This window comes from Chitinophaga pinensis DSM 2588 (assembly GCF_000024005.1).
Taxonomy (GTDB): domain Bacteria; phylum Bacteroidota; class Bacteroidia; order Chitinophagales; family Chitinophagaceae; genus Chitinophaga; species Chitinophaga pinensis.
In genome coordinates this window covers 7150178-7207848 of sequence record NC_013132.1, presented here as the reverse complement: position 1 = coordinate 7207848, position 57671 = coordinate 7150178, and the positions used below count along the sequence as shown (strand labels likewise).

At 46.0% G+C, this 57671-nt stretch carries 52 protein-coding genes and 1 pseudogene (2 of these 53 running past the window's edge); 29 read left to right on the top strand and 24 right to left on the bottom strand.

What is annotated here, in order from left to right:
- Window positions 1-244 carry the 5' end (the start) of a Crp/Fnr family transcriptional regulator gene (locus CPIN_RS27955; RefSeq protein ID WP_012793240.1) on the bottom strand. 371 nt of this gene lie to the left of the window's left edge, so only the first 244 of its 615 coding nucleotides appear in the window; its start codon is at window positions 242-244; its stop codon lies beyond the left edge, outside the window.
- A gap of 430 nt (window positions 245-674) precedes the next feature.
- Here CPIN_RS27955 and CPIN_RS27950 point away from each other — a divergent pair, with 430 nt between their 5' ends.
- From CPIN_RS27950 to CPIN_RS27915, 8 genes are all read left to right on the top strand, one after another.
- Window positions 675-3767, top strand: coding sequence for a SusC/RagA family TonB-linked outer membrane protein (locus tag CPIN_RS27950; RefSeq protein WP_044222684.1), 3093 nt, complete (start codon window positions 675-677; stop codon window positions 3765-3767).
- Between the two features lie 20 nt (window positions 3768-3787).
- Window positions 3788-5350 carry a RagB/SusD family nutrient uptake outer membrane protein gene (locus CPIN_RS27945; RefSeq protein ID WP_012793238.1) on the top strand — a complete coding sequence of 521 codons (1563 nt, stop codon included), beginning with the start codon at window positions 3788-3790 and terminating at the stop codon, window positions 5348-5350.
- Between the two features lie 60 nt (window positions 5351-5410).
- The gene (locus CPIN_RS27940; protein ID WP_012793237.1) at window positions 5411-7411 is read left to right on the top strand and encodes an alpha-galactosidase; all 2001 of its coding nucleotides are present in this window, start codon (window positions 5411-5413) and stop codon (window positions 7409-7411) included.
- Between the two features lie 22 nt (window positions 7412-7433).
- On the top strand, window positions 7434-9614 hold the full coding sequence (locus CPIN_RS27935) for an alpha-galactosidase (protein ID WP_012793236.1): 2181 nt from the start codon (window positions 7434-7436) through the stop codon (window positions 9612-9614).
- Between the two features lie 38 nt (window positions 9615-9652).
- Window positions 9653-10672, top strand: a complete 1020-nt coding sequence (locus tag CPIN_RS27930) for a substrate-binding domain-containing protein (RefSeq protein ID WP_044222677.1) — start codon at window positions 9653-9655, stop codon at window positions 10670-10672.
- Between the two features lie 4 nt (window positions 10673-10676).
- The gene (locus CPIN_RS27925; RefSeq protein ID WP_012793234.1) at window positions 10677-12275 is read left to right on the top strand and encodes a solute:sodium symporter family transporter; all 1599 of its coding nucleotides are present in this window, start codon (window positions 10677-10679) and stop codon (window positions 12273-12275) included.
- Between the two features lie 57 nt (window positions 12276-12332).
- A complete protein-coding gene (locus CPIN_RS27920) occupies window positions 12333-13955 on the top strand; it encodes an alpha-amylase family protein (RefSeq protein WP_012793233.1) in 1623 nt (540 codons plus the stop codon).
- A 209-nt stretch (window positions 13956-14164) separates the two neighbouring features.
- The gene (locus CPIN_RS27915; protein ID WP_012793232.1) at window positions 14165-16168 is read left to right on the top strand and encodes a GxGYxYP domain-containing protein; all 2004 of its coding nucleotides are present in this window, start codon (window positions 14165-14167) and stop codon (window positions 16166-16168) included.
- Between the two features lie 111 nt (window positions 16169-16279).
- On the opposite strand, the gene CPIN_RS27910 is transcribed toward CPIN_RS27915, so the two are convergent.
- The 4 genes from CPIN_RS27910 to CPIN_RS27895 all read right to left on the bottom strand — a co-directional run bounded on the left by CPIN_RS27910 (window position 16280) and on the right by CPIN_RS27895 (window position 21397).
- Window positions 16280-18142 (bottom strand): hypothetical protein, encoded by a 1863-nt coding sequence (locus CPIN_RS27910; protein ID WP_012793231.1) that lies wholly within the window; start codon window positions 18140-18142, stop codon window positions 16280-16282.
- 165 nt (window positions 18143-18307) lie between these two features.
- Window positions 18308-19387: a hypothetical protein gene (locus tag CPIN_RS27905; protein ID WP_012793230.1), complete on the bottom strand. Its 1080-nt coding sequence runs from the start codon at window positions 19385-19387 to the stop codon at window positions 18308-18310.
- A gap of 77 nt (window positions 19388-19464) precedes the next feature.
- A complete protein-coding gene (locus CPIN_RS27900) occupies window positions 19465-20739 on the bottom strand; it encodes an adenylosuccinate synthase (protein WP_012793229.1) in 1275 nt (424 codons plus the stop codon).
- Between the two features lie 88 nt (window positions 20740-20827).
- Window positions 20828-21397: a Crp/Fnr family transcriptional regulator gene (locus CPIN_RS27895; protein ID WP_012793228.1), complete on the bottom strand. Its 570-nt coding sequence runs from the start codon at window positions 21395-21397 to the stop codon at window positions 20828-20830.
- Window positions 21398-21588: 191 nt separating this feature from the next.
- On the opposite strand from CPIN_RS27895, the gene CPIN_RS27890 reads away from it, so the two are divergent.
- Both CPIN_RS27890 and CPIN_RS27885 read left to right on the top strand, forming a co-directional pair.
- Window positions 21589-22071: a lipocalin-like domain-containing protein gene (locus CPIN_RS27890; RefSeq protein WP_012793227.1), complete on the top strand. Its 483-nt coding sequence runs from the start codon at window positions 21589-21591 to the stop codon at window positions 22069-22071.
- 29 nt (window positions 22072-22100) lie between these two features.
- Window positions 22101-22949, top strand: coding sequence for an AraC family transcriptional regulator (locus CPIN_RS27885; protein ID WP_012793226.1), 849 nt, complete (start codon window positions 22101-22103; stop codon window positions 22947-22949).
- 158 nt (window positions 22950-23107) lie between these two features.
- On the opposite strand, the gene CPIN_RS27880 is transcribed toward CPIN_RS27885, so the two are convergent.
- Window positions 23108-24313, bottom strand: a complete 1206-nt coding sequence (locus CPIN_RS27880; protein WP_012793225.1) for an acetyltransferase domain-containing protein — start codon at window positions 24311-24313, stop codon at window positions 23108-23110.
- A gap of 304 nt (window positions 24314-24617) precedes the next feature.
- Between CPIN_RS27880 and CPIN_RS27875 the strand changes: the two genes are divergently transcribed.
- A complete protein-coding gene (locus CPIN_RS27875; RefSeq protein ID WP_012793224.1) occupies window positions 24618-25058 on the top strand; it encodes a YqgE/AlgH family protein in 441 nt (146 codons plus the stop codon).
- Between the two features lie 58 nt (window positions 25059-25116).
- Here CPIN_RS27875 and CPIN_RS27870 read toward each other — a convergent pair whose 3' ends face one another.
- Both CPIN_RS27870 and CPIN_RS27865 read right to left on the bottom strand, forming a co-directional pair.
- Complete coding sequence (locus CPIN_RS27870; protein ID WP_012793223.1) at window positions 25117-27267, bottom strand: GH92 family glycosyl hydrolase; 2151 nt, start codon at window positions 27265-27267, stop codon at window positions 25117-25119.
- A 138-nt stretch (window positions 27268-27405) separates the two neighbouring features.
- Window positions 27406-27999 (bottom strand): Crp/Fnr family transcriptional regulator, encoded by a 594-nt coding sequence (locus CPIN_RS27865; protein ID WP_012793222.1) that lies wholly within the window; start codon window positions 27997-27999, stop codon window positions 27406-27408.
- Between the two features lie 152 nt (window positions 28000-28151).
- Between CPIN_RS27865 and CPIN_RS27860 the strand changes: the two genes are divergently transcribed.
- Window positions 28152-29042, top strand: a complete 891-nt coding sequence (locus tag CPIN_RS27860; RefSeq protein ID WP_012793221.1) for an SDR family oxidoreductase — start codon at window positions 28152-28154, stop codon at window positions 29040-29042.
- A gap of 89 nt (window positions 29043-29131) precedes the next feature.
- Here the strand turns inward: CPIN_RS27860 and CPIN_RS27855 are convergent, their stop codons facing one another.
- The 6 genes and pseudogenes from CPIN_RS27855 to CPIN_RS39695 all read right to left on the bottom strand — a co-directional run.
- Complete coding sequence (locus tag CPIN_RS27855; RefSeq protein ID WP_012793220.1) at window positions 29132-29728, bottom strand: short chain dehydrogenase; 597 nt, start codon at window positions 29726-29728, stop codon at window positions 29132-29134.
- A 78-nt stretch (window positions 29729-29806) separates the two neighbouring features.
- Window positions 29807-30706, bottom strand: coding sequence for an NAD(P)/FAD-dependent oxidoreductase (locus tag CPIN_RS27850; RefSeq protein ID WP_012793219.1), 900 nt, complete (start codon window positions 30704-30706; stop codon window positions 29807-29809).
- 12 nt (window positions 30707-30718) lie between these two features.
- On the bottom strand, window positions 30719-30946 hold the full coding sequence (locus CPIN_RS27845) for a putative antibiotic biosynthesis monooxygenase (protein ID WP_012793218.1): 228 nt from the start codon (window positions 30944-30946) through the stop codon (window positions 30719-30721).
- A gap of 82 nt (window positions 30947-31028) precedes the next feature.
- Window positions 31029-31922: a helix-turn-helix domain-containing protein gene (locus CPIN_RS38765; protein ID WP_222838154.1), complete on the bottom strand. Its 894-nt coding sequence runs from the start codon at window positions 31920-31922 to the stop codon at window positions 31029-31031.
- Between the two features lie 210 nt (window positions 31923-32132).
- On the bottom strand, window positions 32133-32339 hold the full coding sequence (locus CPIN_RS39415; protein WP_245552041.1) for a hypothetical protein: 207 nt from the start codon (window positions 32337-32339) through the stop codon (window positions 32133-32135).
- A 13-nt stretch (window positions 32340-32352) separates the two neighbouring features.
- Window positions 32353-32583, bottom strand: a pseudogene (locus CPIN_RS39695) (NAD-dependent dehydratase); the annotation flags it as partial.
- A 135-nt stretch (window positions 32584-32718) separates the two neighbouring features.
- Between CPIN_RS39695 and CPIN_RS39500 the strand changes: the two are divergent.
- Genes CPIN_RS39500 through CPIN_RS27820 form a run of 4 tightly spaced genes read left to right on the top strand, consistent with a single transcriptional unit; the run spans window position 32719 to window position 34554 of the window.
- Window positions 32719-32910: a winged helix-turn-helix transcriptional regulator gene (locus CPIN_RS39500; protein ID WP_272867906.1), complete on the top strand. Its 192-nt coding sequence runs from the start codon at window positions 32719-32721 to the stop codon at window positions 32908-32910.
- Window positions 32879-33079 (top strand): winged helix-turn-helix transcriptional regulator, encoded by a 201-nt coding sequence (locus tag CPIN_RS27830; protein WP_272867905.1) that lies wholly within the window; start codon window positions 32879-32881, stop codon window positions 33077-33079. The genes CPIN_RS39500 and CPIN_RS27830 overlap by 32 nt, the downstream gene beginning before the upstream one ends.
- A gap of 6 nt (window positions 33080-33085) precedes the next feature.
- Window positions 33086-33547, top strand: coding sequence for an SRPBCC family protein (locus CPIN_RS27825; protein ID WP_012793216.1), 462 nt, complete (start codon window positions 33086-33088; stop codon window positions 33545-33547).
- 35 nt (window positions 33548-33582) lie between these two features.
- On the top strand, window positions 33583-34554 hold the full coding sequence (locus tag CPIN_RS27820) for an NAD(P)H-quinone oxidoreductase (protein ID WP_012793215.1): 972 nt from the start codon (window positions 33583-33585) through the stop codon (window positions 34552-34554).
- A 122-nt stretch (window positions 34555-34676) separates the two neighbouring features.
- Here the strand turns inward: CPIN_RS27820 and CPIN_RS27815 are convergent, their stop codons facing one another.
- Complete coding sequence (locus tag CPIN_RS27815; RefSeq protein ID WP_012793214.1) at window positions 34677-35561, bottom strand: MerR family transcriptional regulator; 885 nt, start codon at window positions 35559-35561, stop codon at window positions 34677-34679.
- A gap of 279 nt (window positions 35562-35840) precedes the next feature.
- On the opposite strand from CPIN_RS27815, the gene CPIN_RS27810 reads away from it, so the two are divergent.
- From CPIN_RS27810 to CPIN_RS27785, 6 genes are all read left to right on the top strand, one after another.
- Window positions 35841-37334 (top strand): bifunctional phytoene desaturase/3,4-desaturase, encoded by a 1494-nt coding sequence (locus tag CPIN_RS27810; RefSeq protein WP_012793213.1) that lies wholly within the window; start codon window positions 35841-35843, stop codon window positions 37332-37334.
- On the top strand, window positions 37318-38145 hold the full coding sequence (locus tag CPIN_RS27805; RefSeq protein WP_012793212.1) for a phytoene/squalene synthase family protein: 828 nt from the start codon (window positions 37318-37320) through the stop codon (window positions 38143-38145). The genes CPIN_RS27810 and CPIN_RS27805 overlap by 17 nt, the downstream gene beginning before the upstream one ends.
- Before the next feature lie 34 nt (window positions 38146-38179).
- Window positions 38180-38656 carry a sterol desaturase family protein gene (locus CPIN_RS27800; protein WP_012793211.1) on the top strand — a complete coding sequence of 159 codons (477 nt, stop codon included), beginning with the start codon at window positions 38180-38182 and terminating at the stop codon, window positions 38654-38656.
- Window position 38657: 1 nt separating this feature from the next.
- Window positions 38658-39383, top strand: coding sequence for a lycopene cyclase domain-containing protein (locus CPIN_RS27795; RefSeq protein ID WP_012793210.1), 726 nt, complete (start codon window positions 38658-38660; stop codon window positions 39381-39383).
- 58 nt (window positions 39384-39441) lie between these two features.
- Window positions 39442-40362, top strand: a complete 921-nt coding sequence (locus CPIN_RS27790; protein ID WP_012793209.1) for a helix-turn-helix domain-containing protein — start codon at window positions 39442-39444, stop codon at window positions 40360-40362.
- Between the two features lie 98 nt (window positions 40363-40460).
- The gene (locus CPIN_RS27785; RefSeq protein WP_012793208.1) at window positions 40461-41339 is read left to right on the top strand and encodes an NAD(P)H-binding protein; all 879 of its coding nucleotides are present in this window, start codon (window positions 40461-40463) and stop codon (window positions 41337-41339) included.
- Window positions 41340-41348: 9 nt separating this feature from the next.
- Here CPIN_RS27785 and CPIN_RS27780 read toward each other — a convergent pair whose 3' ends face one another.
- Window positions 41349-41813 carry a DUF4268 domain-containing protein gene (locus CPIN_RS27780; RefSeq protein WP_012793207.1) on the bottom strand — a complete coding sequence of 155 codons (465 nt, stop codon included), beginning with the start codon at window positions 41811-41813 and terminating at the stop codon, window positions 41349-41351.
- A gap of 163 nt (window positions 41814-41976) precedes the next feature.
- On the opposite strand from CPIN_RS27780, the gene CPIN_RS27775 reads away from it, so the two are divergent.
- A complete protein-coding gene (locus CPIN_RS27775; RefSeq protein ID WP_012793206.1) occupies window positions 41977-42726 on the top strand; it encodes a DUF434 domain-containing protein in 750 nt (249 codons plus the stop codon).
- A gap of 2 nt (window positions 42727-42728) precedes the next feature.
- Here the strand turns inward: CPIN_RS27775 and CPIN_RS27770 are convergent, their stop codons facing one another.
- The gene (locus tag CPIN_RS27770; RefSeq protein WP_012793205.1) at window positions 42729-43529 is read right to left on the bottom strand and encodes a hypothetical protein; all 801 of its coding nucleotides are present in this window, start codon (window positions 43527-43529) and stop codon (window positions 42729-42731) included.
- Between the two features lie 88 nt (window positions 43530-43617).
- Here CPIN_RS27770 and CPIN_RS27765 point away from each other — a divergent pair, with 88 nt between their 5' ends.
- Both CPIN_RS27765 and CPIN_RS27760 read left to right on the top strand, forming a co-directional pair.
- Entirely contained in the window at window positions 43618-43797 is a 180-nt protein-coding gene (locus CPIN_RS27765; RefSeq protein ID WP_012793204.1) for a hypothetical protein, read from the top strand.
- Window positions 43798-43799: 2 nt separating this feature from the next.
- Complete coding sequence (locus CPIN_RS27760; RefSeq protein WP_012793203.1) at window positions 43800-44597, top strand: prohibitin family protein; 798 nt, start codon at window positions 43800-43802, stop codon at window positions 44595-44597.
- A 107-nt stretch (window positions 44598-44704) separates the two neighbouring features.
- Here the strand turns inward: CPIN_RS27760 and CPIN_RS27755 are convergent, their stop codons facing one another.
- Window positions 44705-45712: a DUF3592 domain-containing protein gene (locus tag CPIN_RS27755; RefSeq protein WP_012793202.1), complete on the bottom strand. Its 1008-nt coding sequence runs from the start codon at window positions 45710-45712 to the stop codon at window positions 44705-44707.
- A gap of 308 nt (window positions 45713-46020) precedes the next feature.
- Between CPIN_RS27755 and CPIN_RS27750 the strand changes: the two genes are divergently transcribed.
- Window positions 46021-48447 (top strand): CshA/CshB family fibrillar adhesin-related protein, encoded by a 2427-nt coding sequence (locus CPIN_RS27750; protein ID WP_012793201.1) that lies wholly within the window; start codon window positions 46021-46023, stop codon window positions 48445-48447.
- 56 nt (window positions 48448-48503) lie between these two features.
- Here the strand turns inward: CPIN_RS27750 and CPIN_RS27745 are convergent, their stop codons facing one another.
- Both CPIN_RS27745 and CPIN_RS27740 read right to left on the bottom strand, forming a co-directional pair.
- On the bottom strand, window positions 48504-49877 hold the full coding sequence (locus tag CPIN_RS27745; RefSeq protein WP_012793200.1) for a glycoside hydrolase family 47 protein: 1374 nt from the start codon (window positions 49875-49877) through the stop codon (window positions 48504-48506).
- Window positions 49878-49959: 82 nt separating this feature from the next.
- Window positions 49960-50799, bottom strand: a complete 840-nt coding sequence (locus CPIN_RS27740) for an AraC family transcriptional regulator (protein WP_012793199.1) — start codon at window positions 50797-50799, stop codon at window positions 49960-49962.
- A 311-nt stretch (window positions 50800-51110) separates the two neighbouring features.
- On the opposite strand from CPIN_RS27740, the gene CPIN_RS27735 reads away from it, so the two are divergent.
- A complete protein-coding gene (locus CPIN_RS27735) occupies window positions 51111-52556 on the top strand; it encodes a glycoside hydrolase family 130 protein (RefSeq protein WP_012793198.1) in 1446 nt (481 codons plus the stop codon).
- Here CPIN_RS27735 and CPIN_RS27730 read toward each other — a convergent pair.
- Genes CPIN_RS27730 through CPIN_RS27720 form a run of 3 tightly spaced genes read right to left on the bottom strand, consistent with a single transcriptional unit; the run spans window position 52550 to window position 55890 of the window.
- Window positions 52550-53560 carry a glycosyltransferase family 4 protein gene (locus CPIN_RS27730; protein ID WP_012793197.1) on the bottom strand — a complete coding sequence of 337 codons (1011 nt, stop codon included), beginning with the start codon at window positions 53558-53560 and terminating at the stop codon, window positions 52550-52552. The two genes, CPIN_RS27735 and CPIN_RS27730, sit on opposite strands and share 7 nt — an antisense overlap.
- Window positions 53561-54655 carry a glycosyl transferase gene (locus tag CPIN_RS27725; RefSeq protein ID WP_012793196.1) on the bottom strand — a complete coding sequence of 365 codons (1095 nt, stop codon included), beginning with the start codon at window positions 54653-54655 and terminating at the stop codon, window positions 53561-53563.
- Window positions 54656-54690: 35 nt separating this feature from the next.
- Window positions 54691-55890, bottom strand: coding sequence for a glycosyltransferase (locus tag CPIN_RS27720; RefSeq protein ID WP_012793195.1), 1200 nt, complete (start codon window positions 55888-55890; stop codon window positions 54691-54693).
- Window positions 55891-56075: 185 nt separating this feature from the next.
- Here CPIN_RS27720 and CPIN_RS27715 point away from each other — a divergent pair, with 185 nt between their 5' ends.
- Complete coding sequence (locus CPIN_RS27715) at window positions 56076-56498, top strand: Dabb family protein (RefSeq protein ID WP_012793194.1); 423 nt, start codon at window positions 56076-56078, stop codon at window positions 56496-56498.
- Window positions 56499-56633: 135 nt separating this feature from the next.
- A complete protein-coding gene (locus CPIN_RS27710) occupies window positions 56634-57035 on the top strand; it encodes a hypothetical protein (protein WP_012793193.1) in 402 nt (133 codons plus the stop codon).
- A gap of 89 nt (window positions 57036-57124) precedes the next feature.
- On the opposite strand, the gene CPIN_RS27705 is transcribed toward CPIN_RS27710, so the two are convergent.
- On the bottom strand, window positions 57125-57671 hold the 3' end of the coding sequence (locus CPIN_RS27705) for an outer membrane beta-barrel family protein (protein ID WP_012793192.1). The gene runs 2054 nt beyond the window's last position; only the last 547 of its 2601 coding nucleotides appear in the window; its start codon lies off the right edge, out of view — the gene reads right to left on this strand; it ends in the stop codon at window positions 57125-57127.

Sequence of the window (57671 nt, the reverse complement as noted above, 5' to 3'; positions counted from 1 at the left end):
AGGTCTTTTCCTCACCATCATCATTGATGTAATAACGCATAAAGCCACTGATCACAAATGCTGCCTGGCGACAGATTTCATTCTCTGCCAGAAAAAAGGACCCTTTTTTATAGTGTTTTTCTTTGAACAGCTGACATACTATTGCTTCTTCCGCCTCACTAAGTGGTATCAGTGACCTGATAGCGGCTAATAAGGGTGCATGTATAGCAGTAGTTATATGCTGTTCCGGGTTTTTACGTTTCACAAGTCTGGTATTTGCCTGGTCTGTTATGCTTACAAGATAGTTTGAAGAGGGGATAGGCCGCCGCGAGCTATCTGTCAGGTGAAGATACAAAAACAGGTCTTCTCCTGTATCCTTGCGGCATTAACATCATTTAAATCTGTTGCCCCCTTACTATTTAAAAAAATAAAGTTTGAATATTCCAAACTAACCCTATATTTGTTGAGTAGACCAGAATAGAACAAACCAACTAGAGTCTATAAGTCGTATCTGATTATCAATTGTTTATAGTATGATCGACATGGCTTTATAGTCAGGGGACAAGTTCGGAATCGCAAATTTCACGTTAATAGGGGAATGCCAATTAGCTTTTATACCTGTCATTAAAAAGAATCTTTACAAACACTTTATGCTTCACGTTATGCATGTAAAAAATGCTTCTAAGAGGCTATGGATGCTCCTGTCCTTCATAGCTATGCTGACCGGCGCCATGCCTGCCTTTGCCCAGAGTGGCAAAATCTCCGGGACCGTCACGGACATTCAAGGACAAGCGCTTCCCGGTGTATCGGTGAAGCTGACCGGCACCAAAACCGGTACTGTCACGGACCTGAATGGTGCTTTCTCGCTGAATGCTACTGAAAAAGGTACGCTGGAATTCAGTTTCCTGGGATTTGAAATACAAACGGTCGTTTTTTCCGGCTCGCAGCCGATCAAAGTCAAACTACAACAGGCGACAGCCAATGTGGATGAAGTGGTCGTAGTGGGCGCCAGCATGAAAAAGTCTGATCTGACTGGTTCAGTGGCTACAGTAGATTCAAAGAAACTGCTGGAGCGTCCTGCTACCAACATCAACCAGGCGTTACAGGGTAATGCTGCCGGCGTATTCGTAAGTAATGGTACCCGTCCTAGCGACGATGCTACCATCCGGGTACGTGGTATCAATACGATCAACGCTGGTTCTTCTCCTATCTACGTTGTGGATGGTGTCATCATGGAAAACAACCAGGGTGGCTTTAACTCCGTAAACGTGAATGACGTTGCTTCCGTACAGGTACTGAAAGACGCTTCTGCTACCGCATTATACGGTTCCCGTGGTGCAAACGGCGTTGTGGTGATCACCACCAAGAAAGGTCAGCGCAGAGGTGGAGACGGTCTTGTGACCTACGATGCCTGGGCTGGCGTGTCTGACTTTACCCGCATTCCTAAAACGATGAATGCACAGCAGCTGTTCGATCTGCGTATCGACGCTTATGCGAATGGTTATATGAAGGATAATCCGAACGCTAATCGCCAGGATTATATCGATAATACCCTGATGAAGACAAACATCGCTTTCTCTAATCAGGAGTTCGATACGCATAACAAAAACCAAAGCTTTAACTGGCTCGACCAGGTAACCCGTACGGGCTTTCAGCAGAACCATGCTTTGAGCTTCTCTGGTGGATCTGACCGTGGTATCTTCTATCTCAGCCTTGGTTACGCAGGTGTTAAAGGTGTGGTAGAAAATACTGACCAGAAAAAATATACCGGCCGTTTCAATGCCGAATACAATATCAAGAAATGGTTAAAAGTAGGTACCAACACCGGCTTTACCCGTCTAAATGATGGTATGCCATCTGATGATGTATATGGTAAAGCACTGAACGGTAACCCGCTGCTGGACTATGCGCCTTACCGCGATCCGGCTACCCGTTTTACTTACGACTACCTCACACTTTATTACCGTTCACATGGTGAGCAGAACAACAACGATTTCAACCCGTTCAACTCTCTGTTAATGCAGCGCGATCGTACGCGTAGCCGTGTAACTACTGCTAACTATGTAGACATCTCTCCTATAAAAGGTCTGAACTTCCGTTCCAGCTATTCCCTGGATTACGGTGCACAGGACTGGTTTGAATTCACACCACATAACATCCAGGAAGCGATCCGTCACTACAATGGTGATGCGCGCGCTAAACATGAAAGATGGAGCGATACTTACTGGCAGTGGGATAACACCCTGACATATAATACCATGTTGGGAACTGACCATAAACTGACAGCGTTGGTGGGTACCAGCTCCAGCAAACGTTCTTCTAACTATTCCAAAGCACAGGGCGACCGTTTTGCAAGTGATGATCTGGGTTATTATGACCTGGGTGGCGCTGCTGCACTGGAAAAAGCAGTACTCGGTTCTGACTTCTATGCTTACAGTCTGATGTCTTTCATCGGTCGCGTAAACTATAGCTATAAAGATAAATATCACCTGACGGCTACTGCCCGTTATGATGGTTCTTCCCGTTTCGCTGCAGGCAACCGCTGGGGTATCTTCCCGTCTATGTCCGCTGCATGGGATATCATCAAGGAAGATTTCATGAAAGACGTGCCGGTATTCACACAGTTGAAACTGCGTGCAGGTTATGGTGTGGTTGGTAACCAGGATATCGGTAACTACGCCTTCCAGACACTGTACGGTTCCAAGATCGATAACGGTAATGCACTGATTGCAAATGATGGTCGTCGTGGTAATCCGAATATTACCTGGGAAAAACAGAAACAGACCAACCTGGGGCTGGATATGGGCTTCCTGAAATCAAGATTGACTGTCACTGCCGACTTCTTCTACATCAATAACGACAACCTGTTACTGGACCGTTCCCTGGCATTTACTACTGGTTATAGCAAACAGTGGGAAAACGTAGGACGTGTAAATAACAAGGGTATGGAGTTCGCTGTAAATGGTGAAGTGATCCAGACGAAAAACTTCAACTGGAACGTATCGGCTAACATCTCTTTCGACAAGAACAAAGTGACCCGTCTGTATGGTAATGCTACAGAGATCTATAATCTCTATGAAAACTCCATCCAACGTGAAGGCAACATCTTCCTGGGTCAGTCTATCCATAGCATCTACACCCTGAAATCTGGTGGTATTGCACAGGAATCTAACCGTCGTGACTGGGAAAATATCAATTACAATGGTAAGACGGTTAATCCGGGCGACCTCTTTGCAAAAGACATCTCTGGTCCTAACGGTGTACCTGATGGTATAGTAGACCTGACCTATGACAGAACCGTCGTAGCGAAAACAGATCCTAAATTTTATGGTGGTTTCTCTACCAACCTCGGTTACAAAGCATTCTCCGTGAGCGCAATGTTCACTTACTCTTACGGCGCTAAAAAGATCAGCAGTTACTATGAAGGTCTGGCGAACAGTATCGGTGAGAGCATGGCATCTGTAGACCTGCTGAACCGCTGGACGCCAACGAATACCAATACAACTGTTCCACGTGTGATCGGCAATACCAGCTACAACCGTTTTAATCCGTCCGATCTGGACTACGCTGTCCAGAACGCTTCATTCCTGCGTCTGTCTGCACTCACGCTGTCTTACACACTGCCTGAGAAAATGCTGAGCAGCTGGAAAATGAACAACCTGCGTCTGTATGCAACTGGTTCTAACCTGTTCTGTATCACAAAGTACAAGGGTATGGATCCGGAAACCGGCGACTACGGTTACCCTCCGGTGAAAATGTATGTATTAGGATTGAATGTAGGTTTCTAAACTTCAACTGCTAGATTATTATGAAAAGCACTATAAAATGGACGCTGGCTGCAGGTATTGCAATGTTTTCAGCTTCCTGCAGCAATTTCCTCGATGAAAAGAGTCTGACCAGACTGGATGAAGGCCAGGTATACTCTGACGTAAATCTCGTTGAAACAAGTCTTAAAGGTATTTACGCTAACTGGAAGGGTATCCGTACAGATGAGCAGGGGCTCATCCCGATGATGGGTACCGATGAAACACAGCAGGGCGCTTTACAGATGAAAAGTGATGCGAGCAAAGGTGGCCTGGATCGTTTTGACGGTAACCTGAACTCTTCACAGGGACATATCACTAATCAGTGGAACATCCGCTGGCCAATGGTGACTGAGGCGGCTAAAATTGTAAAAGGTCTTGGCGCCAATCCGGTAGAATCAGGTTCCCGCGAGGCTAAATTACTGGGTGAAGCTTCTTTTATACGTGGCTTCCTCGATTTTCAACTGGCGATGTACTGGGGTGAAATTCCTATCTCTGATCCTGACCGTGCCAGTGAAATCGGTGGTCACCGTCAGCCGTTAAAAGATGTATGGGCATTTATCATTGCTGATTTGCAACGTGCGGCGGACAACTGTCCTAAGACCAACGATCCGGGACGTGCTACTTCCGGTGCTGCCTGGATGATGCTGGGTAAGGCGTATATGTCGGCGCCGGTAAGTACTGGTCTGCGCGACTTCGCCAAAGCGGCTGCCTGCTTTGAAAAGATGATGGGTGATTATTCCCTGGTCCCTTACAAGAACCTGTTTGATTATGCTACGCCAAACACGGCTGAGGCAGTACTGGAATTCCAGTTTAGTCCGGTGTATCCAAACAACAATAAAATACAGTTCCAGATTGGTTCCCGTGCAGTACAGGCTTTCTTTGGCGATGGTTGCTACTACTCTGGTTATGATAAACTGGTGCCTACCCATTACGCTTACTCTTCTGTAGATAGCGGTGGTGTATGGGAACCTGGTGATCAGCGTCGTTTTGAAGCGATCCGTTACGATTTCACTTATTATGGTGAAGTGCCGAATCTGGATCCGCTTAAATGGGAAGACCTGGGTAATGACTATGATGAATTGCTGCCACACGTGAAAAAATATGAAGACTTCCGTACTGATAAGCATACCGAAAACAAGATTAATAACATGTGGAACTCCGGTAAAAATATTCCGGTGCTTCGCCTGGCGGATGCTAAATTAAGCTATGCAGAATGTCTGAATGAGCTGAACCGTGGTGCAGAAGCTATTATTGTAGTGAATGAAGTAAGAGCACGTGCATGGGGCGGCGTACTGCCGGAGGACAAAAAATGGAAAGCTATGTCACAGGATGCGTTCCGTACCGCTATCCTGGACGAGCGTATGCGCGAGCTTTTCGCAGAAGACTGGCGCCGTATTGACCTGATCCGTACAGGCAAATACGTGGAATTAGTAAAAGCACGTAACAAATGGACCAAACAATCTGGTACCATACAGGAATTCAACACTTTATTCCCGATTCCGGATACGGAAATGAAACTGAACCCGGATATTACTCCGGCAGATCAGAATCCAGGTTATCGTTAATCATTATTTTTAAAGAAGCAGGCCGTTGCAGGTAGCAGCTGGCCTGCTTTTAATATTATTATGAGAAATATATCACGGATTACGCCGCTGTTGATGTTTGCGGTGATCATGCTAATCTCGGGCGCCTTACAGGCAGGCACACCGACCGACTGGAAAATAGTATATGAAAAAACCAGTAAGACGCTGCGTCTCAAGAGAGCAGCCGGTAATGTGGATCTCCTCCAGTATGCTTCCTTTAAATGGAATGGCCAGCTGATCACCACCAAAGACTACGCGCGCAACACAATCGTAGTGAAGCCACTGAATGACGCTTTCGGAAAAGGCTCACTGTTACAGGTCACTTATTATGCTGAGAAATTACCAACACTGGTACAATCTTTTTATCAGTACGCAGGCAAAGATTACCTGCTGACTGACTTTACTTTACAAGCGCGGTCCGGCAGCATAGCGTCCAATTATATGGCGCCGGTAAATCTGGAAGACATGACCCAGGTATTGGGTACAGGTGACAGACGTGCACTTTTTATTCCGTTTGACAATGACAAATGGATCCGCTTTCAGTCCCATCCGCTGGACTTTACTTCCTTAACCAGCTATGAAGCAACCGCTGTTTTCAACGGTAATTCCCGTCAGGGACTTGTAGTCGGTTCTGTGGAACACGATTTCTGGAAATCAGCTGTTATCATGAACAAAGCCGAAGACGGGTCTACCTACACACTGACCTGCTACGGTGGCGCTGCTGATTCTACCACCCGCGACCTGATACCACATGGTGCAAAGGAAGGTCGCCTGATCCGTTCTCCTAAAGTAATGCTGGGCGTATTCACCGACTGGCGTAATGGCATGGATGCTTATGGTGCTGCGAATGCAGTTATCGCTCCGCCAAGAGCCTGGAAGAAAGCAATGCCGATGGGCTGGAACAGCTGGGGCGTATTACAGTTCAATATCAGCTATGAGAAAGCACTGGAAGTATCTGATTTCTTCCACCAAAATCTCCAGCCACAACACTTTGTGAATAAAGATAACGAAGTAGTGATCGGACTGGATTCAGGCTGGGATCGTTTCAGCGAAGAACAACTGAAGGACTTTGTAAAACACTGTAAGGCCAATGGCCAGATGGCAGGTATCTACTGGACGCCGTTCACTGACTGGGGTAAAAGCCCGGACAGAAGCATCAAAGAAGCACCTGAATATAAATTCAAAGATGTTTATCTTTATGCGAATGGTCAGCCGCAAGACCTTGACGGCGCCTATGCTATAGACCCTACTCATCCTGCCATCGAGCAGCGTATGAAAAAGGTGGCTGACCTGTTCCATCGTTGTGGTTTCCAGTATGTGAAGGTTGACTTTATGGCGCATGGGGCGATCAATGCAGATAAGTGGTACAATCCCCAGGTGAAATCCGGTATCGCAGCTTACAATTATGGTATGCAGCTGCTGGATAAATACTTTGGCGATATGTACATCAACCTGTCCATTGCACCGATATTCCCTGCCCAGTATGCACAGTCCCGTCGTATCGCCTGTGATGCCTGGAATAAGATAAAGGACACAGAATACACCCTGAATGCTGTTTCTTACGGATGGTGGATCAATAAGATCTATCAGTTCAATGATGCTGACCACGTTGTGCTCCAGCAGGCATCAGAAGGAGAGAACCGAGCCCGCGTGACCTCTGCCGTGATCACCGGTTTATTTATTGCCGGCGATGATTTCAGTAAAGAAGGTAGTGAAGAAGGAAAAACAAAAGCGAAGCAATTCTTAACCAATGCCGAAGTGAATGCTGCTGCCATGGGCCACAGTTTCCGTCCGGTGGAAGGAACCGGTGAACGTTCCGAAAACCAGTTTGTGCTGACTGATGCAAAGGGCAACACCTATTATGCCGTTTTCAACTATACAGAAGAGCCACGTAGTATACAACTGCCACTGGAGAGACTGGGCCTGAACCCTGCTAAACAGTATGGCGTACGTAACCTCTGGTCACATGCTGATGTCGATGCCACCAGCACACTGACGATTCCGGCCAAAGACGTTCTTTTTTTGAAAATCAATAGCAAATAAAGCAGATTAATAACTTGTATCCATGAGCAGAAAGATATTATCCATTTTGTTTTTCCTGGTTGTTATAACCCTTTCCGCACATGCGGAGACGATCCACATTGCCACTAAAGAGACAGAACTGGTATTACAGACCGCACAAAACGGACGGCTGTTTCAATTGTATCTCGGCCCCCGTCTGGCCGTTGCGGATGACTACAATCATCTGACCGCCAATATGAAGGGAAAGAGCGATGGACAGGCATGGGAAGCCTATCCTGTATCCGGCACAGAAACCTATTTCGAACCTGCGTTCGGTATCCGTCATAATGATGGTAACCAGGCTACCGTGCTGAAATATGTTTCTCATACTACAAAGAAAGTTTCTGACGATGTGACCGAAACGGTTATTACACTGAAAGACGATCTGTATCCTGTACAGGTGAAACTCTTCTATCGCACATTTGCAAAGGATAATATCATTGAATCCTGGACTGAGATCAGCCACAACGAAAAGAAAGCAGTCAGCATCAATAACTATGCTTCTTCCATGTTATACTGGAAACGCAGTCAGTACTTCCTGACTGAATTCAGCGGAGACTGGGCGAAAGAAGTAAATATGACCACTACACCGCTGGCTTTCGGTAAAAAAATGGTTGATTCCAAACTGGGTTCCAGGGCAAACCTGCACGTATCTCCGTTCTTTACGGTAGGTCTGGGGGATACTCCGCGTGAAAACGACGGACAGGTACTGATGGGTACCCTGGCATGGACCGGTAATTTCCGCTTTACATTCGAAGTAGATAATGAGCACAACCTGCGCGTGATCTCAGGTATCAACCCATTCGCTTCTGAGTATACCCTGGATCCGGGCAAGGTATTTACCACGCCTTCTTTCATCTTTACGCTGAGCAATCAGGGTACTGGTAAAGGTAGCCGCGACCTGCAGCGCTGGGCGCGTAATTACCGTTTGAAAGATGGTAACGGCGATCGTATGACCCTGCTGAATAACTGGGAGTCAACCGGTTTTGACTTTAATGAAGAGAAACTGAAAAGCCTGATCGAAGAAACCAAATACCTGGGAGCGGACATGTTCCTGCTGGACGATGGATGGTTTGCCAATAAATATCCCCGTCATAGCGATACACAGGGGCTGGGTGACTGGGCGCCTACTGCCAATAAACTGCCAAACGGAATACCTGCCCTGGTAAAAGCAGCCAAAGCAACCGGTGTGAAATTCGGTATCTGGATCGAGCCTGAGATGGTGAGTGCGAAGAGCGAACTCTTTGAGAAACATCCTGACTGGGTGATCATGCTGCCTAACCGTGAGCGTTACTATTTCCGTAATCAGCTGGTACTGGACCTGAGCAATCCGGCAGTACAGGAGCACGTATTCAACGTCGTAGATCACCTGATGACAGAGAATCCTGATCTGGCTTATATGAAATGGGATTGTAACAGTCCGATCACCAATATCTATTCTCCTTATCTGAAGGAAAAACAAGGTAACCTTTACATAGAGTATGTACGCGGTTTATACAAAGTACTGGACCGTATCAGAGGTAAATATCCCACTCTGCCGATGATGCTCTGTTCCGGTGGTGGAGGCCGAACAGACTATGAAGGACTGCGTTATTTCACTGAATTCTGGCCAAGCGATAATACCGATCCGGTAGAACGCTTATATATTCAGTGGGGTTATTCGCAGTTCTTCCCGGCAAAATCCATGGCAGCGCACGTCACCAGCTGGAACCATGATGCGAGCATCAAATTCCGTGTAGATGTTGCCATGCAGTGTAAACTGGGCTTCGATATCAATATAAAGGAGTTGCGTGCTGAAGAACAGACGTTCTGTAAAGAAGCGGTGGCAAACTACGACAGACTGAAAAACATCAACTACGATGGCGACCAGTACAGACTGGTATCTCCTTACGATGGTAACCACTCGGCTGTCATGTATGTGAGCCAGTCGAAGAAACAGGCACTGGTATATGCATATGATATCTTCCCCCGTTACTCCGAGATCCTGCAGCCGGTACAATGCCAGGGACTGAATCCTGCCGCGAAATACCGTGTAAAGGAAATCAACCTCATGTCGGGTAATAACCCAGCAGATGCATTCAACGGAAAGGTATATTCCGGAGATTACCTGATGAAAATCGGACTGGATTTATTTACTTCGACTAAATTGCATAGCCGCATACTGGAACTGGAAGTTGTAGAATAATGGCGAGACGTGCTAAATGCATAAACAACTATGAAGTGATGAAGACAATTTTTGAAAAGATACAGGAGCTGGATGAGGTACCTTCTTATTCCAAGCATGAGCGCTTTGTCGAGGGCATTGTCAATGCGATCAATGACAGGATCATCTGTGTGGGAGACGCACTGCCTTCGGTAAATTCGATGATCTCCGGGCTGGGGTTTGCCAGGGAAACGGTGATCAAGGGTTACCGCGAACTGCAGAACCGTGGTCTGATTGAGGCCAAGAACCGCCTGGGTTACTTTGTTGCTGACGATAATACCAAGCAATCGCTGAAGGTAGCGCTGCTGATGTATACGATCGATACTTTCCAGGAACAGTTTTACCGTAGCTTCCGCAACGAACTCGGTGCTGGCGTTCACCTGGACGTGTTTTTTCACCACGGGAACATTGAGGTGTTTGAGACCATGTTCTCGTTGGTGAAGAACAGACATTACGGCATGTACGTCATTTCTCCTATTCATCATCCCCGTACCAGGGAACTGCTGAATACCATCCCGCGGCAGAAATTGCTCATGTTTGACCGTTATGAACCGCTGGAAGGAGATTTCAATTATGTGGTACAGGAATTTGAACAATCTTCCTATCATATCTTTGAAGAACTGGCCGATGTGATTAAGCAATTTGATAAGATGGTCTTCTTTCATAATCCGGATTCATTGTTTCCTCCGGAAATTGTCAGATCTTTCCGGAACTTCACGCAGGAGCACGGGATCAAAGGAGAGGTGCTACGTGAATATGAACCCGGCTCAGTAGAAAAAGGCGTAGTGTATTATGTGAACGAGAACGCTGAGTTGTGGAACCTGTTAAGGGATTGCAATGCAAGAAAAATAGAACCGGGAAAGGATATAGGTATTCTTTCCCATAATGACGAGCCGGTAAAAGAGCTTGTCGGCAATGGTATCACGACCTACTCGGTCAGTTTCAGTGAGATGGGTAAAAGGGCGGCTCAGGCAGTCCTCAGCCGGGAACCGGTGCACCAGGTGCTGCCCACCAACCTGATCCGACGTAACTCTCTATGATAATATGAATGTTGGGGCTTTACTGAGTTTTCTGCTGGTAACCATCTTTGTGGCGTTGATTTCCTGGTATAAAACCCGGAGAGAAAACCTGCAGACTGCCGCGGGCCTCTTTTTTGCCAACCGTAACCTGGGTTTCCTCGTTGTCGGTGGCGCCCTGTTCTTTACAAATATCAGCGCAGTACAGTTTATTGGTGAGAATGAGCTTGTCTATACCAATAACATGAGCGTCATGGCCTGGGGGCTATCCTCGGTATTTGCCATGTTGCTGGTATCCGAGTTCATTATGCCGGTTTACCTGCGCAGCGGTATCTCTACAACACCTGATTTTCTTGAAGAAAGATATGACACCGGCACGAAGCGATTCGTGTCGGTGATCTTCCTTGTCAGCTATATTGTCAATATGCTGCCTTCTGTACTGTACAGTGGCGCTATTTCCTTTAACGGCTTATTCCGGGTATCAGAAACCCTGCATATCGATTACTGGGTCACGATCTGGATACTGGTATGGCTGATCGGGTTTATTGGCTGTCTGTATACGATCCTCGGAGGATTAAAAGCCGTGGCTATCTCAGATACTGTATTGGGAGTGGGGATGTTTGCAGGGGGGATTTTACTGCCTTATGCCGCCCTGAAATACCTGGGACATGGTTCCGCAGGCACAGGGCTGGATATACTATTAGCTTCCCGCAGGGACCATTTTAATGCGATTGGCGGTCCGCAGGATGCCGTTCCTTTTCCTACTATCTTCACCGGTATGTTCCTGGTGAACCTCTATTACTGGGGTACGGAGCAATATATTGTACAACAGGCGCTGGCCTCCCGTAGTCTGGCGGAAAGCCAGAAGGGGATTGCCGTCGCCAGTGTGGGCAAGATCATTTCCCCGCTGCTGCTGAATATACCTGGTCTGATTGCGGTATTGCTGTACCCTCACCTGACGAATACGGCGGAAGTCTTTCCTAAGATTGTCAGCGATGTCTGTTCCCCGATGCTGACCGGCTTTATTGCTGCTATCACTTTTGGGGCTGCCCTGACCACTTTTAATGCAGGTTTGAACAGTACCAGCACCCTGTTTGTACTGAACCTCTATAAGCCCTTTAAAGCCTGGCGACAGGAAGCAGTGAGCGAGCGTCAGCTGGTACGCGTCAGCCGGCGTTTTGAATTACTGGTCTGTTTACTGGCCATGATCATCGCGCCTTTTATCGTTTTCGCACAGCAGGGACTATATACTTATATCCAGATGGTCAGCGGTCTTTTCAGTGTGCCTATTTTTACCATCCTGTTCCTGGGATTGGTCCATAAGCGGATGCCGGCCATTGCGGCAAAGATGGGACTGACCTTCTTTATCCTTACCTATTCTATTGCACAGTTTGTCGTGGATACGGGTCTGCATTTCCTGCATGTGCTGTCGATCTTGTTTGTGGCGACGGTACTACTTATGTTAGGAGTAGCGGCTATTGCGCCCCGTAAGGAGCCTTTTGTACAGCAATGGAATAATGTAGTAGATCTGCAACCATGGAAACAAAGACATATTTATACTGTGTTGCTGTTATTGGCAATGGTGGCCTTGTTTGTGATTTTCTCCCCCCTTGGATTAGCAAAATAATCCACCCGCATAGCTTAGGCATTGCTTTTGTTCTCTGGTCCGTCAAAGCTTGTATATATGATGGACGATCTCTGGTACAAAAACTCAGTTATTTATAGCCTTGATCTTGAAACTTTCATGGATGGGAATAATGACGGCACGGGCGATTTTGCCGGTCTTTGTGATCGTCTGGACTATTTACACGCTATGGGAGTCGATACTGTATGGCTGGCGCCCTTTCAGCCTACTCCGAATAAAGATAATGGTTATGACATTCAGGATTATTACGGTGTAGATCCCCGGCATGGTTCCAGTGGCGATTTTGTGGATTTTATGCACAGAGCTGACAAGTTAGGCATCAAAGTGATCATTGACCTGGTTGTCAATCATACTTCAGATAAACACCCCTGGTTTGTGATGGCCCGATCATCAAAGGATAATCCTAAACGTGACTGGTATGTATGGTCAGATAAGAAGCCATCTGACTGGGACGAAGGAATGGTTTTCCCTGGTGTTCAGAAGTCTACATGGACACTGGATAAGGAGAGCCGTACTTATTATTTTCATCGGTTTCATGAGTTTGAACCGGACCTTAATACAGATAATCCTGCTGTAAGGGAGGAGATCACCCGTATTATGGGATACTGGTTACAGCTTGGAGTAGCTGGTTTCCGTGTTGACGCTGTTCCATTTATCCTGGAATCGCCGGCGCCAGGCGGGAAGAAGCCTAAAATGAACTTTGATTATCTGAAAGAAATGCGTCGTTTTCTTCAATGGAGAAAAGGGGATGCCGTACTGTTGGGAGAGGCGAATGTGCTTCCTAAAGACAGTATGAAATACTTTGGTGAAAACAGTGATGGTATACACCTGATGTTCAACTTTTTTGTCAATCAGTACCTGTTTTACGCATTGGCCACCTGTAAAACGACGCCGCTGATCAAGGCGTTGGAGCAGACAAGGTTGACATCATCTACACCACAGTGGGCACATTTTCTGCGTAACCATGACGAACTGGACCTGGGGAGACTGTCTGAAAAGGAAAGGAATGAAGTTTTCCAGCGCTTTGCACCTGAAGAGGATATGCAATTATATTTCAGAGGTATCCGCCGTAGACTGGGTCCTATGTTGGGTAGCAGGCAGCAGAACGAACTGGCTTACAGTGTCATGTTTTCCTTACCCGGCACACCGGTACTCCGCTATGGAGATGAAATAGGAATGGGTGATAATCTGGCATTGGATGACCGGAACAGCGTCAGAACACCGATGCAATGGTCGGCGGAGTACCAGGCGGGTTTTTCAAAGGCAGATAAATTACTGCATCCGGTGATTGACGACGGTTATTATTCATACGTGCATATTAATGTGGAAGCGCAGCGCAGAGACGCAGGCTCTATGTTGAACTGGATGACGTCAATGATAAGATTAAGGAGGGAGTGTCCGGAGATTGGGAACGGAGAATGGCAGATCATAGAAACGGGTTATGACCATATATTAGGGATGTATTATAAATGGAAAAACCGCCGCTTGTTTATCTGGCATAATTTCAGCGAAAAGCCACAGGAACTGGTGTTTATGGCAAAGGAGGCAGGTACCCGCAGATTGGTTGATCTGATGGACAATATTGAAAGTATAGAAGATGAAAAAGGCCGGCATACCATTACCCTGGAAGCTTATGGCTATCGTTGGTTCAGGGCTGGCTGACAACTATGGCGGTTCCTGAATATGGCCTGCGGCAGCTGATCTTATATTTAACTTGATCCGCTGCTATTTTTTTGTATATTTAATCCTGTATTCATTATTGTTAACCAATTTATAATCCGATTGAAAAGCGTATTGCTTCCACGTGCATTATGCTTTCCTGTACTTTCTCCTTACATGTTTTAATTCATTAACCGTTAAAGAGTTGACCTATGATCAAACCTCTGAACCTGTCTGTTCGCATAGCAACAGCGCTGGTACTCTTTTTTCAGTTGTTCATCACGCCGGTAGTGGCCCAGATATCCTGGCCACAGGGACAACTGTTGCCCTCGTTTCCCTCAACAGCGCAAACGCAGGATCTATTTATTTTACGTGAATCTTCTACCCGCTGGGAAGGAGAAGGCTCCAGTCTCAGTCATAAGACGGGAAGGCTGGAGTCGGACGGATGGCTTTGTCAGACGGGCATCGATGCTGCCGATGAGCACATGATCTATGGCCCTTATGACATGAGTATTCCTGCCGGTCCTAACGTAGCCGAATTCAGAATGAAAGTCGATAACAACACCGCTAATGATGATCCTGTGGTGGATATCGACGTCAGAAATGCCACAACCGGCCAGATTCTGGCTTCCAGGGCAGTTACCCGTAAGCAGTTTCCGATAGCAGGAGACTATACGAGTATTACCCTGCCTTTTACCATGCCGGCCAACAATCAGTCTATTGAGCTCCGCGTATACTGGAGAGGTACCTCCTATACAAAAGTAGACTGGGTTGGTGTACAACAAAACGGTTCCTCTGCAGAGATGTACCTTTTTGCGTCCCTGAAAGGAATTGTCAACAGGACACAACCACGTCTTTTCTCTTATGAAGGAGACGCCTTTGCAGAAGGACAGTATACCTGGCTGCAATCCCTGGGTTTAAACTGGAATGAGGTCAGCAACAAATGGGACCTTATTACCAAGTACCGTAATGAAATCTCCGGTCTGATCGTGTATGATCCTAACCAGATCCATACCGTGAATCTGGCAACTGTACTGGCCAAAGACAAGAAAGCGCTGATTGCGTCTCCGCTGCTCCTGTCCAGGTTACAGGCGGCACCTTATAATCTGCCTATCCTGCTGGACTTACGTGGACAGTACAGCAGCAAACTGGCGGTATACCAGGCATTGTATAATACTTACTGGCCTAACCTTGATCACCGCGTATTGATTGGTCTGAACCCCGATGCGCATAAAGCAGCATTACGTGAATATGCGGTAGCTACCGGACTGGCTACTATCTGGTTGGATCCGAATGTGGCTGCTGAAAGCACCCTGCTGAACAGCTTCCTGAGTTCCATGCCTGCCGGTTCCAATTATATGGGCTGGTGGCCCGAAGAAGCACCGGGAGTACAAAGGGCTTCACAATATGGTATCGCTACCATTGCGAGTGACTGGGCCACTAACCTCACCGTACATAGCGGTACTTCCAGAACGGTGAATGTGAAACCGATGCCGGCAAAACCTGCCTTGCAGAATAAACTGTATGTAGCTTTTATTCTGAGTGATGGGGATAACTTACAGTATGTTGAACACCTGATGCGTAAGCTCTGGAATAATCCTGACCGTGGCGCTGTACCGATAGGATGGACATTGTCTCCTGCTATGCTGGACGCTATGCCAGGGGCGCTGAACTATTATTACCAGAGTGCCACAAATAATGATAACCTGATCTCTGGTCCTTCTGGTTATGGCTATACTTATCCTAATAACTGGCCTAATCAGGCAGCTTTGGATCAGTTTGTTGCTAAGACAGAGAATTATAACCGTCGTGCGGGATTCCGTGTAATCACGATCTGGAATACTATCACTGGTGGTATTAATCAGAATGTCGGACAATCGTTTGCGACCAATGCACCTTATACATTGGGATTGACCGCACAGAACACCGGCGGAGGTATGACCATTTATAATAACAGTATGCCGGGTATGGCGCTTTCCTGTAACTACTGTACCAATGAGCAGGCCATGAAAGATCATATTGCTTCTGCTGCTGCCGGCTGGAACGGTGCTTCACCACGTTTTATCATTATACAGGCACAACCCTGGACAAACGTGACGCCGACCAGCTTTAAGAATGTCGCTAATTCACTGAATGCGAATTACCAGGTAGTAAGACCTGATCATATATTTCAGCTGATGAGAGAGGCGAATGGCCTGACAGTGAATCCGCAGTAAAGTATCAACGGCAATTAGCATGCTGTTGTGTTGATAAAAATTAATTCTATGCTGGTGTAAGCTATAGTTACTGTGGCTTACATCAGCTCTTTGGTAAAGTAAAATAACAAACTAGATGTCTTCGAAAACATCCTTCATCAAAGTGCTCACTTTCTGCATACCGATATTACATGATTCTGCAATCGTAAACACTGCGACTTCTCCCAATTGATTATTAATTGCAGTTAATACCAATTTTATTTCAGTATCACCTTTACTTTTAGCTGCTGCAAGTTGTTCTTTGAATGTGGCGGAAAGCGATCTTCTTCTTTCCTGTTCTTCTTCTTCTGCTACTTTGATACCTTCCTGTTCTCTTTGCTTTTGTTCGAGATACAGTGGTTTTTCTTTATTCAGTTTGCTAAGGTGTTCAATTGTCGCCGGTATAGCATCCACGCCAGAAAATCTAAGTAGACTTTCATCTTCCAAATTTCTTTTATCAAATATCGACATGCTTTCACTGATACTATTAATTGTGGACGATACTTGTCTTTTCAAATTATTTCCCAGTTTGCTTAAATCGTTTATCGTAAATACCTCCCATTCCATTTCCCAATTACCTTCAGTTTGTCTGACTGCTTTATCAAGCCCCTTCACAACCAGGTCGTGTGAGGTCTTCATTTCCAGTGGCTGCGTATGCTCCATAAAATATAGAATCTCTTCTGTGTTATTACCAGCAACAGTGTCGTATTTGTTGCCTTTCAGGCGGTCTTTGCCTACACGTTCAAACAGCAGCACAAGCGAGTGATGATTACTATCTCTTAGTCTTACACCTGTGAATGGTGTAGTGGAATTGTCCAGTAACTCCGATATGATTAATGCCTCTGTTTGCAGGCCACCTTTTTTGTCCTGGTTAGATGTTCCTGTACTGAGCGTTGTTTTCCCAAGCATATCTATGAACTGAATGGCATCTGCATGACAAGCTGCGGAATTGTATACTTCCTTTAACGCTGTTGCAAGCGTTACTTTTCCTGCTGTCGGTTCTACCAGTTCTGTGTCACCTTGTCCGGTAATTAGCTTTTGTATTTCTTTCTGTTCACCACTGAGGAAATAATAGAAGCCTCTTTTTTCAAAAGCGCCATGTGCATGTTCACCCCATCCGTCTAGGAATGCTCTTTTTAATTCAATATAAGGCTTTGCGTATTTCAGCCAGGTATTCGCATTTTTTTCGGCATCTATTTTTATTCGGTCGGCCAGCTCTTTTTCAAATCCCCCTTTTTCAATAAGAATCTCTCTTTTCTCTTCGTCTTCCAACTCATTCCAACCGAATGCCTTATTATATACATGACTATAATTATCAAGGGTGGGCACTCGTTTTACTTTGGCAAGCTCGTCGCTGCCCCGCTGGAGATCGTCAGTTGTATTCAGATTGTCAAGGTCGGGATAGGGATAATTATTCCCACGGGCCTCCATGGTTATCATATATATCTGAAGCTTCATGGTAGCGGTAAACAAAGCATCCATTACAAGAGATTCTTTGTTCATTGCAATGACTTCATATAAACCTTTCCGGGAGTATTCCATGGCTTCTTCGAAAATGCCGCTGATGTCTTCCAGGTGGAGGGTATCTTCCTCTTTCTCTTTTTCTTCTTTTTCTTTCTTTTCTACTTTTCCGGTATTTTTCATTTCAAATAGCTTCATTTCGCTTTGGGTCATTAGTTCTGCCAGACCCTTCCATCCGTAGCTGATAGCTTGTTGTTTTAACATACGGAAATCAAACATATTCGCTTCCGGATCCTGCATGATGACCTCCTGGAAGTATTTGGTCGCCTCTGGCTCTGCGTCCTCTTCAAATATGGGTAAACGCTGAACGACAGGGGAGAAGGGCTTTGTCTGCGCTGGTATAACCGCTTGTCTGGAGATACCCGCGACGCCAATATTGTCAGCAGTAGCACGGGAGGGGGTGTTGGGTTGCGAAACAGGAACACGTCCTTTCATGGTGAGGTGTCTTTTTAATGAGTGCTACTGAAGATAAGGATTTTAAAGGATAAAAAACAGAGACAGATAAACTGAACAATCGTACTTAAAGATGAAGCCCTGGCAAACGAGAAGTATCTCCGTTCTATGCCAGGGCTTCATCCTTTATATTTAATTTTAATTAATCTAAAACATCAGCTTTCCGCTAAACGGATCTATCGTTGTCGCTTCCGGCAGAATGCCCTCAATATGCGGGATGTCGGTAACATTCATAATATCCTGACTGAACATCGGATTGGGCAGTGCAAGTCCGACGAGACCGGCCTTTGCCGCAGATGCCAATGCTACAGATTTATTCCGGTCTGCTGTATGCAGATATTGCCGGAAGATAAAGGCCCGGCCATCACGGGAGAACGGGATCAGATTACGTTGCGCATACAGGTACAATTGTCCTTTATAGCACATGCCCCAGGGTGCGGGAATAAGCGTCTTACTGCTATCCCGGTTGAGCGCATATATCTTTGCCCAATTCGCCTCAAAAAGTGGCGTAAATGAGGTTACAGATGGAGCGTTGTTGATAAACTCATTGTATGAAAGATAGACGCCGTCTGCATAATTTTCCATATTATATGCAGGCGCCTCATAGAGACGTAATTCCCGTTTTACAACTTCCTCCCTGGGGTACTTGCGGGATGTAGCAACTTGTTTATCTGCTGCCGCCATCAAAAGATCGATGGTTTCTCCGATATACTGACTAAAGCGTTTGGTAACGTCAGTACCCTTTCTTTCCAGTACGGTGTCGAAAGTACAGGCAAGCTGGTAAGACATCTTATCATCTGAGCGGAAAGCGTCTGCTTTAAGGCGTACAAACGCCTTTTCTCTGCCTATACCGGTACGTTCGCCGATACGGAAATATTTAATCACAAGTAACAGGTACGGTGCTTCGCTTTTGTATTGTTCCTTGTAAGTATCGTGAATATAATCATGGATGTACTGCTGAATTGGTCTGTCCGGACGTGCTTCTCTAAGTTTGTTATTCACGCCGGTTTGTACAAAGCCAAGACGACTCGTATCGCCATTAGCAATCATGACTTCCACATCCTTTACAGGAAAGGAGCATTGATACTTTTGCGCTGGCTGAATATTTAATCTGATAATGACTGGCGTCAGCATAGTACCCGTATTACGGGACGCTGTATCAGTGGTCTGTGCAAACGCTACGGCACACTGAAGCGAAAAGATGGCAAAGGCAATAATTAATTTCATACATCATACTTTAGCAACCTCACGAGGGACAGTGCAAAAGTAAAGACATAATCATATAAGTGGTTGTTAACCACTGGTTAATCTGGAAAGGGAACCACAATCATCTGCTCTCTGTCTGGGCCTACTGATATATAACGGACAGGCAGCTGTAGTTGCGCTTCCAGGAATGCAATGTATGCAAGACATGCTGCAGGTAATTCATCTTTACTGCGGATGCCCGTCAGGTCTTCATTCCAGCCTTTCAGTACCTGATAAACAGGTGTTACATCTGCCGTATATGGCGGTAGTGATATGCCATCTGTTTCGCTGTAATGTGTACATACTGCAATCTGTTCCATTCCCTGTAGTACATCCAGTTTCGTTAAAACCAGTTGTGTAACACCATTCAATATTATCGCATATTTCAGATAAGGAATATCCAGCCATCCTGTGCGTCGCGGACGTTTGGTGACAGCGCCGAATTCATGGCCTTTTGTACGGAGTAATGTCCCTGTTTCATCGGTGAGTTCTGTGGGAAAAGGACCATTGCCTACACGTGTCGTATACGCTTTGAAGATGCCATATACCTCGCCGACTTTCTGTGGTGCGATACCCAGGCCGGAACAGGCGCCTGCTGCTGTTGTGCTGGAAGAAGTGACATACGGATAAGTACCATGATCTATATCCAGCAATGTGCCCTGTGCGCCTTCTGCCAGTACTTTACCACCCTTGCAGAGATATTGATTAACACCTGATTCTGTATCGATAATGGGGAATAATAATACGGTTTTCAGTGCCTCCTGTATTTCCGCATATAATGTATCTGTATCTATGTCTTGTTGATAGTGTGTCTTTATCTGTTGTGTATGTGCCGATAACAGCTCTTTACACTTTTCTTCGAAATCCGGTAAGAGGATATCTCCGGCGCGTAATCCACGACGTAACATTTTATCCGCATACGCCAGACTGATACCTTTCTGTGTAGAACCGATCTTTTGCAGTCCCAGGGACTCTTCAGAGAGTTTGTCTATGAGACGGTGTGTTGGCAGTAAGAGATGTGCCTTGCGTGAGATGGACAGGTTCTGCCATTCGGCAACAGTAAATCCGTTTGCCTGTAAACCTGTTACTTCTTTATGAAAGGCCAGCAGATCCAGTACCACACCGCTGCCGATAATATTGGCCGTCTGTTGATTGAATATACCCGAGGGTACCGTATTGAGGACCATTTTCTTTCCTTCAAAAACAATTGTATGGCCGGCATTCGAACCACCGTGATAACGGGCTACCATACCATATGCAGGTGCAAGGACATCCACGATCTTACCTTTTCCTTCGTCTCCCCACTGAAGACCTAAAACAATATCCAGTTTCATAATTGATGCTGTTCATTCGATGATTAAAGACAGCACAAAGTTGAGGACAGGCGACAAGAATCGTATTGTCATTTGACAAGAAAAATGCTCAGGTGATATTTTTCCGGATACGGCTGAGGGAGGATGGTGTGATGCCCAGATAGGATGCCAGCATAGATTGTGGTACACGATTGGCTAATCCGGGATAATGTTCCAGGAAATTGAGGTAACGGGTTTGTGCGTCTTGTGTCAGCATGTTGCTGACGGCTCGCATTTTATTTTCCAGTACGGAAGAATTGAGCCGGGCGAGCAGTTGCGCCCAGGCAGGTATCTGCGATTCCAGTAAGGCAAAGTATTCCCTGCTGATCACCCAGAGCTTCGCATCTGTAATCGCTTCTATATATTCTGAGGAAGGGGTTCTGTCAAGAAAGCCATTGATATCTCCTACGAAACGGCCTTCATAAATAAAGTACCGGGTGAAGCTATCTCCCTGTTTATTGTAATAACAGGAACGGAAAATGCCGTTATACACAAAGCCAATGGATGCGCAGATCTTGCCTGATTCCACGAAATAGTTCCCTTTTGGAATGACTTGTTCTTCCACGCCGGCGAGGACCAGACTTTTCTGCGAGGCAGTCAGCTGACCGAACTGTTCCACATATGCGATGAGTTGTTCCATTACTGAAAATTACGTTGTCCGGGGATATAACGTATTGTCATTTGACAAGAAATTGCACTCCGCGTTCCGGAATACCAGATATACTTACTGGAATGTACAGATTTTTGGTAAAATCTTACAGGTAAGGGCAGATGGGCCGGCCTAGTTTTGTAGGGTCAGTGCAGCCATTTACCTGCACGATCTGATGAAAAATGAAACACATACTTCCCTTTTTCCTGACTACACTGGGTGCTTATATCGCTTTGCCGGCGACCGGGCAACAGCTGACAGGTACCTGGCAACTGACAGCTGCCGATATGATCATGCCGGATGGTAAGCAGGAGAGAGACTATGGCGCTAATCCGCATGGCATTGCCATATTTACTGCGGATGGACATTATACGGTAGAGATCTTCCGTGAGCAGCGCATGCCTTTTGCTTCGAAAGACCGGGAGAAGGGAACGCCGGAAGAATACCGGGATGCGGTACTCAGTATGAGCTGTCATTTCGGGACCTATGAGGTAGATCCTGTAAAAGGGACAATCCGTTTTCATATCGACAAGGCCAGTTTTCCGAATTCGGACGGCACTACCCGTGAAAATACCTTCATCCTGAAAGAAGACCAGCTTAGCTGGCAATTGCCACCCAGACCCAATGGAGAGATCCCCATTTCTGTTTTCCGGCGTATCCGCTGAATCCTGCACTAATTCGGTAACTTACGATCATGAAAGAGACACTGTACAAACCTTTCGAGATCGACGTGAAAGAGATGGAGTCCTTTCCTGTAAAAAAGCGGAAGATCACTTTCTTTGAACTGATCTATGTAGTAGCCGGTACCGGTATACAGTATGTAAATGGCAATCAGTTCTCCTACAAGAAAGGGAATCTTTTTCTGCTGACCCCTCAGGATAGTTACTCATTTGATATCAGCACAATCACGCGGTTTTTCTTTGTCCGCTTCAATGAGTATTATGTGCGCGATAAGTCGCCACATGATGCAGCAGCGATCCACTGTATTGAAAGTATTTTGCAGAATGCCAGCCACCGGCCGGGATGTATTCTCAAAAACAAAACAGATAAACCATTGATCGCCGCTTTGGTAGAAAGTATTATTGCGGAGCAGGAGCATCAGCAGATCTATTACGGGCGTATCACTGCCCAGATCGTCAATACCATCATTACTATCGTGGCAAGAAATATTGCGCTTAAACTACCTAAAAATATCAAGGAGAATACAGGGGAACTGGTGCTGGATATGCTGCATTTTATACAGCAGCATATTTTTGAACCGGAGATGCTGAGTGCAGAGAAACTGAGCGCCCATTTTAACATTGCGCTGAACTACCTGGGCCGGTATTTTAAGAAACAGACAGGGGATACCTTACAGGATTATATCACACATTATAAAGTAAGGCTGATAGAAACGAGACTTCTGCATAGTGATATGCGGATCACGGAGATTGCCCACGAACTGAGTTTTACAGATGAAAGTCACCTGAACCGGACTTTCAAGAAGATAAAAGGTATGAGCCCCAGTGCCTACAGAAAGCAATATGCAATTCCCTGTTATTAAGAATTAGGAATTAAGAATTAAGAATTAAGAATTGCCTCAACAGGCTTCAGCATAAAAGAATAGGCGTCCGCTAATGATGGACGCCTATTCTTTTGTTAGATAAACACAGCGATCTCCGTTGCATTTCAATTCTTAATTCTTAATTCTTAATTCCTAATTTAAAAATAGCTCAACCACTTCTTCGTCGCCTGATTCGCCTGTTTGTACTTGCTGAAGCGCAGACAAAGCGGATACAGTAAAGCAATCACCACTACCCATACCAGATATACTACTGGCAGTGAGAATCCATAACCCTGTAGCTTTTCGTTGGAAGTCACCCAGGTGGTCAGGTTTACCATATCTGACGCCGGATGTCCGGTGAGTACAGCAGCTACAACTGCCATTCCGTGTATGAGTGGAATGTGTAAGAGGTAGAAGAACATTGGTACCCTGCCGAATACGGTCAATGCAGCGGTCACTTTATTCAGCGGACGTTCTGCATAGGCCAGGAACAGTAGTGCGGGACCCATCGTCATCAGTACAAACAGCAGTGACGGCGGATATTTGGTTACATTTACAAAGGAGAAGAGCGTCAGCATCCAGTTTTCCTGTACGGCCCAGGGAGCATGGTCGCCATAGAGGTTCGTCCAGCGGAGTACAATAAACAGTACGATACTCGCAATACCCAGGTTACGCAGGGATTGCTGTCTTTTTTCCGGTGCTACATCGGGTGCATACAGGCTACCCAGGCAGTAGCCCAGGGTAATGATGCCCAACCAGGGCATTACCGGATAACCAATGATCGGGTTGAAAGGACCGAAATGTAATCCGCCGAAATTGGGTTCATGTAATACGGACCAGCCGAATGCGGCCAGTGTATTACCCGTAACATGCACGTTGTCAAGCAGATTATGTGCAGCTACCAGCAGGATACCCAAGGGTAGCAGTATTTTACGCGGTAGATGGATCAGCAGGGACAGGGTGATCATACTGATACCGAATGCCCAGATGACCTGCATTATAAAGGCTGGATAGTGCGGATTGAAGGTCCAGGCCAGGGTAATGATGAATAGTTCTACGATCACCAGCCAGAGGCCTCTTGTCAGCAGAAAATAAGAAAGCGCTTTCTTCCCGTTTTTCCCGCCATACAGACAGGCCGATATACCCGCCAGCAGCATGAAGGTCGGCGCACAGTAATGTGTGATCCAGCGGGTCAGGAAAATAGGTGCGGTAGTATGCGGCAGATCAGTTGGATCATGTAAATAGGAAAATGCATGAAAATAGTCGCGTACGTGATCCAGCGACATGATAATCATGATGATGCCACGCAATAGATCAATAGATTCAATACGGCGGCTTTTGCCGGCCGTCAGGGAAGCTCCCATAGTTTTAGCAGCTGTTTTTAGTGTACAAAATGGTTTGGTGGTTCCGGGCTGCTAAGCTACGCTAAATAGAAATGAATATTTTTATCTACATGTAATTACTTACCTCAATGAGATTCCCGTCCGGGTCACGGAAGTAAATTGGAGACGATCTTTCCTATGGCGCCGGTACGTCCTGGCAGGCTTTCGATCAGGGTACCTGCAGTATCAGATGGTCCAGTCTGTCTATTTCAATTGTACTGTTTTGGGGTGAAAGAATATTGACCACTGCGACAAAGTAACAACAACTTTATGTTACCTTCAGTTTATGAAGGCAGGCATCTTTATTAACAGCACCTCTCTATTGGAGAAATCCGTTTTCGAAAGTACGGTGATCTATATTACGGAGTATAACGAAAACGGGGCAATGGGTTTCATTGTCAACAACCGGTTTCCGCGCAAGCTGAATGAACTGGAAGAATTCAGTCACGGAAGGGATTTCCCTTTATGGGAAGGTGGTCCGGTGGATAAGGAACATCTTTTCTTCATACACCAGCGTCCTGACCTGATCAGCGGAGGGGAGCAGGTAGGTGATAATATCTTCCTGGGAGGCGATTTTCAGGCCGCTGTAAAGCATATTAATGAGCATACGCTGACCGAGCAGGATATCAAGATCTTCATAGGTTATTGTGGCTGGGATTATAAAGAACTGGATGAAGAGATTGACGAAGGTAGCTGGCGTATCACACAAACAGGCAAGTTGTTTTAGCACATAAAAAAAACCATCTGAGCATATGTTCAGATGGTTTTTTATTTAATGTCATTATTTACTTTGTTACAACCTCAATTTTCCCGCCATTTTTGAACAGGTCATGTGGTACAAAGTATCCTTTAATCGGTTTACCATTTACTTTAATCGCTGTCATCTTTCTGCCTTTACCCTGGTGGGTGATCGTCAGTATCTTATTGGTGCTGGTTCTCCATTTCACTTCATCAAACAGCGGTACTGTTACCAGGTACTCCGGATCTGTTGCGGAGAAGGTATACAGACCGGCAGCAGAGAATACATACCATGCTGACATTTCTCCCGCATCATCCATTCCGCAGAGCGCGATACCATCATCTCCCACACCATACAAACTATTCAGGATCGTATCGATAATCTTCTGAGACTTCTCCGGTTTGTTGATGAAGTAATAGGCAAAAGGCGCTTCATGGTCGGGTTGATTGCCATGACAGTATTGTCCGATCATGGTTTCTACGTTCCTGGCGATATAGTTTGGATTCCAGGGTACGGTAAAGAGGGAATCCAGTTTTGATTCGAAGGGCTTCGGACCGCCATACAGTTTAATCAATCCCGGCATATCATGCGGTGCAAAGAAGGAGACCTGCCATGCGTTGGCTTCCCTGTACATATATTCATAGTAAGGGTATTGCGGATTGAAGTTTTTGATCCACTCGCCGTTTTCCAGTCTGCCTCTCATAAAGCGGGTAGAAGGATCAAACATATTCCTGTAGTTCTTTGAACGCGCCATCAGGATACGGTAGTTGGCCGTATCGCCCAGTTTTTTCGCGATCTGTGCCAGGGAATAGTCGTCATAAGAGTATTCCAGTGTTTTAGACACACCTGCTTTTGCTTTGGTTTCTACATGCGGATTTGCGATATCCGGGTCGGAGATATATCCTTTTTCGATATACTCGGTTACGAATGGTCTGGCGCCATTGGCCACATTCGCATTCCTCAGTAAGGTGGCGTAGGTGCCTTTTATGTCGAAATTATCGATGCCTCTCAGGTAAGCGCCGGCAATAGAAGAAGTACCATGGTCCCCATGGAAGAAGGTCGGAATAAAGCCTGTTTTATCGCCTACATCTTTCATGGATTTGATCACGTCCAGTGTTACCTGCGGAGAGATCAATCCCAGCAATACATCTTTATTACGATAAGTATCCCAGAGAGAAGGTTCTGTGTAATAGTTGAAATCTGCTTTCACTACTTTGCCTTTGGCATCGCTGAATTCACCGTTGACATCACTGCGGAGGGCCGGCCAGAGGAATGATCTGTACAAACAGGAATAGAACATGGTACGCTGTTTTTCAGTACCACCTTTAACTTCTACTGCAGACAACAGTTTTTCCCATTTGTCAGTCGCTTCATGGCGGATATCGTCAAAGGAATGCTGCCCTATTTCCTTTTCCAGGTTTTGTTTCGCATTTTCTGTGCTGACAAAGGACAAGCCTATTTTCATTTCTACTGGTCCTTTGTTGCCATCTGCCAGGTGAACGATGGCATAACCATCACGGGTGCTTTCTGCGTTCTTCTCCAGCTGACTGATCTTGTTATTCAGCACGGCATAGAAGTAAATATTACCACCTGCCCGCTGATATCCCTGTATGGCGAAATCACCTGCCTGATCGATATGCCATTCGGAGATCCTGTTGTTGGATTTAGCGAGGTCGAAGAGAATCTGTCTGTCGGTTTCATTTTTATATTCATATTTATGAAATCCGCAGCGCAGGGTAGAAGTCAGGCTGACATTCACGTCATAGTCTTCCAGGTACACCTGGTAGTAACCAGGCGCCGCACTTTCCCGCTGATGGGAGAACTTCGATTTAAAGGGCGCTGTTGGATTAGACATTGGCAGTACCGGAATATTACATAGGTTCCAGTGGCCTTTGTTGGTATGGGTAAAGCTGTAGATGATATTGTCTTCATATTCATAGCCAGCACCGGAGCCATATTCGGTCATCGGACTTAACTGCACCATGGCATTCGGCAGGGAGCTACCCGGGAATGTCAGACCAGCCCATGAGCGCCAGCCATCCGGCAGTTTATAGCCAAGAATCTTTGGATCTGTCAGGGGGGCTGTACCAATGAATGTATTGACGTATTGCGTATACTTTGGCGGCGCCGATTGGCTCCAGCCGTCCGTTCGGGCTAATAAGAGTGTCAGTAAAAGAAACCCTGTTCTTTTTGTCATGATAGGATGTTTGTGGAAATTTCAATTAAAATGGACCTGTGGCACCAAAATAGGCAGCAGGGCAGAGAAATCCTAACTTTTTATGTGAAAGATGGAGGAAGACGGTATAAACGGCGCAGAATGGTGCACTTATGGAGGTTAAGGTTCCAGTTTCTGTTGTTTCAGCTGGGCGTGTCTTATTCTGCTCAGGGTCTCTCTTGAAACGCCCAGGTAAGAGGCCACCATGTGTAAAGGTACTCTTCTGAAGATATCCGGATAAGTACTGATGAAGTCCTGGTACTTTTCTTCCGAAGTATAACTGATGTTCATGAGTATCCTTTCGTAGGTGGAATTGAGAGTATTGGAGATCAGTGCGTCAAGATAAGTTCTGAAGGCAGGTACGGCTTTCATGATCCTGTCCAGACTATCCTGTGTCCACAGCAGTACTTCTGTAGGTTCCAGTGCCTCGATATTAGCTTTGGAAGGGATCTGTTTTGAGAAGCTTTCATGATCGGTCGTCCAGGTGTTTTCCGGCGCGAAGCGCATGATATGTTCCGTACCGTCGTTTTTCAGACAATAGGTTTTTAATAGTCCTTTTGTGATAAACATTTTATACTGACAGACTTCTCCTTCCTTGAGCAGCAACTGTCTTCTGCGGTACCTTTTGACGATTGCCAGCGAGCGCATGAGCTGCAGCTCTTCCCTGGTAAAATGCCCCTTTGCGGTGATATATGCTTCGAATGTCTCAAACATTGATAGATGCCCTTTCTGATTCCTTTCCTTGAAATTAGCGAAGTTAGGTCAAATGACCTCGAAAATTTGTGTCAAATGTCCTTGTTTCAGGGGCCGTTTCCGGCGGAATTTTGTGATGAAAATTAAGGCATTCATCAAATCAGCAAACAACTATGAAAGTTTTTGTAACCGGCGCATCAGGATTTATCGGCTCGGCTGTTGTTCAGGAGTTAATTGCCGCAGGTCACCAGGTAACGGGGCTTGCCCGTTCAGAAGCATCTGCGAAGGCATTGGAAGCAGCGGGTGCAGCTGTACATTACGGCTCACTGGAAGACCTTGATAGCTTAAAACAGGGTGCGGCCGCTTCAGATGGCGTCATCCACCTGGCTTTTATCCATGATTTTTCAAAATATAAAGAGAACTGTGAAACAGACAGACTCGCTATTGAAGCATTAAGTGCAGGACTGGAAGGTACTGACCGTCCATTGATCATCACCTCCGGAACAGGCGTTATTGCGCCTGGTCGTCTGGTAACTGAGGCTGATCTGTCAGCTGTCGGCTCTGCTGCGATTCCAAGGGTGGCTTCTGAAGAAGCGGCTGCAGCAGCAGTGGCTAAAGGTGTAAAGGCGTCTATTGTACGTTTGCCTCCTTCCGTACATGGTGATGGCGATCGTGGGTTTATTCCCGGGCTGATCGGTATTGCCCGTGAAAAAGGGGTTGCTGCCTATGTAGAAGACGGTGAAAACCGCTGGCCGGCCGTACACAGACTGGATGCGGCAAAGGTATTCAGACTGGCGCTGGAAAAAGGAAACGGACGTCCCGTCTTCCATGCAGTAGGAGATGAAGGGGTATCTGTAAAAGACCTGGCAGGAGTGATCAGCCGGAAGCTGAACCTTCCTTTGCAATCCGTAAAGAAGGATGACGCTGCTGCTCATTTTGGCTGGCTGGGGATGTTTGTATCCCTGAACATTCCTGCTTCTGCGCAACAAACAGCAGTATGGCTGGGTTGGAAACCGGAGCATGTTGGTTTGGTAGCCGATCTGGAGAACGGCACTTACTTTTAAAGATTAAAACAGAAAAAGGTATGGCTAACTGATTCCATCAACTATCCAAACAAGAAAGAGGCTGCTCAATGAGACAGCCTCTTTTCTGTTTAATAAGCTTTGATCACCTGTCCGGTGCCTGCGCCCAGTATACTCTTATGATAAGCGGCTATCACTTCTTTCATAGTCACCGGTATATGTCCCGGGAAATATGGAAAATATTCGGGAGACTCTTCCACAACCGTCGGACTCACGGCATTGATTCTAACTCCATTTTCCAGTTCTATGGCGGCTGCACGTACAAAGGATTCTATGGCGCCGTTCATGGCCGCAGGGTTTCCACCGCTCAATACAGGGTCTTGTGAAAGGACGCCGGATATCAGCGTAAAAGATCCCTTCGGTTTGATGTAATGCTGCCCGATCAGTACCAGGTTGACCTGCCCCATTAACTTACTGTTGACGCCTATTCTGAACTCTTTATCGTTCATTGTTTTCAGCGGACCGAAATGCGCATCTCCTGCCGTACTTACCAGTGCATCAAAAGGACCTGTCTGTTTGAACAGATGCTCTATTGATGCCGGGGAGGTGATATCTGCCTGTATTACGCCGCTTTTTGATCCTACTCTGATGATTTCATGTTCTTTTTCCAGTGAAGCAGCGATGTGTTTGCCGATCGTGCCGGATGCGCCGATGAGGATGATTTTCATTACGTGAGTTTTAAATTTTTAATAATTAACAATTGAGAATTAATAATTAAGAATTGGAATGCAGCGGAGATCTCCGGGTTAATTCTTAATTGATTTTGTAACGGCAATACCGGCTGCTGTACCCATAGAGACGGCGTTCGCTATTGTCCGTAAGCGAGTCGTATTATCTCCGCAGGCAAAAACACCGGGAATAGTCGTTTGTTGTGTGTGATCGGTTATGAGATACCCCTCTGTTGTGCACGCGCAACCCAGCTTTTCCGGTAAAGGACAATGTTGTTCAAAGGGGGCATGTGTATATAACGCCGTGAGGGGAGCAGTTGTTCCGTCTTCGAAAACAATATGGCGGATATAGCCATTTTCCTGTACCAGTTCGCGGATCCTTTTTTCAACAACAGGAATATGCTGTTGCTGCAGGAGAGCATATTGTTCGGGCGTCAGTGTAGCACTGCCATTGGTAAACAGTGTCAGATCAGTCGTCCAGTTACGGATAAGACGGGAGAACTCAAGTCCATAGTCGCCGTCACCCAGGACGCCGGTTTTTGCCTCCCTTACTTCGTAACCATGACAGAAGGGACAATGTAATACCGAAATACCCCAGCAATCAGATAAGCCGTTGATGTCAGGCAGTATATCGCGGATACCTGTTGCAAAGATTAATTTGTGTGCCTGGAAGCTATCACCCGAGGCAACACGGATATTGAATCCTGTTCCGGTTTGCACGGCATCTGTGGCAAGGTCATTCAGGAATTGTACGGTAGGGTATTGCGCTACCTGTTGCCGGGCGATGGCGCTGATGTTTGCCGGCGTCTGTCCGTCCTGTGTCAGGAAGTTGTGGGAGTAAGGCGTTTGCCTGTTGCAGGGCAAGCCACTGTCGATGATCATGACATTTTTCAATGCCCTGCCCAATGCCATTGCTGCTGCAAGACCGGCATAGCTGCCACCGATGATGATGACGTCTGTTTGTTTTTCATTGATCATGCTACACTGTTTTTATTGTCTCTTTGTTTTCTTCACCTGACGCATGTTGAGGAGGCGTTCAAGCAGGGGTAATCCTGCGAATACTATCCAGGGCACCAGGATGATGGTGAGCAGGAATGTTCTCAGGTATAGTGGTAGTAAAGACATGGTTGGTCCGAAGAGATAAAGAAACAGTGTGATGGATGGATAAATCACTATCCAGATCTTTAGCGAAGCGATCAGTCTGTTTTTTGTCGTCATAGCTGCGTGATTACTTTGTACGATGCAAAAGTAGACCGGTAGCGGCTATCAGGTGTAGGACAAAAATGTAGTTCAATGGGATTTATCTGCAATTCTGCCGAAAAGCATCGGGTGTATAAGCCGTGTGTTTTTTGAAGAAGCGGATAAAATAGGAGACGTCTTCATAACCCAGCCGGAAGGCGATGTTATTGATTTGTTCAGTGGTAGCACGGAGTTGTCTTCTCGCTTCCAGGATAATATAATCGTTGATGACTTCAGAGCAGGTTTTATCCAGTGTTTGTTTAGTGATGGCGTTGAGCTGATAGGTGGTCAGGTGCATCATGGCAGCGTATTGGGATACCTGTTTGTATTCGACGAAGTGTGTTTCTACGAGTTCGAGGAAGGTATCCAGGCGCTCCTGAAAATAGCGCGGTTCCTTGGTGGAGGCGGTATGGCGCTGATCTCTCAGCAGTTCGATAAAGAGAAATGAAAGATTTGCTTTTATCGCTTCCTGGTAACGTTCTTCCTGCAGCGTGTATTCATCGGAGATATATTGCAGGATGCCTGTTATTTTCTGAAATCTGCGGGCATCGAAGGTATAGTGATTGATGCTGCCGGCTTTGCGGAGGAGGCGTCTGTTCTGCTGGTCTTGGGCAGTATAGAAACCTTCACTGAACTGCAGCAGGTAGCCGCTGCAGTCGGCGTGTAAAGTGAGTTCATGTACCTGTCCCGGACGTACCAGGAAAAGGGAATGCCCTTCAATAGTGTAGGATTTAAAGTCGATGTGATGCTGACCACTACCTTTTTTCAGGATAAGCAGGTAAAAGAAGTCATGCCGGTGTAATGACTCGTGCATGTCTTCGCCGGCCAGTAAGTTCTGTACATTCCGGATGCTGAAGCGATAGGAGCTTTCCTGTTGCTGCGGCGTCGTATGAATATGTCTGATAGGTATGCTGTCCATAGAAGAGGGGGAAAGTGCCTGAATGACTTCCGGCAAAAGTAAGCACTTTTCCTGATTCCCTGTGTGAACTCCACCCATGGCAGTTCCGGCCTGCCGATAGCAGCGCCCGGTACTTTGGAGAAGTCCGCCGGCGTGCAGATGTCGCTGATAACATAACGTATATTTTTACCAGCAGGATGATGTACTAATTCTTCTGCTGCGACAACCGCGATATCGGCAGGGTGTATGAAAGGCAGGTCTGGGGAGTCAGGATAGTTGCCGCCGATAATAACCCATGCCTTTGATCAGTGGCACATCATTGTAAAAGTTGGTATAGAAAAGACCTGCACGGAGGAATGTAACGGAGGTGTTTACCTTCCGGTTGTCTGTATATTTCTTCAATATATAATAAGCCGGCGACAGGGCCATTGCCGGTGGCATGATCTGCACCAATGCTGCTGAGCATGACGACACGTGGCACGTGTGTTGCGCTGATAGCTTCGGCGAAGGCTTTACCGGCATCTATGGTATTTTGGATGACGTTGCTGCCACCCATTTTAGTAGGCGTCATTGCGAAGAGTGCATCAGTGCCTGTCAGGATATTTTTCAGAAATGTAGCGTCGCTTACAGCGCCAATAGCGGCGCCTAATGCTTCGATGGCTGCTTTTCTGTCTGCGCTGCTGCTGATAACTGTTAATTCATGACCAGTTGCTACCAGTTTTTGTGTCAGATATTTGCCGATGTTCCCCGAGGGAACCTGAAATTGTAGTTTTCATGTGTGCTTTTGTTTTTGCTGAAACAAAGGTATTTTTGTACTTACTTTTTGACAAGTACTTACTCCAAAGTATGTATCATGGGAATGGTAAAAACATCTTCTACAATTCAGGAGAATAAACAGTTTGCGCTGGATCAGTGTCCGGTAACGCATCTGATGGAAAAGATCGGTAGTTACTGGAAACCAATCATTCTCTGGCAACTTTCTACCGGGCACAAACGGTACAGTGAACTGAAACGTGCGATACCTGCCATTACGGAAAGATGCTGATCGAGCATCTCAAACAGCTGGAGGCAGACAATCTGCTGATCAGGGAATCAAAACCGGTGTACCGCCTTATGTGACTTACCGGCTGACGAAAGCCGGTGAAGGTTTGCTACCGGTTATTCATGCGATGGCGGAATGGTCTTTTAAGGACAAGGAAGGCGCCTTTAAATAAAAGCTGATGAAAAACACTTCTCATAACAGCAGGGTCATCAGGGCATCTGTGGAAAAAATCTATCAGGCGTTAACCGATCCGCAGGCACTGGCCAGCTGGCAGGCGCCGGACGATATGACAGCGAAGGTCCACGACTTTGATGGCAGAGAGGGAGGCGGTTATACCATGTCGCTTTTCTATGCGGAAACGGACGAAGTTTCCAAAGGAAAGACGAAAGGAAAAGAAGACCGTTTCAGTGCACGTTTTGTAAAGCTGGATCCACCGCATCAGATCATACAGGCGGTTCGTTTTGATACGGATAACCCTGCCTTTGAAGGTGAGATGATCATGGAGGTTACATTGGAAGCACTGGGAGAGGACACGAAGGTCAGCTTTTCCTTCCGTGATATTCCTCCGGGCATCCGTCCGGAAGACAATGAAGCAGGTACCGCCTCTTCACTGGAGAAGCTGGCGGCATATGTAGAATAACCCATTAAGCATTATATAAACCCATTACTAAGGATATGAAAGCAGCAGTCATTACACAGGCAGGTGGCCCGGAAGTTTTGCAATGGAAAGATTATGCGGATCCGGTACCCGGAAGAGAAGAAGTGCTGATTGAAGTAAAAGCAGCCGGTATTAACCGTGCAGATGTAGCACAGCGACAGGGTAAATATCCGCCTCCTCCGGGTGTGACGGTTGATATTCCCGGACTGGAAGTAGCAGGTGTCGTTATCAGCTGCGGGGAGGGCGTTACCCGATGGAAAGCAGGGGATCGGGTCTGTGCATTGCTGGCCGGTGGCGGTTATGCGGAAAAAGTAGCCGTCCTGGAAGGACAATGTCTGCCGGTACCGGAGGGTTATAGTTTTACGGAAGCAGCCGCCTTGCCGGAAGCCATTTATACGGTATGGTCGAATGTGTTCCAGAGAGGCCGTTTGCAGCGGGGAGAAACCTTCCTGATACACGGTGGTTCCAGTGGTATCGGCGTAACGGCTATTCAGCTGGCACATGCCCTGGGAAGCCGGGTAATCGTTACCGTGGGATCGGAAGCGAAGGGCGTCGCCTGTACCGAACTGGGGGCCGACCGCTTTATCAACTATAAAAGCAGTGATTTTGAGCAGGAATTAGCCGATGAAAAGGTGGATGTAATACTTGATATGGTCGGAGGGGAATACCTGCCTAAAAACCTCCGTATACTACGGGAAGAAGGCCGCTTAGTGTACATCAACACGATGGGCGGTAACCGCACGGAACTGGATCTGAGTCTTGTTATGCGTAAACGCCTGTCAATCACCGGCAGTACTTTGAGAGGCCGGGAATATGCTTATAAAAAAGCCCTCACTGAAGATATTTTGGAACATGTATGGCCGCTGCTTAATACCGGACAATTTAAACCGGTCATTTACAGTCTTTTCCCATTTGAAGAAGCGGCAGCTGCGCACCGGGTCATGGAGAGCAGCGAGCATATCGGAAAGCTCATTCTGACGGCTTCCTGAGATTTCATCCACCTCAGACAGAATTATCTGAAGGATCACCGTTACAGGTTGGGATATGTTGCTACTGCCATTGTCTTGCAGGCAGTGGTCCTTTTTTGATGCGTATTAAAATGGGAGGGGCCTCAGGCTTTTTGTGTGATCTGCATCAGAGAGAGCAGGTCCTTTACTGAGCGTGCATTTGAAGGGAGTATGTCCCGGACACCGGCAGGGATAGGTCCTGTAAAGTAGATATTCAGACCTGGTGCGAATTCGCAAAGCTGCTGAGAGAACGCCATGAAATCTTTGGAGGTAATAGGGTTGGTCATGCCTGTAACAATCAGGTTGGGTTTGCATATCGTGATCACCCGGTAAAGGCTGTCATGAGGGACGGACTGCCCCAGATAAATGGTACGGTAGCCCCTTGCCCTTAATGCATAGTTATAAAACAATAATCCTATTTCATGCAATTCTCCTTCAGGGAGGAATAAGAGCGCCACGTCTGCATTGGTTTCGGGATGTTTATTGAGTGCTTCTGTGGCCATGATGATCTTACTCCTGATAAGATTCGAAAAGAAGTGTTCCTGTGCCGGATTGATCGTACCGGCCTGCCACATAATGCCGATCCGGTGGAAGAAAGGGAAAATCGAGGAAATGATGGTGTCTTCGAAACCTCTTTTCATCATCAGTCCGGAAAAGGTGATATTGAACAGCTGTTCATCCATGTCTATGAGACTGAGCAGCAGGTTTTCGTCAGTGGAGCCGTTTTGACTGAATAATCCAACGGAAGAAGCTTTCTCCGCAATCTCCTCGTCATTCATTTCGCTGATAGCGGATATCTTATACCCGTGCTGATTCAGCAGACTGATATTCAGGATCTTTTTAAGTTCCTCATTGCCATAATACCGGATATTGGTATCCGTTCTACCTGGTTTAATGATACCATAGCGTTTCTCCCAGATCCGCAGCGTATGCGCTTTGATCCCGGACAGTTTTTCCAGATCCTTTATTGAATAGTTCTCAGTTGCCATAACCACCTGTTTTCAGAGCGCAATGTAATAATAATATGTTGTGGGCTTAAACAAAAAGCACTCCTTTTCTCCTGCATCTTCAACAGCGATATGCGACTTGCTGTTTCCAATTTTACTGATTTTCAACCTGAAAACCCTCGTAAAAGCTATGTACATGAGCTTCCAGGTTCTGCAATTCGGCCAAATGAAAACAGCTGACTATATATTTTGTTTAATTTTTTATTTCAAAACTTAAACAATACATTTGTTTAAGAATTTAATAAAATAGTTAAACAAAATATGGCCAGTACCGCGATTGTCATAGGTGGAGGTTTATCAGGACTCTCGGCAGCTATTAGTCTGGCGAAAGAGGGCTATACCGTGACATTGGTTGAGCGGCATGATCAGACTGGCGGGCGGGCAAGGATGTTTGAGGCAGCGGGATTCAGGTTTGATATGGGGCCCAGCTGGTATTGGATGCCAGAAGTGGCAGCGGATTTCTTCCGGCAGCATGGACGTTCGATTGATGATTATGTGACCCTGCAGCGGCTGGACCCTTCTTACCAGGTTATTTTCGGGAAGGGAGAGCAGGTCAGTCTGCCGTCTTCATTTGCCGCATTACAGGCCGTATTTGAAGGGATTGAGCCTGGTGCAGGTTCCCGTCTTGAGAAGTTCCTGGAGGAAGCGGAGTATAAGTATAACACAGCAATGTCGGCCTACGTCAGGAAGCCAGGATTGCATGTGCTTGAATTGTGTAACGGAGAAGTGATGCGTTCTTTTCTGAAGATGGATATGTTACAGTCTTTCAGTCATCATGCCCGGAAATATTTCAAAGATGAACGGTTGTTGAAAATCATTGAGTTCCCTGTTTTGTTCCTCGGCGCTACTCCTGAACGGATTCCTGCCATGTACAGCATGATGAACTATGCTGATATGAAGCTGGGTACCTGGTATCCGGAAGGCGGGATGCATATGCTGGTCAGTGCTTTTACCAGACTGGCAGAGGAATCAGGTGTACGTATTATGCTGAATACTACTGTGGAGGGAATGGATGTGCAGGGGAGTCGTATAACGGGTGTAGGGACCAACAGGGGAAAACTGACTGCCGATGTCATCGTGTCGGGAGCAGATTATCATCATACAGACCGTCAGTTGTTGCCATCCGGAAAAGCCAATTATAGTGCTCAGTACTGGGAGAAGCGCGTAATGGCGCCATCCTGTCTTATCTACTACGTCGGCGTGCGCAGGAAGATTGCACGACTGCAGCATCATAATCTTTTCTTTGAAGATGATTTCCGGCAACACGCGGAAGCCATTTATAATGCTCCTGAATGGCCGCAGAAACCGCTTTTCTATCTTTGCTGTCCTTCAAAAACAGATGCTACTGTAGCACCCCCGGGTATGGAGAACTTGTTTTTTCTCATTCCTACGGCTCCTGGTCTGCTGGATACACCGGACATAAGAGATCAGTACCTGCAATTAGTACTCAGGAAAACGGAAGCATTCTGCGGAGAAGATATAACGCAGCAGATTGTCTATTCCCGCAGTTATGCATGTACAGATTTTATCGCTGATTACAGCGCATTTAAAGGGAATGCGTATGGTCTTGCCAATACATTGGGGCAGACCGCTTTTCTGAAGCCATCTATCAGACATAAGAAGATTACCAATTTATTTTTTACCGGTCAGCTGACAGTGCCGGGACCAGGTGTGCCACCGGCAATTATTTCCGGACAGGTGGTGGCGGAATATATCTCAAAACAAAAAGTATCTCGTTATGAAAGCGTTATTTGACAGGGTTAGTGCCGCTTGCAGTAAGCTTACAACAAAAGCTTACAGTACCTCCTTTTCTCTTGGGATACGATTGCTTGCCGGTAAATATCATGCGCCTATATATGGCATTTATGGCTTCGTGCGTTTTGCCGATGAAATAGTAGATTCTTTTCATGAATATCCTAAGGCCGCTTTGCTTAAAGACTTCAGGGAGCAGACTTACAGGGCCATAGAAGACAGGATCAGTCTGAATCCTATTTTAAACAGTTTTCAGCAGGTCGTTCATCAATATCATATAGAGCAGGAATTGATAGATACATTTCTTGATAGTATGGAAATGGACCTGCATCAGCATTTTTACACAAGAAGTATTTACGAAAAATATATTCTTGGCTCGGCTGAAGTAGTTGGACTCATGTGTCTGAAGGTTTTTACAGACGGAAACCATGCGTCGTATGAACAGTTGAAGTATCCGGCAATGAAGTTGGGCGCTGCGTTTCAGAAGGTTAATTTTCTGCGGGATGTAAGAACAGATAGCCAGGAACTAGGCAGACATTACTTCCCGCAGATTAACCTTAACAATTTTTCCTGTCAGGATAAGGCTGCGATCGAAGCTGAAATTGAGTGTGATTTCAATGAAGCGCTTGAGGGGATAAAGGCATTACCGATGTCTTCCCGGAAGGGTGTATATCTGGCATATGCCTATTACAGGGTCTTGTTCAATAAGATCAGAAACCTCCCTCCACAGAAAATTATGACGGAAAGGATTCGTGTTGCCAACAGCCATAAGATTGGTATTATGTTGCAGACGATGTTGTTACAGGTCAGGTAAAGATCATTGTTAATCTACTATACAGAAAAGGATTATGCTATTACTATCTTATATACTGGCGGGGCTTGGTGCATTTGTTTTTATGGAAATGGTAGCGTGGTTCACGCATAAATATATTATGCATGGATTTTTGTGGTCTTTGCATAAAGATCATCATCGTAAAGAAGAGGGACAGTTCTTTGAGAAGAATGATTTCTTCTTTGTGATATTTGCCTTACCCGGAATGCTGTTGTTTCTGTTTGGTACATTACAGCATTTACCATATCTGATCGCGATCGCCACCGGCATCACTTTATATGGCGCTACCTATTTTCTGGTGCATGACGTTTTTGTACATCAGCGTTTCCGTTGGTTGAGACAATCAGATAATATTTATCTGCGTGCGCTGAGACGTGCGCATAAGATGCATCATAAACATTTAGGTAAAGAAAAAGGAGAGTGTTTCGGGATGTTGTTTTTCCCGGTACGTTTTCTGAGAGATGCTTTCAATAAAGAAAAAAGTTATTCCTGAGATGTGGTATACTTATCTCACGATAGATCTGGCGTCTATTTCCGTGCCTTTTATTTTCTCCTTTCATCCTAAGCTGAGATTTTATAAGCATTGGGGTGCGTTATTGCCTGCCCTGTTTATCCCTGGATTATTTTTTATCTGCTGGGATTGTTTTTTTACGGCCAAAGGTGTGTGGGGATTTAATCCTAAGTATGTATCAGGTGTATCTGTATTCAATCTGCCCTTGGAGGAAGTATTGTTTTTCCTGTGTATCCCTTATGCCTGTCTCTTTTCCTATCATAGTATTTTTACGCTCTGGCCGAAGTTGCGGTTGCCAGGTATACTGACCAGGCTTATTTCATGGGGACTGATAGCCGTGGGTTTGTGTATCGCATATATATACAGTGAAAAGAGTTATACTTTTCTCACCTTATTACTGATGTCCTTGTTCCTTTTTGGTGTGACCATCCTGTATAAGAACCAATGGGTGGACCGTTTCTATATATGTTACGCGTTCATGTTGATTCCGTTTCTGATAGTAAATGGTCTCCTGACCGGTTCCTGGATACAGGAACCGGTTGTCTGGTATAATGCTGCCGAGATTGCGGGTCCGAGACTGATGACCATTCCACTGGAAGACATTGCGTATGGCTTGCTATTGATAGGCGTAGAAGTGGCGCTGTATGAGTATTTGCTGGCAGGCAAGCGGGAGTCCGTTACATACAGTCCGCTCCGGGAAGGTAGCTGAGGAGGCTTTTTGATTATCTTTGTGCGGTATATTATTCTACTCGTTTAACGCAAAGGGCATGAAACAGGTAAGACATCAGCGCATAAAGACAATTACGGAATATCATCAGTTCATGGGTATTCCCAAACCTGATCATCCCCTGATCAGTGTAATTGATTTTACCCTGATCAAACATTTACCGGGAGATCAGCCTGTCAGTCTGTTGCTGGATTTTTACTCCATCGCCCTGAAAAAGAATTTCAATGCCAGGATGAAGTATGGGCAGCAGGAATATGATTTTGATGAAGGGCTGATGACCTTTACCGCTCCTGGTCAGGTGATACGGATCGAGCGGGAAGACGAGGAGGAGCTGAAGCATTCCGGCAGGTTACTGCTGATCCATCCGGATTTTCTATGGAATACGGCGCTGGCCAATAAGATCGCGCAGTATGAGTACTTCGGTTATGCGGTGAATGAGGCGCTGCATTTGTCTGAAAAGGAAGAGGGGACTGTGATGGGGATCATGCAGCAGATAGCGCAGGAATACTGCTCTAATATCGATAAATTCAGCCAGGATGTCATTATTGCCCAGGTAGAACTGCTGCTGGTATATGCGGAGCGGTATTATCATCGTCAATTCCTTACACGGAAGATCAGCAACCATAAGATACTGGACCGCCTGGAAAGTCTGCTGAACGAATATTTTGCCGGTCAGGCGATACAACAGGCAGGACTGCCCACTGTGCAGTATGTAGCCGATACCCTGCATGTTTCTCCCAATTACCTGAGCGGTTTGCTGAAGATGCTGACAGGACAGAGTACGCAGCAACACATACACGATAAACTGATCGAGAAAGCAAAAGAAAAACTATCCACAACGGAGCTATCGGTCAGCGAAATAGCCTATGAACTGGGGTTTGAACATTCTCAGTCCTTCAGTAAATTATTCAAGAGTAAAACGAACCTTTCTCCCCTGGAATTCCGGCATTCTTTCAATTAGCTAAGAATTGGCTACAACAAAAATAGATTCTACTACATCGGTCTATCGGTTCATACGGACTTTTGCATGGTAAGTTTCCATCCAAAAACGAATCAATTATGAAAATTGTAGTAACAGGATCGCTGGGTAATATCAGCAAACCACTGACCAAGGAATTAATACAGCAAGGACATCAGGTGACGGTGATCAGCAGTAATACAGACAGGCAGCAGGAAATTGAAACACTGGGTGCTGTGGCTGCTATCGGATCACTGGAAGATGCCGGCTTTCTGAGTACTGCATTCGCCGGTGCAGATGCGGTATATGCGATGGTACCGCCTAATTTTGCGGCGGAAGACCAGATCGCTTATTACAGCCGTATTGCGGATAGTTATGCCACCGCGATCCGTAACGCAGGTGTGAAACGTGTGGTACACCTGAGCAGTTATGGCGCACACCGGAGTCAGGGAACCGGCTTTATTCTCGGCTCGCATCATTCCGAGCAGATACTAAGTCAGTTATCAGATGTAGCGATCACATTTTTACGGCCTACTTTCTTCTTTTACAACCTGTATGGGTTTGTGGATATGATCAAACATCAGGGTTTTATGGGATCGAATTATGGCGGAGAAGATAAGCTATTGATGGTCTATCCAACTGATATTGCCCATGCGGCAGCAGAGGAACTAACCAGTATAGGTGGTGGAGTAAACGTGCGTTATGTGGTGAGTGATGAACGTGGTTGTAATGAGGTGGCCCGCGTACTGGGCGCTGCTATCGGAAAACCGGATCTGCAATGGCAACTTTTTACGAAGGAGCAGGCAAAAGCAGGTATGGAAAGAGCCGGTCTTCCACCGCATGTGGTCGATAATCTGGCAGATCTTAACGAGAGCACACATAACGGTGCTTTACGGGAAGATTTTGACAAACATCCGCCGGCTGTATGGGGTAAGGTGAAACTGGAGGATTTTGTAAAAGAACTGGCTGCTGCCTTCTAAGCAGGCCACTTACATCACAGCTTCGAATGCATATCTGGCCATACTCCAGAATTCATCCAGTGCAAGGATGCGAGGTTTGAAGAAGGAAATGATATCGGGCCAGTCTTCCGAACGGAGCACAGATATATTGTCCAGCTGTTTACTGATTTTACTGATGTCTCTGCCATATTCATCTGTCGTATCGGCTTCCCATTGCCAGTCATCTTCACCGAGAGCGGCCGCCAACATGCCTTTATGCAGGAGGAACTGGTTATAGAATTCTTTATGTAGTGCCGGATCTGCCGGCGAAATAACGATCGCAATACTGGCATTTCTGTTATCAGCATCCATCTTGAAGCTGATACCGGAGATGCCGGTTTTGTAATTGGACCAGCTGATGACATCACCATCTGCTGAAAGTATTGGCTTCATGTATTTGCCGAAGCTTGTCCAGAATGCCTGTTTGAGTTTTGAAACTTCCTGTTTAGTGTACATGTATCCGCTTAGCTATATTCACAGCTTCAAAGATAGTTCACTCCTGCTGAAAAACGATCGTTGAGAGAATCGGTCCTTATCTTTCTCAAAAGGACCTGCAGCATAGAATATTTGCGAAATGACTCATGGAGTCCTTTATCTTGTCTCAACAGCCAGTTTAACTATGGAACAGGAATTTTCAAAGACAACAAAAGACAGGGAAAAGTATCAGGAAGACAGTCAGCTGTTTGGTACACCGGAAGCGCAGCAGCAATTGCAGCAGGGGCTGGAGGATATGTATTTCCTGTTGAGCAGGGAGTATCCTTTTAAGGCGTCGCTGGCCTTAGTGGGCAACAGGCATCAGCTGGTAAAACGGCAGCAGACGGCATTGCAGGGAATGGCCTGTTCAGCGGTACAGCTGGAGACCAGAAAGCGAAAAGAGGTGTCTGCGGCTGCGTTGAAAGATAAAGCGGTGTACCTGGATGCGTTTAACGTATTGATCCTGCTGGAAACGGCGTTGTCGGGTAATTTTGTGTTCCGCGGACTGGACGGTTGTTTCCGGGATATATCCTCTGTTCACGGATCTTACCGGAAAGTAGATCAGACGGAAGCTGCGTTGTTACTGGCGGGTAATGCTTTGCGTGAACTGGGGGCAGCAAAGGTGACCTGGGTGTTTGACGCACCTGTATCCAATAGCGGTAAGATGAAAGGCGTTTGTTATGAGCTGGCTGCACAACATGGTTTCACCTGGGAGGCGGTGTTGGAAGCTTCTCCTGATAAATTCCTGATCGATAGTCAGGCCCTGATATGCAGTTCAGACGCCTGGATATTGGATGAATGTACAGCCTGGTTTAACCTGGGTGCATATGTTATTGAACAGCTGCTGCATAATCAGGTGAATATGGTACCTGTGCAAAGCAAAAAATTGTACTGATGTTATTTGAATCGTTTAAATGCTGCCCCATAAATACCAAAATCTATTAAAGACCGGGAAACCCTTGCAGGGTAAAGACTTGGGTGTGACATATCGAAACGGAATTGTTCCTGATGGTAGGAGCCTTCATATCGAAGTGAAACATACGAGGTATGATCTACCTGCACTCTTACTCTCATTGAACCGGTCTGGCTGCCATTGTATTTTGGGACAATAAGTACGATAAACTCTCCCGGACCGACTTTAACACCGAAATTGCCGTTACCGCAAAAGTCATATGAGGGACATTCGATGGCGTACCAATGAGCATAGTCGGACGTATCTTTAGCTTCCTGTACTCCCCAGGCATGGCGGTCTTTCCCAAAAAAGAGCTTTGTTGCATCTGTTTCATTTACTATATACACCGGAAAGTAAAACCGCGTCTGATCGTATGGATTATTGCGATAATGAACCGAAGTTTTGTAATCTGCAAAAATCTGAAAACCGTCTGTGTTGAGAGAATCCCATATGCCAATGCTACCTTTTTCGTGAATGATGTCGCTTTGTTTAATAGCGTCCATATACGGTCCTTCATTCTGGAGCTTCAGTGTATCGCAGAATCGATACTTACCCATCAACGGGAAGGATACCGGGTTTACAGCTTTTATTTCCAGGAGCGTTACTTTTTCCTGCGAAGAATCCTGTACTATAACCGGCAGGTGAAATTTTTTCTTTTCTGCCGTCTCTGGCGATGCCGGCTGTGGATTTTGACAACTCAACAGCAGTGCAGATAGAAGAGCGAAGGCAACGATTGGTTTAAACATTTCTCACAGATTAGGGAAGTGTAAAAGTACAAAAAGCAACTCATTGGTGTTTCAAAATGTATTACCTTCGTATTAATCCTATACGAACATGAAAATCATTTACTTATCCGTGCCGGCGATCATCCTGTTGGATATTTATGCCTGGACATGGGTTGCAAGTTTGCTAACCGCGCCAAGTGATCTCGCCGTATTCGGCGGTATTGTCAGCATTTTCGTAATTATTATTCTACACTACGCATTTTACAAGTTATTAAAATTCAAATTTTAAGTATGAACCAGAAAAAAATCCGATCGATTGTCCTGTTGGTCATTGTGGTCGTTGTAATCCCTGTATTCTGTAATTTATGTTGCACGAGAATTGATGCCGGTCATGAAGGTATCAGAGTAAAACAATATGGTACTGATAAAGGGGTACAGGATATTTCACTGGTAACAGGACGGGTATGGTACAATCCGTTGACTGAATCCGTGTATGAATTCCCGATCTTCGTACAGACAGCTGATTATAATCCATTTACGGTGAATGCAAAGGATGGGTCCGTATTTACAGTAGATCCTACCATTACTTTCCGTGTATTGCCGGGTAAAAGCCCCGAGATCTTCAAGAAATACCGTAAGGGTATCGATGAAATCACAAAGACAACCTTATACAACTATGTAAGAGACGCTTTCCGTATACAGTTCAACAAGTATACGACTGATAGCATGATCAGCAGCAGGGAAGGATTTGAGAATGCGGTACAGATACAATTGTCTGAATCCATGAAAAGGGAAGGTTTTGACCTGGAGCAGCTGACCAGCGGTATCGAGTATCCTGAGACGATCACACAGGCGATTGACGCGAAAAACAGGGCTGTACAGCAGGCGATGCAGGTTGAAAATGAGCTGAGGGTAACAGAAGCGAATGCGAAAAAGCTCATTATTCAGGCAGAGGCAGAAGCAAAGGCAAATCTGCTGCGTCAGCAGTCTTTGACTCCATTGCTCATTCAGCAACAGTTCATCGAAAAATGGGACGGAAAAACGGCTTTATATGGCAGTTCTCCGACCTTCTTCAAGAATGTGCAGTAATAAACGCATCAGAATATAAAAAAAGAGCGTTTTCAATAACAGCAAAGGGCTGTACTGCCATATGGCAGTACAGCCCTTTGCTGTTATTGAAAATTATAAAAAGAGGATTAGTTTCTGAACATCGTCACGACCAATCCCATTTCTTTATTGAACATTTTTGCCATAGCGGCGATGCTGGTTTCATTAGAGCTGCTGCTTTTATCCATATCGAGGGCTTTGGTACGTACCACCAGTTTCAGGTCTCCTTTTGTATAAAGGCGGAACATCCCTTCATCTTCACCTTCACTGACTGCGTTAGCACTGGCTGAATCTTGTTTGAAACCTGATTTTTTGATCTCCTGCAACATCTGTCTCATATTCTCACCCAGTGATACATAGGTGACGCTGCCGTGTGGTGTTACACTCATGTAAAGATCTTTATGTTCATTCACATAACTGCTGCTGTCATCATCTGCAATGCTCCAGCGATAGCTGATCTTATTCAATGTATACAGTACGCTGTCGCCGGACATATCCAGTATATCAGACATATCTGTCAGGTTGATGTTTCTGCTGCTGATACCTGTGAATTCTCTGATCATTTCTTCACCCAGTAATATTTTCACGAGTGAAGGATGTTTGGTAGAATAAATCACTTCTACATGCTGTCCTTTGCTTGCTGCATGGTACTGTTCGCTGCTTACTTCTTTCTGTGTACGCACCGGTTTCCCTTTTTTCGTAATGTAGGAAATCGTCAGTTTATAGGAGCTGCTTTTGGAGCTGCTTTTGTAATAACCATCTACAATCGTTGCCGGTACTGTTTCTCCGAACTGTTTCAGTTCTTTGTTTTCCAGCGTTGTGTAGTGCATGGAGAAGATGATTATCAGTGCAATAGCGCCTGGTATAAACAGGAAAGTGATTTTGTGATACCAGTACTTTGGTGTGCTGTCCCATTCCTTTATTTCATCAATGTCCTGAAAATCAGCAAATAGCTGTACAAGAAAGAGAAAGCATAACAGACCGCCTATGATGCCCAGGAAAACAGGCATAACAAGGTACATGTCAGCAGGCATCCAGAAATAGAATGTCAGGAACGTGAGGAGGAGCAGAACGCCCCAGGTGATTCTTCTTTTCATATGTATAGGGTTGTAGTGTACGGTTGCAGGGAGTTTCGGTTCTTCAGGATATTTCTAATCTTCAGGTCTTCAAGGATTTGTCCCACAGACTGCTATAAACAGTCTGCAAATATACATTTTTTAATATATGATTGTCCGTAAGGGATTCATTTTAAATTATGTTTTTATATACTATTTTATGTATTTTACACATGAGCCTCCCTGAAAGCCTTAGTAGTAGCACGTTTGGGCTTATTCTGTGAGAATGAGACAGTTAGCCGAAGAGACCTATCTATAGATTGAAAGACGATCCCTATAATATAAACCGAATGCCTAAATTTTTATTGCTACCCTCATTATTGTTATTATTTCATACCCTGTCATTTGCGCAATATGCGGACAGTGGAACGGGTCATCTGAAGGAAGTAGTGTGGTGGATAGACTGGTCAGGTATGAAAATCGAAAATGGAGCAACCAGAACAATGACAACAGCTGACGGATTATCTGTCACAATCACCATCTCTGATGTTACCGGCACACCTGTTTCGCCAGCCGTGATGAATATGTCGGGTTATGCTTTCCTGAAGAATCTGTATGATTTCTCTGACACTGCTATGAGACCGGCACTGTCGGTGCCTAACAACTTCAATAACAGTAGTTTTACTATAACAGCCAATGCTACACGTTATGGGAGACCAGCTGCTTTTACGCTGGTAGCAGCAGACGCAGAAGCTTCGAGTTCGCTGGAAACACTGGTGCTGACGACATCTGCAGGACACTGGCGATCCATCGAGTTCCTGCGTACTTCCACGCAGGTAAATAATCCGGCTGCAGGTTGTGGCACTGCAATAGTGACAATATCAGAAACATATGGCGGAACAAAGGGGATAGGTCAGTTGCCCGTAGTCGCTACAGACGTACCTTCCGGTGTTCCCATTAAATTAGATGTCGGTTTATTGCGTACCGGTCATGGCAGCAGTGCAGTGGCCTTTGGTATCATCGCCAAAGTAGATGAAGGTGATCTGCCGGTTAGTTATGGTCATGCTTTTCATCAGCTGATGTATAGTACGCAAAACGCTTGTAATTATCAGGCGCCATTTCCGCTGACCAGTTTACAATCTGATCTGAAACTGGGTAGTGTGGCTGGTGACGCTGATTCTGTCGGTATGACGAATGATAATCTGCATGGACAGGATGAAGAAGCGATCAGTGCATTTCATGATTATACCGGTAGTGGTAGTTATACGGTGAATATACCATTGAGTAATACAACGGGTAAAAATGCATATCTCTCTGCATGGTTTGATTATAACCGGAATGGGGCATTTGAACTCGCAGAAATGACTACAGCAGTCGTGCCTCCTAATGCAACTATTGCGACAATCAGCTGGACGGGATTGCCGGATGGATTTATTACGGGAAGCGTATCACAATATGGTTTCCGTTTTCGTTTATCGACAGATCAGCAGGCAGTGAAAACACCTACAGGCTTTGCGCCTGATGGGGAGGTAGAAGATTATCTCGTGCATATTAAAGCACCTTGTGCCGCTAATATCAATACACTTTCCAACATGGTACGCTGTGCGGGTAAACCTGCACAGCTGAATGCGAGCGGTGGTATTAAATACCAGTGGTCGCCGTCCGCCGGACTGTCATCAGATACGATTCCGAATCCGGTGGCAACACCGATGGTGACGACTACTTATACGGTGAATGGTGTAGATACCTATGGTTGTCCGGGAAAGGCGAGTCTGACTGTTTACGTCAATCCTTCTCCTGTATTCAGCAAGAGAAGTGATACGGCGATCTGCTCCGGTAATTCATTACAGCTGTATGCAATCTCTGATGTACCGGCTACTTATTCCTGGTGGCCTGACAGTTCGCTGAACAACAGTATTATTCCCAATCCGGTGGCTACACCTGGTGTCAGTACCAGTTATACTGCTACAGCGACGACGATGTATGGTTGTACCAATAAAGCGGTCATCAATATCCGTGTAAATCCTTCTCCTGAGTTTAAGGTGATACCGGATACGCCGGTGGTGTGTCTGGGACAGACAGTAGATATCCTGGCCAAAGGAGGGGATGTGTTTCAGTGGTATACCGACAGGGATTCGTTGTTGACTACTAATGCGTCTATCACGGTGGCGCCTGTCTGTGATTCTACTTTTAAGATTTATATGGAGCATCACACCTGTGCAGTATCCGATACGTTTATTGTACCGATTAAAGTGTATGAATTGCCGGTTACGTCAGTATCAAAATCAGGCGATATAGATTGCGCACATCCTGAAGTGAGTCTGGTGGCAAAAGGAGGCGTTTATTACAACTGGCAACCTGCGGTGGCTATCTCTAATAACCTCGTGGCTAATCCGGTCGTATCGCCGCTTAAATCGGCCACTTATGAGGTGACGGTGATGGATGTACATGGGTGTACCCAGGTAGAAGCCATTACGGTGAATGTGGACGTTGCGCTGGCTTTTACCCGTTACCCCTTGCCAACGGCATTTACGCCCAATGGAGATGGCCGGAATGATTGTTTTGGTATGAAGTTCTGGGGGGAGACGAGTACGTTTGAATTCAGCGTATTTAACCGAACCGGTTTCAGGGTGTTCAGCACACGTTATCCTGGTCATTGCTGGGATGGCACTTTTAAAGGAATGGTACAGCCTGCGGGCACTTATATCTATATGATCAGAGCGAAGACGATCTGTGGGGATGTCATACGTAAAGGCACTGTTGTACTTGCCAGATAAACAATGAGGCTATCTCAATAATGAGATAGCCTCTTCCTGTATATAGACTGGTTAACTTACTGATTAATGCCCAGACGTCTGGCTGTTTCTGCCGCTTTGAATTCATCCGTTTTAAACGGGTTTCCTTCTGCTGTGAATACGTAATCAAGCGTATTCAATCCACTGTCTGGTGTAAAGAGCAGGTACAGGTATTTCATTGTTGTTGCAAAGAAATAGACCGGCATTTTATTCTGCTGCTGTTTACTTCTGATATCCATTACGCCAGTGAATGCGGCGCCTGCCCTGCAATACTGCAATATGTCGCTGTAGTACTGTCTGCCCATCTGCTGATAGGCGGTATCTTTTGTGTAATCATACAGGTACCAGGCTGACTCGATGATCTCGGGATTCAGGTCGTACGCTGCTGCCGTGATATGCTGCCGGCGGAAGTCGTAGATCATCGGAATCATCCCATACTGTTTCCAGAGATTATTCCAGGTCCGGTGTACCCTGGCTGCCTGTTCTGCATCATTATCGATACATAAAAGAGCTGGCAGGAATGCGTCGTAACCTGTCGCAGTTGTATTCTTTGTTTCCCCTGAATACATGTCCGTTCTGCGGTACCATATTGCGGTGTCACTTTCTTCTGCGTTATACTGATGTACGGCTGTAATGGTTTTCTCCCACATTTCTTTCAGTGCTTCATCTTTAAACAGGAGCCATGTTTTCAGCATACTTTCATAGTAAGCGCTGCCTCCTGCGCCGATACAACTGATGGTTTCCAGCCAGTCACCGGTTTCATTGTTGATGATGTTGCCGGTAAGGTTGAGGGCTGAGCGTCTGCCGTATATGGCTTCTGTCGCTTTCCTCGCCGCCTGATAATATTTCGGGTCCTTTGTGTAATAACTCAGGATGCCCATTTCAAGTGTATAAGCGGCTGCTTCTGCGGTATTGACCTTTTCGCCTTTCACTTTACCGGTTTTCAGATTGACCCAGTAATAGGGGATTCCTGTCGGTGATCTGAAAGCTTTTAAGAGGCGATCTCCAAAGTCTCTTGCGCGTTCCAGTATTTTAGGCTGGTGTGTGCAGGAGTACATGTATAAGAGTCCTCCCAGTACGCGATTATTGACATCAAAGGTCTTTACGTAAACGTCTATGTCAAAGTTGCAACTATCTGTTACAAACTTCTCAATGTCTCTGGCCTGTTTCTGGAGGCCCATCACTTTCATGGTGCTATATGCATCAATCTGCGAAATACGTATCGGCTGTTCGTACCAGTCCGTGTAGGTTTTCGTTTGCGGCAATAATACATCATGGCCCCAGGCGTATCGTTTGTAAGCATCCCAGGATCTGATAAATTCCTGTTTGACGCTTAGCGATAACTCCGCTTGCTGGGCTTTCATAGGTAGGTAGGCGATCATGGCTGCGGCAGCCACAATACATTTTTTCATCGGATGCTAAATTATAATCTGCGAAAGTAATAAACCGTTCATACTATTGCGCTAACAAATATATTTTTTACGGTATAACGATCTACGACATACGTTGGTGCTGTTCCCTGTATTGAGAAGGTGTTTGCTGGTAAATAGTCTGAAACTGTTTGTAGAAATGGCCGAGGTTATTGAAGCCACAATCGTGGCAGATGCTCTTAATGGGGGCATTCGTGATGGCTAACTGTCTGGCTGCAAACTGCATACGTAATTCCGTCACCAGGGTAGAGAGTGTTTTGTCATAACATTTGCGGACGGTACGGTTGACATAATCGATGTTACGGCCGCAGATGGAGGCAAAACCTCTGGCGCCCAGGCGGAAGAGATCGGGTTGTGCAGGAAATAGCTGGATGGCATTGTTCAGCCATGCGGGAATGTCCTGGTTATCCGGTTGATTTTCAGTAGGGAGCAGGAGTTTAAAAAGGGAGAGTAGGAAACTGTCCAGGTAGATGGCGGAGTCCTGGTGTTTCCACATTTTTTCTGCCAGGTGGGTGATGCTTCTTAAGATCGTTTCGTCCAGTGTGGCCTGGTAGGGCAGGTCGCCTTTTTTCCAGAAGAAATCTTCCGATTCCGGGAAGTATCGCTTTTTGAAATACTGTACGGTTTTAAAGGGAAATGCGAGGTTCATCATGGTAATGCCCTGACGGTTGGAAGAGAAGGTATGCAGATCATCCGGGCGCATCATGATAATATCGCCTGTATTCAGCGGGGTGTTTAGTCCATTGATCAGATGAGTGCCATTGCCATGCTCTATCCAGAAGATTTCGGCATAATCATGATTGTGAAGTGAAATATCATCGGTAGAGAATATTTTTACCCTGGCCAGATGAAAAAGTTCACCTTTTGTAATGAAGTCGCGTAATAAGAACCTCGTAATTTTCATAAATCTCCCCTGACAGTGTTAAAGGTAGCAAAATTTTATGCAGATGTGCCTGCCCGAAAACACTAATAACATTGGATTAACCATGTTAGCCGGCTTTTCTGCCAGGGGAGTATAAAAAGCATCGTTCAGGAACTTACTGGCGCAGATATTGTTTGTTGAAATGCCCAAAGCAATTGTTTTTTGACCGTATTGCAGGTGTATCCGAACGGTGACGCTGCCACGTGATGCGGTCGCAATGCCTTACGATTAAAAGAGTTATCTTTATAAACACATATCTTTTATAACCCTGTAGATTGTTGCGTATGTTAAGCATGACGAGAAAAAATATCAGGATCAACCCTGATTTCAAAAGAGTCATTCCCCGCTTTTTTAACTCCGGCAATGAAAGATCGGTGCAAATCATTAATAAGGTTGTGGATATGCCGGAGAATGTGGTATGTGAAGTACTGAATGGTGTGCTGAAAGAATTTTCCCGCAGATATAAGGACATCCATGAAGTGTTTGAAAACCATTATTCCAGGATTTCTCACCTGGTGCCGGCCGGCGTGATTGTCACCAAAGACAGGCAACACCTGCTTGGGGCTTATTTCACCATGGAATATTCGCTGGAAGCAGCAGCGCTGTTCAATCCGTCTGTAGTAGAAGCGCCTGACCAGTCAGGTATTCCGCCGGGACATAAGCGCGTTATTGTCAGCTTCCGGGCTACCGGTGAAAGTCATATTTCGTCTATCGTATTCCGGGAAGGTGTGATCGATAAAGACTGTAATATTACGCTGGACGATCCGACGCATTTCCTGACGGAAGGAAAGCTGACCGGAGAGAAGCGGAATGATAAAGAACATTTCGCCCGTCAGCTGAATCAGTTGCGGCTGCCGGAAGATCTGCATGTGGGTATCCTGCATCAGCTGACAGATGAATTTACCTATTCAGAAATAGATATTATCCTACGTAACTCGCTGCGGGGCATTAAAGATCCGATGGATCAGCTGTCACTGAAGCAGCATGTCCTGGAACTGGTCGATGCCAGCTATGAACTGCATTTTCCTGAACACACCACACTGGGAGAGCGGGTCATCTTCCCGGTAACTTATACAGAGAAGAATGGTATTGAAGATGCACGTTTTGTGAAGTTCACAGAGGAAGAAGGCTCCTGTACATATTATGCGACTTATACTGCTTATGACGGTTCATTTATATTACCCAAACTGATTAAAACCTGCGATTTTCAGCATTTTGAAGTACATCCGCTGTATGGTAAAGGAGCTGTGAATAAAAATCTGGCTTTATTCCCCAAAAAGATAAATGGCAAATACGCGATGTTGTCAAGGATCGATGGGCAGAATAACTATATCATGTTTTCTGAAGACCTGTATGACTGGGAAGAACCGCAGTTATTGCAGAAACCTAAATATCCCTGGGAATTTGTGCAGATCGGGAATGCCGGTTCGCCGCTGGAAACAGAGAAGGGTTGGCTGATCATTTCGCATGGGGTAGGACCGATGCGGAAGTATTGTCTGGGTGCGGCCTTGTTTGATCTGGAAGATCCGACCAAAGAGCTGGGACGTCTGCAATATCCGCTGCTGATGCCTAAAGAAGATGAACGTGACGGATATGTGCCGAACGTAGTGTATTCCTGTGGTGCGATGATACATGAGGGACAGGTATTTATCCCTTATGCGGTGTCTGACTACGCGTCCTCTTTTGCCAGTATTCCGCTGGATAAGTTACTGAAGGCTTTATTAAAGCCAGCTCAGTGAGTACCCAATATACGTTTATAGACTTCTATATAATGTGAGACCATCTTTCCCTGGCTGAACCTGGCCAGGGAATGTTCGCGGCAATCGTTTCTGAGAATATTATCCGCCTGTTTTACGGCCAATACTGCTTCCGCTGTATTCTTTACAAGGAATCCTGTTTTAGCGTCTGTAATCAGCTCTTTCATGGCGCCTCTGTCAAATGCGATGACCGGCGTACCACACATCATGGCTTCCGCAATACTTAACCCGAATGGTTCATTGAACAGGACCGGGTGCAGTAATGCTTTTGCTTTTCCGAGGATATTGTTCCGGTCTTCCGGACCTACATTCCCTTTATAGATCACCTGCCTGTTATCGATATGTGGGGCGATCTTTTCCCGGAAATAGTTTTCGTCCTGAATCAGTCCGCAGATGATTAAACGCATACCCGCTTCCCTGGCAATCTCAATGGTCAGATGCGTCCCTTTTTCGGGGTGTATCCGTCCAAAACTCAGCAGATAGTCATCCGGCGTAGCCGTAAAAGAAAACAAGGTTTCATTCAGTCCGTTATATACGGTATCGATGTAGGTCAGTGAAGGATCGCGGTCACTGTTACTGATAGAGACGTAGTGTGTCGTACCGTTATATTTCTGATATACCGGAAGAATAGCAGGAGAGGAGAAACCATGAATAGTGGTCAGCATAGGTGTTTTAATCACCCGGGACCAGGTCAATGGCAGAAAGTCGAAATGACTGTGAATGAGATCAAATTCCCCGGCACGTTCCATCAATGAGGAGATATGTAGACATTCCCATACTTTAAAATCGCCAGGTTCATCGCCAAGAGAGTGTTCTCTGACGGAAGACAGTTTTGCATTGGTAATGGAATCGCCGGTAGCGAAAAGTGTCACATCGAGCCCCTGGTGTACTAATCCTTCGGTAAGCACAGAGGCTACCTGTTCCCAGGGGCCATATTGCTTTGGGGGCGTGCGCCAGCTGATCGGCGCAAGAACGGCTATTTTCATTTATTTATTTAATGTTTCGGCAACAGCAAAGTAGGAGATCCAGAAAGCGATAGTACTTTCTGCACCCTGGTTTTCATTGACACGGTCGGGTTGCAGACCATCTGCACAACCACCGGTGATGTCGTCGTACAAAGGTTGCTGAAGGGCATTAGCGCCCATAAACCATTGCCAGGATTGTGTCAGTCTATGAAGGTGTCTCGTATCGCCGGTGACATGAAACGCCTGCTGATAGCACAGGACCATGGCCATGGCGTCCAGTGGTTGCTGGTCGAACAGGGCGGTACTGCCACCTTTGCTTGCCCAGCCGTTATTGCCTACGGGATAAAGCACCTCATCATGGAAGACCTTCGACTCCAGGAAACTGATCGCTTCCAGGGCGGTATGCAGGTAATTTTCCTGACGGGTGATGCTGTAAGCATGTAATAGTCCCAATGGGAGAATGCCGTTATCATAGGTCAGTACTTCTTCAAACCAGCACCATTTATCATCACTGTATCTGTTGTATTCATCGATAAGCTGATCCGCAAGCAGGCTTATTCTGGATAGCTGTTCCTGGTCGCCGGTATGTGAGCGGACGAAGAGGCAGAGGCCAACGAGACTATTCGCCATGCCCCGCAGGGATTGCAGCTTGTCCATATGTGCGGCCGCTTTCAGGAACAGGTCTTCGGCTGTTCTGATCATCAGCGGAGAAGGGCCGTATTCTACCAGGTATCCAAGGGTCATCAGTGTACGGCCATAGGCGTCTTCCGAACTGCCATCGTAAACGATCTGTTTATCATAACGCAGGAAGTTATGGAAGTAACCGTCCTCCATCTGCATATAGTGGATGAAACTCAGGTAGATGGACATGAGTCTGAGTACCTCGGGATACCGGCCCTGTTTCCAGGCAAGGACCGTCAGCATTAAAGCGCGGGCGTTATCGTCCGTACAATAGCCTTCTTTCCTGTTGGGCGTAATGCGCAGTGCATGTTGTATCATGCCGGTGCTGTCTGTCATGTTCAGCAGATGTGCCGGATTGAACGCTGGTAATACCAGCTCATCCGGCACAAAAGCTTTTTCGGGAAATGTTTCTGCTGTCTGTAAATGCGAACGCATGTAATTCTTTTTGGTGAAACAATACGCGACGGTGTTTACAGTGCTGCGAGATTGTTATCGTAAGTGGGCAATTGTTTTTTCATTAACTCATAAAACAGCATCGCGTGTTTACGTGCGACGGTGCCCCACATCGTATTTCTTGTTTTCATAAATGCCTTTTTACCCATTTCCTGGCGGATCTGTTCATTGCGCAGGAGATAGATGGCGTTGGCGGCGAGTGCGTCTTCATCACCCGATTCGATGATAATGCCTGTGTCTTTATCCAACATTTCGTTGGCTAGCACAAAGGCATTGGAGATGATCGGGCAACCGGCGCTCATGGCATACATAAATGTACCGCTCATGGCCTGGTTCGGATCGCGCGAAGTAAAGAGGTAGATGTCTGTCAGCGACAGGTAGTTGAGCAACAGATGAGTCGGAATAAATTCATTCACCAGTTTGACATTATTGGTGAGGTTATTTTCTCTTATGAGTTCTTCAAGGATTTCGCGGTATGCTTCTCCTTCCGATGCCACAAGATTGGGGTGGGTATTCCCCAATATGATGTAGACAGCTTCCGGAAATTCCGCAGCGATCTTTACCATTGCTTTAATACCGGTCTCAATACCTTTGTTCGGACTCAGCAAACCGAAAGTGGTCAGGATCTTTTTGTGTTCCAGGTGTAACCTGCTTCTGAGGTCGCCTCTGTTTGCGGCAGGTATAAAGTGGGTACCATGCGGGATGATTACCAGTTTATCTGCCTGGATATTATAGTCTTCTACCAGTAAACGATGAGAGTGCTGCGTCATCACAAGTACCTTATCTGCCAGCAGACAGATGCTTCTGACCAGCTTCAGCCGCTCGACATTCGGATCAGGTAATACGGTATGGAAACGAATAATGAAGGGTTTGGTGAGCAGCGAGAGGAAGGCGAGTACATATTCGCCCATATTGCCGCCGAAAAGGCCAAATTCATGCTCAATACACACCATTTTGATGGCAGGATTCTGATTGATGGCCTCGGCCCCTGCAATACAGGAGTTCAGTCTGCAACCGTCCATGACCATGGTAACCGGAGAGGCGTAATTATCTGTATTGGCCCGTTTATCCAAAGCGCAAACGCTGATTTCAAACTCATGCTTCAGCAGGTGCATGAGTTCATTGGTAAGATCCTCCGTGAAAGTGGCAATACCACATTTACGGGGGGAATAAGTACTCACATAGAGTATCTCCGGCTTCATGTCATATGTATCCATACCTAAGGTTTTAACGCAGTAAAGAGAATCGAACTAACAAGGGTTAAGGGAGTAAACAGGTCGTCCTGTGGGTCTGAGTAGTGTCTCGTACGTGGAATCAAAATGTAGAATTGCAAAAAGCGAACCAGTCAGAATTGGCACAGATTCTAATATTTTTATTATTTTCCTATATAAAAACTGACCCTATGTCAAAACAAACCAGAAGACAATTCCTCTCTGCTGCCGGTAAGACTGCCGCGGTAACCGGTATTGCGACCATGACCGGAGGGGCTGCGATGGCAGCTGAGGCGCCTGCACAGAAGGTATTCGTTCATCATGTTTATTTCTGGCTGCACAATCCTGATAGCCAGGAGGACAAGGCAAAACTGATTGCTGGTCTGCAGAAACTGGCCAAAGGAGCAAAGACCATCCTGCAACATCATATTGGTACGCCTTCCAGTACCAACAGGGACGTGATTGACCGTTCCTACCAGGTGTCGTGGCTGCTGTTTTTTAAGAACAAGGCGGAACAGGACATTTACCAGACGGATCCTGCGCACCTGAAATTCATCGAGGAGTGTTCCTCGGTGTGGAAGAAAGTGATTGTATATGATGCAGAAGATATTTGAGGATACTTTGTATATTTGAATGAACAGTACGGCCCTGTTAGCAACAGGGCTGTTTCATCAGCCAGGATCAGCCCTTCGACAAAATACAGGACCAACCAATGCCAGCCTTGATCTCATTTGTAAAAGCAATTATTTATGCTAAAAAGAATCATAGGACTGCTATTTCCCCAAAGCCCGCCTGAGCCGCATGCCTTTCTGAAGACTACAGGCAGCAGGATCACCGTGAGTGCACAGAATTGTACCGTTATTACTTCCAATTATTATGAGGAACCTTCTGACAGCGACGGACTGGAGGTGCACATGCTGGACGGCCTGATTGGTCTCCGGAGTGCTGAAATGCGTGAAAGGGAGATCTGTTATCTCTCCTGCGCTTATCAGCCCGATACGCATACCCATATGGAATTGCTGAGTCCTTATATTTACAAAGACAGGATGACGGTCAGTTTTCTGCTGGAAAGGCATCAACAGATCTCTATTTATGTGAATCCTGCGGATCACCGGGAGTATTATTTCGACCTTGAATTTATGAATGCTTAACCCCTGAATTTCTTATAACAACAAAAAAAGCGAATGGCTGTATGACCATTCGCTTTTTTGTTGTTATATGTTGTTCCGTGATATGTTTCTTATTGCATGCCGTCCATCATACCCTGGTTACCGGCTCCTGAGCTCTTACGTTTGAACAGGGAGGCATCTACTTTACCAAAGCGGTAGGCGATGTTCAGTCTGATCATCTGTGGGTTTCTCAGACGTTCGTAGTTCTGTATGAAGTAGTCGCTGTAAGAGTACTGACTGGTTTTACGTGAGCGGAAGATATCGCTGACACCCAGGGTAGCCGTCAGTGCCTTTGTTTTCAGGAAACTTTTCTTCAGGGCGATGTCTATACCATAGAAAGAGCGGATGTAACCCTGAGAAGCGCTCTGTGCTTCCAAACCTGGAGGGCCGCCGCCAAAGCCGGTGTTGGTATTGATCGGCAGATTGGTTTTGGACTGATAGGTACCGGTCAGCTGCAGATCAAATGCTTTTGGCAGTTTGAAATTACTGTTGATCTTTCCGAACATGCTCCACAGGGCGTCCTGCTGAGCGCCTGCGTTGGCGTTGATCTTGGAATTATACAGGTTGATGTTGGTTGACATATCCCACCATTTTGTGAAATAGTTCTGTACCGTAATC

Excerpts from the sequence above, each read along its gene's own strand:
- CPIN_RS27950 (WP_044222684.1), top strand. The coding sequence starts at position 675 with ATGCTCCTGTCCTTCATAGCTATGCTGACCGGCGCCATGCCTGCCTTT.
- CPIN_RS27945 (WP_012793238.1), top strand. The coding sequence starts at position 3,788 with ATGAAAAGCACTATAAAATGGACGCTGGCTGCAGGTATTGCAATGTTT.
- CPIN_RS27940 (WP_012793237.1), top strand. The coding sequence starts at position 5,411 with ATGAGAAATATATCACGGATTACGCCGCTGTTGATGTTTGCGGTGATC.
- CPIN_RS27935 (WP_012793236.1), top strand. The coding sequence starts at position 7,434 with ATGAGCAGAAAGATATTATCCATTTTGTTTTTCCTGGTTGTTATAACC.
- CPIN_RS27930 (WP_044222677.1), top strand. The coding sequence starts at position 9,653 with ATGAAGACAATTTTTGAAAAGATACAGGAGCTGGATGAGGTACCTTCT.
- CPIN_RS27925 (WP_012793234.1), top strand. The coding sequence starts at position 10,677 with ATGAATGTTGGGGCTTTACTGAGTTTTCTGCTGGTAACCATCTTTGTG.
- CPIN_RS27920 (WP_012793233.1), top strand. The coding sequence starts at position 12,333 with ATGATGGACGATCTCTGGTACAAAAACTCAGTTATTTATAGCCTTGAT.
- CPIN_RS27915 (WP_012793232.1), top strand. The coding sequence starts at position 14,165 with ATGATCAAACCTCTGAACCTGTCTGTTCGCATAGCAACAGCGCTGGTA.
- CPIN_RS27910 (WP_012793231.1), bottom strand. The coding sequence starts at position 18,142 with ATGAAAGGACGTGTTCCTGTTTCGCAACCCAACACCCCCTCCCGTGCT.
- CPIN_RS27905 (WP_012793230.1), bottom strand. The coding sequence starts at position 19,387 with ATGAAATTAATTATTGCCTTTGCCATCTTTTCGCTTCAGTGTGCCGTA.
- CPIN_RS27900 (WP_012793229.1), bottom strand. The coding sequence starts at position 20,739 with ATGAAACTGGATATTGTTTTAGGTCTTCAGTGGGGAGACGAAGGAAAA.
- CPIN_RS27895 (WP_012793228.1), bottom strand. The coding sequence starts at position 21,397 with ATGGAACAACTCATCGCATATGTGGAACAGTTCGGTCAGCTGACTGCC.
- CPIN_RS27890 (WP_012793227.1), top strand. The coding sequence starts at position 21,589 with ATGAAACACATACTTCCCTTTTTCCTGACTACACTGGGTGCTTATATC.
- CPIN_RS27885 (WP_012793226.1), top strand. The coding sequence starts at position 22,101 with ATGAAAGAGACACTGTACAAACCTTTCGAGATCGACGTGAAAGAGATG.
- CPIN_RS27880 (WP_012793225.1), bottom strand. The coding sequence starts at position 24,313 with ATGGGAGCTTCCCTGACGGCCGGCAAAAGCCGCCGTATTGAATCTATT.
- CPIN_RS27875 (WP_012793224.1), top strand. The coding sequence starts at position 24,618 with ATGAAGGCAGGCATCTTTATTAACAGCACCTCTCTATTGGAGAAATCC.
- CPIN_RS27870 (WP_012793223.1), bottom strand. The coding sequence starts at position 27,267 with ATGACAAAAAGAACAGGGTTTCTTTTACTGACACTCTTATTAGCCCGA.
- CPIN_RS27865 (WP_012793222.1), bottom strand. The coding sequence starts at position 27,999 with ATGTTTGAGACATTCGAAGCATATATCACCGCAAAGGGGCATTTTACC.
- CPIN_RS27860 (WP_012793221.1), top strand. The coding sequence starts at position 28,152 with ATGAAAGTTTTTGTAACCGGCGCATCAGGATTTATCGGCTCGGCTGTT.
- CPIN_RS27855 (WP_012793220.1), bottom strand. The coding sequence starts at position 29,728 with ATGAAAATCATCCTCATCGGCGCATCCGGCACGATCGGCAAACACATC.
- CPIN_RS27850 (WP_012793219.1), bottom strand. The coding sequence starts at position 30,706 with ATGATCAATGAAAAACAAACAGACGTCATCATCATCGGTGGCAGCTAT.
- CPIN_RS27845 (WP_012793218.1), bottom strand. The coding sequence starts at position 30,946 with ATGACGACAAAAAACAGACTGATCGCTTCGCTAAAGATCTGGATAGTG.
- CPIN_RS39500 (WP_272867906.1), top strand. The coding sequence starts at position 32,719 with ATGGGAATGGTAAAAACATCTTCTACAATTCAGGAGAATAAACAGTTT.
- CPIN_RS27825 (WP_012793216.1), top strand. The coding sequence starts at position 33,086 with ATGAAAAACACTTCTCATAACAGCAGGGTCATCAGGGCATCTGTGGAA.
- CPIN_RS27820 (WP_012793215.1), top strand. The coding sequence starts at position 33,583 with ATGAAAGCAGCAGTCATTACACAGGCAGGTGGCCCGGAAGTTTTGCAA.
- CPIN_RS27815 (WP_012793214.1), bottom strand. The coding sequence starts at position 35,561 with ATGGCAACTGAGAACTATTCAATAAAGGATCTGGAAAAACTGTCCGGG.
- CPIN_RS27810 (WP_012793213.1), top strand. The coding sequence starts at position 35,841 with ATGGCCAGTACCGCGATTGTCATAGGTGGAGGTTTATCAGGACTCTCG.
- CPIN_RS27805 (WP_012793212.1), top strand. The coding sequence starts at position 37,318 with ATGAAAGCGTTATTTGACAGGGTTAGTGCCGCTTGCAGTAAGCTTACA.
- CPIN_RS27800 (WP_012793211.1), top strand. The coding sequence starts at position 38,180 with ATGCTATTACTATCTTATATACTGGCGGGGCTTGGTGCATTTGTTTTT.
- CPIN_RS27795 (WP_012793210.1), top strand. The coding sequence starts at position 38,658 with ATGTGGTATACTTATCTCACGATAGATCTGGCGTCTATTTCCGTGCCT.
- CPIN_RS27790 (WP_012793209.1), top strand. The coding sequence starts at position 39,442 with ATGAAACAGGTAAGACATCAGCGCATAAAGACAATTACGGAATATCAT.
- CPIN_RS27785 (WP_012793208.1), top strand. The coding sequence starts at position 40,461 with ATGAAAATTGTAGTAACAGGATCGCTGGGTAATATCAGCAAACCACTG.
- CPIN_RS27780 (WP_012793207.1), bottom strand. The coding sequence starts at position 41,813 with ATGTACACTAAACAGGAAGTTTCAAAACTCAAACAGGCATTCTGGACA.
- CPIN_RS27775 (WP_012793206.1), top strand. The coding sequence starts at position 41,977 with ATGGAACAGGAATTTTCAAAGACAACAAAAGACAGGGAAAAGTATCAG.
- CPIN_RS27770 (WP_012793205.1), bottom strand. The coding sequence starts at position 43,529 with ATGTTTAAACCAATCGTTGCCTTCGCTCTTCTATCTGCACTGCTGTTG.
- CPIN_RS27765 (WP_012793204.1), top strand. The coding sequence starts at position 43,618 with ATGAAAATCATTTACTTATCCGTGCCGGCGATCATCCTGTTGGATATT.
- CPIN_RS27760 (WP_012793203.1), top strand. The coding sequence starts at position 43,800 with ATGAACCAGAAAAAAATCCGATCGATTGTCCTGTTGGTCATTGTGGTC.
- CPIN_RS27755 (WP_012793202.1), bottom strand. The coding sequence starts at position 45,712 with ATGAAAAGAAGAATCACCTGGGGCGTTCTGCTCCTCCTCACGTTCCTG.
- CPIN_RS27750 (WP_012793201.1), top strand. The coding sequence starts at position 46,021 with ATGCCTAAATTTTTATTGCTACCCTCATTATTGTTATTATTTCATACC.
- CPIN_RS27745 (WP_012793200.1), bottom strand. The coding sequence starts at position 49,877 with ATGAAAAAATGTATTGTGGCTGCCGCAGCCATGATCGCCTACCTACCT.
- CPIN_RS27740 (WP_012793199.1), bottom strand. The coding sequence starts at position 50,799 with ATGAAAATTACGAGGTTCTTATTACGCGACTTCATTACAAAAGGTGAA.
- CPIN_RS27735 (WP_012793198.1), top strand. The coding sequence starts at position 51,111 with ATGACGAGAAAAAATATCAGGATCAACCCTGATTTCAAAAGAGTCATT.
- CPIN_RS27730 (WP_012793197.1), bottom strand. The coding sequence starts at position 53,560 with ATGAAAATAGCCGTTCTTGCGCCGATCAGCTGGCGCACGCCCCCAAAG.
- CPIN_RS27725 (WP_012793196.1), bottom strand. The coding sequence starts at position 54,655 with ATGCGTTCGCATTTACAGACAGCAGAAACATTTCCCGAAAAAGCTTTT.
- CPIN_RS27720 (WP_012793195.1), bottom strand. The coding sequence starts at position 55,890 with ATGGATACATATGACATGAAGCCGGAGATACTCTATGTGAGTACTTAT.
- CPIN_RS27715 (WP_012793194.1), top strand. The coding sequence starts at position 56,076 with ATGTCAAAACAAACCAGAAGACAATTCCTCTCTGCTGCCGGTAAGACT.
- CPIN_RS27710 (WP_012793193.1), top strand. The coding sequence starts at position 56,634 with ATGCTAAAAAGAATCATAGGACTGCTATTTCCCCAAAGCCCGCCTGAG.